This window comes from Metapseudomonas cellulosilytica, from assembly GCF_049334135.1.
Classification (GTDB): Bacteria; Pseudomonadota; Gammaproteobacteria; order Pseudomonadales; family Pseudomonadaceae; genus Metapseudomonas.
In genome coordinates, this window is the sequence record NZ_JBHZGN010000019.1 from 55,777 (window position 1) to 113,447 (window position 57,671).

The 57,671-nt window shown below is 58.1% G+C and carries 45 protein-coding genes and 3 pseudogenes (2 of these 48 only partly in view); 16 read left to right on the forward strand and 32 right to left on the reverse strand.

Annotation, left to right across the window (positions count from 1 at the left end):
• From fadB to ACFW0H_RS21730, 8 genes are all read right to left on the reverse strand, one after another.
• Nucleotides 1-1,250, reverse strand: the 5' portion of a protein-coding gene (gene fadB, locus ACFW0H_RS21695) for a fatty acid oxidation complex subunit alpha FadB (RefSeq protein ID WP_422915917.1). The gene continues 889 nt to the left of window position 1, outside the view; the window shows 1,250 of its 2,139 coding nt (coding positions 1-1,250); the start codon lies at nt 1,248-1,250; its stop codon lies off the left edge, out of view.
• A gap of 98 nt (nt 1,251-1,348) precedes the next feature.
• Nucleotides 1,349-2,533, reverse strand: a complete 1,185-nt coding sequence (gene bktB / locus ACFW0H_RS21700) for a beta-ketothiolase BktB (protein ID WP_422915918.1) — start codon at nt 2,531-2,533, stop codon at nt 1,349-1,351.
• A gap of 376 nt (nt 2,534-2,909) precedes the next feature.
• A complete protein-coding gene (locus ACFW0H_RS21705; RefSeq protein ID WP_422915919.1) occupies nt 2,910-4,031 on the reverse strand; it encodes an OmpP1/FadL family transporter in 1,122 nt (373 codons plus the stop codon).
• A 121-nt stretch (nt 4,032-4,152) separates the two neighbouring features.
• Entirely contained in the window at nt 4,153-5,820 is a 1,668-nt protein-coding gene (locus ACFW0H_RS21710; protein WP_422915920.1) for a long-chain-fatty-acid--CoA ligase, read from the reverse strand.
• A 195-nt stretch (nt 5,821-6,015) separates the two neighbouring features.
• Nucleotides 6,016-6,558: a cupin domain-containing protein gene (locus ACFW0H_RS21715; protein WP_422915921.1), complete on the reverse strand. Its 543-nt coding sequence runs from the start codon at nt 6,556-6,558 to the stop codon at nt 6,016-6,018.
• Nucleotides 6,559-6,579: 21 nt separating this feature from the next.
• Nucleotides 6,580-7,692, reverse strand: coding sequence for an alcohol dehydrogenase catalytic domain-containing protein (locus ACFW0H_RS21720; RefSeq protein ID WP_422915922.1), 1,113 nt, complete (start codon nt 7,690-7,692; stop codon nt 6,580-6,582).
• 150 nt (nt 7,693-7,842) lie between these two features.
• Nucleotides 7,843-8,724, reverse strand: a complete 882-nt coding sequence (locus ACFW0H_RS21725; protein ID WP_422915923.1) for an SDR family oxidoreductase — start codon at nt 8,722-8,724, stop codon at nt 7,843-7,845.
• A 75-nt stretch (nt 8,725-8,799) separates the two neighbouring features.
• Nucleotides 8,800-10,443, reverse strand: a complete 1,644-nt coding sequence (locus tag ACFW0H_RS21730) for an FAD-dependent monooxygenase (RefSeq protein ID WP_422915924.1) — start codon at nt 10,441-10,443, stop codon at nt 8,800-8,802.
• A gap of 481 nt (nt 10,444-10,924) precedes the next feature.
• Here ACFW0H_RS21730 and ACFW0H_RS21735 point away from each other — a divergent pair, with 481 nt between their 5' ends.
• The 7 genes from ACFW0H_RS21735 (at nt 10,925) to ACFW0H_RS21765 (ending at nt 17,650) form a co-directional block, all read left to right on the forward strand.
• Nucleotides 10,925-12,721: an acyl-CoA dehydrogenase gene (locus tag ACFW0H_RS21735; RefSeq protein ID WP_422915925.1), complete on the forward strand. Its 1,797-nt coding sequence runs from the start codon at nt 10,925-10,927 to the stop codon at nt 12,719-12,721.
• A gap of 325 nt (nt 12,722-13,046) precedes the next feature.
• Nucleotides 13,047-13,274, forward strand: a complete 228-nt coding sequence (locus ACFW0H_RS21740) for an NUDIX hydrolase (protein ID WP_422915926.1) — start codon at nt 13,047-13,049, stop codon at nt 13,272-13,274.
• 317 nt (nt 13,275-13,591) lie between these two features.
• Complete coding sequence (locus tag ACFW0H_RS21745; protein ID WP_422915927.1) at nt 13,592-13,843, forward strand: hypothetical protein; 252 nt, start codon at nt 13,592-13,594, stop codon at nt 13,841-13,843.
• Between the two features lie 117 nt (nt 13,844-13,960).
• Nucleotides 13,961-14,206: a hypothetical protein gene (locus ACFW0H_RS21750; protein WP_422915928.1), complete on the forward strand. Its 246-nt coding sequence runs from the start codon at nt 13,961-13,963 to the stop codon at nt 14,204-14,206.
• 44 nt (nt 14,207-14,250) lie between these two features.
• Nucleotides 14,251-15,102 carry a universal stress protein gene (locus ACFW0H_RS21755; RefSeq protein WP_422915929.1) on the forward strand — a complete coding sequence of 284 codons (852 nt, stop codon included), beginning with the start codon at nt 14,251-14,253 and terminating at the stop codon, nt 15,100-15,102.
• Nucleotides 15,103-16,086: 984 nt separating this feature from the next.
• The gene (locus ACFW0H_RS21760; protein ID WP_422915930.1) at nt 16,087-17,331 is read left to right on the forward strand and encodes a malic enzyme-like NAD(P)-binding protein; all 1,245 of its coding nucleotides are present in this window, start codon (nt 16,087-16,089) and stop codon (nt 17,329-17,331) included.
• A 130-nt stretch (nt 17,332-17,461) separates the two neighbouring features.
• On the forward strand, nt 17,462-17,650 hold the full coding sequence (locus tag ACFW0H_RS21765) for a ribbon-helix-helix protein, CopG family (RefSeq protein WP_422915931.1): 189 nt from the start codon (nt 17,462-17,464) through the stop codon (nt 17,648-17,650).
• Between the two features lie 37 nt (nt 17,651-17,687).
• Here the strand turns inward: ACFW0H_RS21765 and ACFW0H_RS21770 are convergent, their stop codons facing one another.
• Nucleotides 17,688-19,343: a SulP family inorganic anion transporter gene (locus ACFW0H_RS21770; protein ID WP_422915932.1), complete on the reverse strand. Its 1,656-nt coding sequence runs from the start codon at nt 19,341-19,343 to the stop codon at nt 17,688-17,690.
• Nucleotides 19,344-19,519: 176 nt separating this feature from the next.
• Between ACFW0H_RS21770 and ACFW0H_RS21775 the strand changes: the two genes are divergently transcribed.
• Both ACFW0H_RS21775 and ACFW0H_RS21780 read left to right on the forward strand, forming a co-directional pair.
• Entirely contained in the window at nt 19,520-19,750 is a 231-nt protein-coding gene (locus tag ACFW0H_RS21775; RefSeq protein WP_422912099.1) for a hypothetical protein, read from the forward strand.
• A 215-nt stretch (nt 19,751-19,965) separates the two neighbouring features.
• Nucleotides 19,966-20,094, forward strand: a pseudogene (locus ACFW0H_RS21780) (YkgJ family cysteine cluster protein); the annotation flags it as partial.
• 74 nt (nt 20,095-20,168) lie between these two features.
• Here ACFW0H_RS21780 and ACFW0H_RS21785 read toward each other — a convergent pair.
• Nucleotides 20,169-21,152, reverse strand: coding sequence for a diguanylate cyclase domain-containing protein (locus ACFW0H_RS21785; protein ID WP_422915933.1), 984 nt, complete (start codon nt 21,150-21,152; stop codon nt 20,169-20,171).
• Nucleotides 21,153-21,821: 669 nt separating this feature from the next.
• On the opposite strand from ACFW0H_RS21785, the gene ACFW0H_RS21790 reads away from it, so the two are divergent.
• The 3 genes from ACFW0H_RS21790 (at nt 21,822) to ACFW0H_RS21800 (ending at nt 25,067) form a co-directional block, all read left to right on the forward strand.
• Entirely contained in the window at nt 21,822-22,907 is a 1,086-nt protein-coding gene (locus ACFW0H_RS21790) for a Rieske 2Fe-2S domain-containing protein (RefSeq protein WP_422915934.1), read from the forward strand.
• Nucleotides 22,904-23,863, forward strand: a complete 960-nt coding sequence (locus ACFW0H_RS21795) for a PDR/VanB family oxidoreductase (RefSeq protein WP_422915935.1) — start codon at nt 22,904-22,906, stop codon at nt 23,861-23,863. The genes ACFW0H_RS21790 and ACFW0H_RS21795 overlap by 4 nt, the downstream gene beginning before the upstream one ends.
• 736 nt (nt 23,864-24,599) lie before the next feature.
• Nucleotides 24,600-25,067 carry a MarR family winged helix-turn-helix transcriptional regulator gene (locus tag ACFW0H_RS21800; RefSeq protein ID WP_422915936.1) on the forward strand — a complete coding sequence of 156 codons (468 nt, stop codon included), beginning with the start codon at nt 24,600-24,602 and terminating at the stop codon, nt 25,065-25,067.
• A 137-nt stretch (nt 25,068-25,204) separates the two neighbouring features.
• Here ACFW0H_RS21800 and ACFW0H_RS21805 read toward each other — a convergent pair.
• From ACFW0H_RS21805 to ACFW0H_RS21875, 15 genes and pseudogenes are all read right to left on the reverse strand, one after another.
• Nucleotides 25,205-25,447 (reverse strand): annotated as a pseudogene (locus ACFW0H_RS21805) (integrase core domain-containing protein); the annotation flags it as partial.
• A gap of 27 nt (nt 25,448-25,474) precedes the next feature.
• On the reverse strand, nt 25,475-25,873 hold the full coding sequence (locus tag ACFW0H_RS21810; RefSeq protein WP_422915937.1) for an IS3 family transposase: 399 nt from the start codon (nt 25,871-25,873) through the stop codon (nt 25,475-25,477).
• Nucleotides 25,758-26,225: pseudogene (locus tag ACFW0H_RS21815) on the reverse strand (IS3 family transposase); the annotation flags it as partial. The gene ACFW0H_RS21810 and the pseudogene ACFW0H_RS21815, both read right to left, overlap by 116 nt.
• A gap of 144 nt (nt 26,226-26,369) precedes the next feature.
• Entirely contained in the window at nt 26,370-27,716 is a 1,347-nt protein-coding gene (locus tag ACFW0H_RS21820; RefSeq protein ID WP_422915938.1) for an IS110 family RNA-guided transposase, read from the reverse strand.
• Nucleotides 27,717-27,882: 166 nt separating this feature from the next.
• On the reverse strand, nt 27,883-28,197 hold the full coding sequence (locus ACFW0H_RS21825) for a transposase (RefSeq protein WP_422915939.1): 315 nt from the start codon (nt 28,195-28,197) through the stop codon (nt 27,883-27,885).
• 129 nt (nt 28,198-28,326) lie between these two features.
• Nucleotides 28,327-28,710 carry a hypothetical protein gene (locus ACFW0H_RS21830; protein ID WP_422915940.1) on the reverse strand — a complete coding sequence of 128 codons (384 nt, stop codon included), beginning with the start codon at nt 28,708-28,710 and terminating at the stop codon, nt 28,327-28,329.
• 30 nt (nt 28,711-28,740) lie between these two features.
• Nucleotides 28,741-29,100 carry a hypothetical protein gene (locus ACFW0H_RS21835; protein WP_422915941.1) on the reverse strand — a complete coding sequence of 120 codons (360 nt, stop codon included), beginning with the start codon at nt 29,098-29,100 and terminating at the stop codon, nt 28,741-28,743.
• A gap of 113 nt (nt 29,101-29,213) precedes the next feature.
• The gene (locus ACFW0H_RS21840) at nt 29,214-30,035 is read right to left on the reverse strand and encodes an MBL fold metallo-hydrolase (protein WP_422915942.1); all 822 of its coding nucleotides are present in this window, start codon (nt 30,033-30,035) and stop codon (nt 29,214-29,216) included.
• Nucleotides 30,036-30,223: 188 nt separating this feature from the next.
• A complete protein-coding gene (locus tag ACFW0H_RS21845; RefSeq protein ID WP_422915943.1) occupies nt 30,224-31,096 on the reverse strand; it encodes an SDR family NAD(P)-dependent oxidoreductase in 873 nt (290 codons plus the stop codon).
• Nucleotides 31,096-32,127 carry an NADP-dependent oxidoreductase gene (locus tag ACFW0H_RS21850; protein WP_422915944.1) on the reverse strand — a complete coding sequence of 344 codons (1,032 nt, stop codon included), beginning with the start codon at nt 32,125-32,127 and terminating at the stop codon, nt 31,096-31,098. Before ACFW0H_RS21850 ends, ACFW0H_RS21845 begins: the two co-directional genes overlap by 1 nt.
• 18 nt (nt 32,128-32,145) lie before the next feature.
• Entirely contained in the window at nt 32,146-33,702 is a 1,557-nt protein-coding gene (locus tag ACFW0H_RS21855; RefSeq protein WP_422915945.1) for an AMP-binding protein, read from the reverse strand.
• Nucleotides 33,703-33,728: 26 nt separating this feature from the next.
• The gene (locus tag ACFW0H_RS21860; RefSeq protein ID WP_422915946.1) at nt 33,729-34,571 is read right to left on the reverse strand and encodes an enoyl-CoA hydratase/isomerase family protein; all 843 of its coding nucleotides are present in this window, start codon (nt 34,569-34,571) and stop codon (nt 33,729-33,731) included.
• A 41-nt stretch (nt 34,572-34,612) separates the two neighbouring features.
• A complete protein-coding gene (locus ACFW0H_RS21865; protein ID WP_422915947.1) occupies nt 34,613-35,728 on the reverse strand; it encodes a saccharopine dehydrogenase family protein in 1,116 nt (371 codons plus the stop codon).
• A gap of 44 nt (nt 35,729-35,772) precedes the next feature.
• Nucleotides 35,773-37,053 carry an acyl-CoA dehydrogenase family protein gene (locus ACFW0H_RS21870; RefSeq protein ID WP_422915948.1) on the reverse strand — a complete coding sequence of 427 codons (1,281 nt, stop codon included), beginning with the start codon at nt 37,051-37,053 and terminating at the stop codon, nt 35,773-35,775.
• A gap of 179 nt (nt 37,054-37,232) precedes the next feature.
• Entirely contained in the window at nt 37,233-39,017 is a 1,785-nt protein-coding gene (locus ACFW0H_RS21875; RefSeq protein ID WP_422915949.1) for an acyl-CoA dehydrogenase, read from the reverse strand.
• A 313-nt stretch (nt 39,018-39,330) separates the two neighbouring features.
• Between ACFW0H_RS21875 and ACFW0H_RS21880 the strand changes: the two genes are divergently transcribed.
• From ACFW0H_RS21880 to ACFW0H_RS21890, 3 genes are all read left to right on the forward strand, one after another.
• Nucleotides 39,331-41,454, forward strand: coding sequence for a 3-hydroxyacyl-CoA dehydrogenase NAD-binding domain-containing protein (locus ACFW0H_RS21880; RefSeq protein ID WP_422915950.1), 2,124 nt, complete (start codon nt 39,331-39,333; stop codon nt 41,452-41,454).
• Entirely contained in the window at nt 41,451-42,629 is a 1,179-nt protein-coding gene (locus ACFW0H_RS21885; RefSeq protein WP_422915951.1) for an acetyl-CoA C-acyltransferase, read from the forward strand. Before ACFW0H_RS21880 ends, ACFW0H_RS21885 begins: the two co-directional genes overlap by 4 nt.
• Before the next feature lie 269 nt (nt 42,630-42,898).
• Nucleotides 42,899-43,519, forward strand: a complete 621-nt coding sequence (locus ACFW0H_RS21890) for a TetR family transcriptional regulator (RefSeq protein ID WP_422915952.1) — start codon at nt 42,899-42,901, stop codon at nt 43,517-43,519.
• A 223-nt stretch (nt 43,520-43,742) separates the two neighbouring features.
• Here the strand turns inward: ACFW0H_RS21890 and ACFW0H_RS21895 are convergent, their stop codons facing one another.
• The 7 genes from ACFW0H_RS21895 to ACFW0H_RS21925 all read right to left on the reverse strand — a co-directional run bounded on the left by ACFW0H_RS21895 (nt 43,743) and on the right by ACFW0H_RS21925 (nt 55,084).
• Nucleotides 43,743-44,543, reverse strand: a complete 801-nt coding sequence (locus ACFW0H_RS21895) for an SDR family NAD(P)-dependent oxidoreductase (protein WP_422915953.1) — start codon at nt 44,541-44,543, stop codon at nt 43,743-43,745.
• A gap of 33 nt (nt 44,544-44,576) precedes the next feature.
• Entirely contained in the window at nt 44,577-46,232 is a 1,656-nt protein-coding gene (locus tag ACFW0H_RS21900) for a methyl-accepting chemotaxis protein (RefSeq protein ID WP_422915954.1), read from the reverse strand.
• Nucleotides 46,233-46,587: 355 nt separating this feature from the next.
• Entirely contained in the window at nt 46,588-49,038 is a 2,451-nt protein-coding gene (locus tag ACFW0H_RS21905) for an efflux RND transporter permease subunit (RefSeq protein ID WP_422915955.1), read from the reverse strand.
• Nucleotides 49,039-49,048: 10 nt separating this feature from the next.
• Complete coding sequence (locus tag ACFW0H_RS21910; protein WP_422915956.1) at nt 49,049-50,137, reverse strand: WD40/YVTN/BNR-like repeat-containing protein; 1,089 nt, start codon at nt 50,135-50,137, stop codon at nt 49,049-49,051.
• A gap of 10 nt (nt 50,138-50,147) precedes the next feature.
• Nucleotides 50,148-51,524, reverse strand: a complete 1,377-nt coding sequence (locus tag ACFW0H_RS21915) for a DUF1329 domain-containing protein (protein WP_422915957.1) — start codon at nt 51,522-51,524, stop codon at nt 50,148-50,150.
• A gap of 17 nt (nt 51,525-51,541) precedes the next feature.
• A complete protein-coding gene (locus ACFW0H_RS21920) occupies nt 51,542-53,212 on the reverse strand; it encodes a DUF1302 domain-containing protein (RefSeq protein WP_422915958.1) in 1,671 nt (556 codons plus the stop codon).
• Between the two features lie 630 nt (nt 53,213-53,842).
• Complete coding sequence (locus tag ACFW0H_RS21925; RefSeq protein ID WP_422915959.1) at nt 53,843-55,084, reverse strand: thiolase family protein; 1,242 nt, start codon at nt 55,082-55,084, stop codon at nt 53,843-53,845.
• Nucleotides 55,085-55,761: 677 nt separating this feature from the next.
• On the opposite strand from ACFW0H_RS21925, the gene ACFW0H_RS21930 reads away from it, so the two are divergent.
• A protein-coding gene (locus ACFW0H_RS21930; protein WP_422915971.1) for a LuxR C-terminal-related transcriptional regulator crosses the window boundary here: on the forward strand, nt 55,762-57,671 show its 5' portion. Its footprint extends 481 nt past the window's final position; the window shows 1,910 of its 2,391 coding nt (coding positions 1-1,910); it begins with the start codon at nt 55,762-55,764; its stop codon lies beyond the right edge, outside the window.

A 57,671-nucleotide genomic window follows, 5' to 3' on the forward strand; every position in this document is an offset into this window, starting at 1 on the left:
GCACTCTGCTCGACCTCGGCCAAGACTTTGGCCTTGATCTTGGGGTTCTCAACGACAGCCTCAACCACCAGGTCGATCTCCCCGAAGCCGTCGTAATCCAGCGTTGGTACGATGGCCTCCAGCACCGCCGCTCGCTGGCTAACAGAGAGACGACCACGCTCGACCTGTTGGGACAGCAACTTGTCGGCCACACGCATTCCCAAATCCAGCGCATCCTCGTTGATATCCTTCATTAGGATCGGCGTGCCCGTGCTGGCCGATTGGTAGGCAATTCCGCCGCCCATAATGCCGGCCCCCAACACCGCCGTCTGAGCCAGCGGACAAGCCTTGGCAGCAGCGATTTTGGCTTTGCGCTTAACCAACTGATCGTTGAGAAAGAGCCCAATCAGGCACTTGGCGACCGGCCCCTTGGCAATCCTCGGGAGCGCATCAACTTCGCATTCGAGTGCCTGAGTGAAGGGCAGCACCGCGTGCCCGCCGATTAGTTTCAGCACGGCGTGCGGCGCCGGATAGTTAGCCCCGTACTTACGGTCGATCTGCTTGCCAGCATCAAAAAGCTGCTTCTGCGCGTGATCGTCCAGTGTCAACGATTGCCACTTGCGCTGCCGCTCGGACCGGAAGTCCGTATCGGCAGCGATCTGCTGCTGAAGGAACGCCCGCGCCCTCGGAGCCAGCTCGCTAGGGGGAATCACTTGATGCACAATGCCGGCCTCCAATGCAGCACCTGCGCGCTGCGGGCGTCCCGACAAAATCCACTCAAGCGAGGTACCGACGCCGGCGAGGCGAGACAGGCGAACTGTGCCCCCCCAACCCGGATAGATACCCAGATTCACCTCGGGAAACCCGACGCGCGCATCCTCGGCCAACACCCGGTAGTCACAGGCTAGAGCCAGCTCCATGCCCCCGCCCAAGGCCAGGCCATTGACCACAGCCACCGTGGCGTACGGTAGGGTTTCAAGTTGGTTGAAAAGCGCATGTGTCTGACACAGGCTTGCTTTGAGGTCGGAATCATTGAGACCAAATAGAGCGGAAAACTCGGTGATATCGGCACCGACAATAAAGTCCCGCTTACCACTGGTAATCAGCAGTCCGCGCACACCTGGCTCCAACTGCAACTGCTCGAGTGCCTCGTGCAACTCATGAAGAGTGGCGTGGTCCAGTTTGTTTACTGGGCTATCGCGACGATCGAAACGCAATTCGGCGATACCGCCGTCGATCGTCAGTTGCAGACTGACTCCGTTAAAGACCATATTCAACTCCCGATAATCTGATGCAGCCCATCGGCCCGCTGCAGTTCACTACTGCGGGCCCGAATGCCAATCCTGGCTCTACCTTGAAGGGAAAAGGTTTATAGGCGCTCGAACAACGCGGCGATACCTTGACCGCCACCTATACAGAGGCTGACCACTGCGTGGCGCCCCTCAACGCGCGCCAGTTCATACAATGCCTTCACGGTAATCACTGCGCCCGTGGCGCCGACCGGGTGACCAAGTGAAATGCCGCTGCCGTTGGGGTTGAGCTTGTCGCGGGGAATATTCAATTCCTTGGCTACCGCCAACGCCTGAGCGGCAAACGCCTCATGGATCTCCCACAGGTCAATATCGCTCACCGTCAAATTGGTGTTTTCCAGCAACTGCCGGATAGCCGGTACCGAACCGATGCCGATGTACTTGGGGTCCATTCCCGCGAAGCTATAACCCACCAGTCGCGCCATGGGCTTGAGCCCTTGCGCCTCGGCCGCCGCCCGCTCCATCAACATCAACGCCGCAGCTGCATCGTTGGGACCGGAGACGTTACCGGCGTTAGCTACACCATCCCGTTTGACTACCGGGTTGAGCGCAGCCATGCCTTCAACTGTAAAGTTACGACGTACTTGTTCATCTGTATCGAACAGAATCACGCCCTTGCTTGACTTAAGTTCTACCGGGACGATCTGCTCTTTGAAAAACCCCTGTTCGATGGCGCGCTTGGCGCGATTGTGGCTCTCGATTGCAGCTTGATCCTGCTCTTCGGGGCTTATTTTCCACGTTTCGGGGATGTTTTCGGCCGTCATCCCCATATGCACTTTTTCGAACGGGCGGTGCAGCACCGACGACATAGCATCGACAAGTTGGCCATCTCCCATGCGGTAACCGAAATGAGCGTTGTGTACCCAGCAGGGCTCACGATTCATATTTTCGGCACCACCAGCCACCGCACTGTCGCAAACTCCGATCTCTATTTGCTGTGCAGCGTTGACCACCGCCTGCAGACCACTGCCGCACAGGCGATTCACCGTGACAGCGGGAGTCACCTTTGACAATCCACCCTTTAGCGCGGCTACTCGGGCCATATATGCATCAGATGGCTCGGCGTAGATAACATGGCCAAATACGCAGCGCCCCACTTTATCCGGTGCGACACCTGCGCGAGCGACCGCCTCGCGCACCACTAGACCTGCCAAATCGCTCGGTGCGTGCTCTTTGAGGCTGCCGCCAAGGGTACCGATAGCCGTGCGGACGCAGCTCAGTACCACCACTTCCCGCTTGTTCATTGAATGCTCTCCCGTGTGCACCAACGTCGGTCGGTCATAAATACTGTTGCCCCATCTATGGAGGGTCTGAATTATCCCGGTGCTTCCAAGCCGCCTCGCTGTGGGAGTTTTAAATAACGAGGCGATTAAAACAGCCGCTTAATCCATGTATGCCATCCATTGCAGGTACCTCGCGGAAGCCATTCTTCGCATCTCCTGCATTTACCGGGCAACATTCACAGACTCGACAAGGCGAAAAGCGCGACCAACTTTTCAGTGTTTTCCGACAGCTCTTGGAAGCACGACTTGGCGGATATAACTGCGCCTGCCGGAGCTGGCGAAAATCATCAGCTTAACTAGAAAGCTCAGCGGACTGGTTCTACCTTTCGCCCTATAACTAAAATCCATATCCGACTGATAGCAAAACCAAATCCGTATCGATTTCAGTACCCGCACTTGGTCCTGACCCCACTGCAGGCGATCCAAATGTATATTCCAGGCCGAAAGTAAGCTCATTACCACTGGAAAGTTTTTTGGTTGCACCAAACGTAACTGCTTTCGAATTGATCGCAACCAACAGCAGATTATTGGCCGTCTTATCAGAATCAAACGTGCGCGGCGCATAGCTTGCACCGGTACGGACTGTCCAGCTGTCGCTCAAGACATAGTTCAGACCGATCCGCCGGACATCCTGATCCTCCCATCCAAACAGGGGTGAGAATTGCGTATCTCCCCAGCGGATCCGAAGATAATCCGCCGCAAGCGTAAGCTTCGGGGTTAACTTAACCGCAACACCGACCCCGTACTGCTCCGGCACATCCAGCGCACCATCTGTTCCAGATAGGACTTCCTTATCGTAACCGTCAAAGGAACTCATTTTGATTTTTGACCCATACATTGCGCCGAACGACCAAATATCGTCGGCACGCCACAGAACACCGGTGCGCCAACCAAGCCCGGTTGCGTATTCATGACCCTTGTGCGTCACTCCTGGAAAATTTTTGAGCTCCAGGGCCGAGAACGCCGGGGCCAGTGAGAAGCCAATCGACAGATTCGGCCTTGGTTTGTAGGTTACTGTCGGCAAAATAACCTGAACAATCGCAGTGCCTTCTGTGCCGTCCGACCCTCCGGTGGCAAGGTTATTGTCATAACCGAAACCGGCACCGTTGGACATGTTGGAGATACCGATAGACCATTGATCGTCAATGGCATGGCTATAACCAAATTCAGGAGTGACACTGACCCCCGTACCGTGAAGATCTATAGGACCGTTCTTACTATCGGTATGTGTGAGCAACATCTGTGCTCCGATATCTATACGGTCCTCAACAAAGCCCAAGCCAGCTGGGTTATTGGTTGTAGCCATCGCATCCAGCGGAAGGGCGATAGATGCCCCCCCCATACCGTGCGCCTTGCTTCCGTAGGCCCCAAGCTGAAGTCCATTAATCGCGGCGGCGTCAGTAGCAAATATCGTTAGACAGGCAGCACAGCAGCCGCTCGCCAAATGATTGACGTTCATGCTTTTCACCTCTGATTGTTGTTTTAGTGGTGCTTTGGTTGGGATGCGATATTTCAACTAAGTCAGAATGATCCTATTCCGGTCAATTCCTGGCTTTGAAATTTATAAATGTACAAACCTCTTAATCGGCGACGCCAGGTTTGTTTCGACTCGAAATATCCTTATTAACTAATTCCGCCGCACGTTTGCGCAGGACGTTCTTTTGAACTTTTCCAGTGGGGGTTTTGGGCAGATCACCAAACTCGAAATGTTTCGGTGTTTTGAACCCAGCCAACCGTTCCTTACAAAAGATGGTTAAGGCTTCGGGATCTGGCCTTGTGGCGTTCGGCTTCAACGCGATAAACGCCATCGGCGTTTCGCCCCATTTCGAATCGGGGCGCGCTACTACCGCGGCCTCCATAACCTCGGGGTGGAGATAGAGCACCTCTTCGACCTCAAGGCTCGAGACGTTTTCACCGCCGGTGATGATGATGTCCTTGGACCGATCCTTGATCTCGATGTAGCCATCAGGATGAGTGACACCCAGGTCGCCAGTCCGAAACCAGCTCCCGGCAAAGGCCTTGGCCGTGGCCTCTGGATTCTTGAGGTAGCCTTTCATCGTCGTATTGCCGCGCACCATGATCTCGCCAACGGTCGTGCCATCCCAAGGCAAGGGTGTAATGTCGTCGGGATCACGCACCGAAACGTCCCCGACCAGAGGATGCGGCACGCCCTGCCGCGCCATGAGGCGTGCGCGGTCTGGTAGTGGCAAATCGGCCCACTCCTCCTGTGGCTCGCAAATCAGGCTCGGACCGTAGGTCTCGGTAAGGCCATAAAGATGGGTGACGGCGAAGCCAAGATCCTCCATCGCCTTGATAACTGTGCTTGGCGGAGCCGCGCCTCCGGTAGCAATCCGTACGATATGGTCGAACCTGCGGCGGTCGCTCTCTGGCGCATGAATTAGCATCGACAGGACCACTGGTGCAGCGGCCAGATGGGTCACTCGATGTCTTGCAACCAGGTCAAAGACCATTGCCGGTTCGGTCTTGCGCAGACAGACTTGCGTACCGCCGACAGTGACCATGGCCCAGCAATGCGTCCAGCCGTTGCAGTGAAACAGCGGCAGAGTCCAGAGGTAGGTGCTGGTCGGCCCCAGCCCCATCGACAAGGCATTACCCAAAGCATTCAGCGCCGCGCCCCGGTGGGAATAGACAACCCCCTTGGGGTTGCCAGTCGTCCCGGAGGTATAATTCAACGAAATCGGTGCATCTTCGTCCTCAATTTCGGGAAGATCACCGAAAGAGTTCCCACTCGCCAGGAACGCCTCATATCCCTCAGCGTGATCTCCCTCTGTTATGTCGATGACAATGACATTGAGGGAGGCGTCAGCGCGCACGGCATCGGCAACAGCGGTGAACTCCTCGTCCACGAAGAACACGCGCGCCTCTGCATGGCGCAGGATGGCAAGCACGGCGTTGGTATCGAGGCGCGTGTTGATCGTATTCAGAACCGCCCCGGACATAGGAACGGCAAAATGCGCCTCGACCATGGCGGGCACATTGGGTGCCATGATTGACACGACGTCGCCTGGGCCAATATTGGACTTTCGCAGTGCATCCGCCAGTTGACGGCAGCGCCTATTCATTTCGGCGTAAGAAATACGCCGACTACCGTCAATAATGGCCGTTTTAGTCGGGAACACACGGGCCGCACGCGCCAGCGTGCTAACCGGTGTCAACGCGACTCTATCCACGGGCCCAGGAAAGAGATCGTCAAAGGCGGATCGGAGGGTGTTCTCGGACTTGTCCATAACTTTCATTACTCAGAGCAATGCTCATAGCCGCTTTGTTACGTGTGTCCCGATCGGTGTTGAGGGCAACGTATTCCCGGCCGAGCCGATGTCGCGTCCGCAGCGTCTACGGGATAAATGGATCCGCGCTACGGCGCTCTACTGTCAGGTAACGGAATTTGGCGCATGGAAAGGGCCAAAACGCGCGTGCTCCGATTAGGGAGCACGTTTTGCCCCCACGAGAACGAAGAGCACCGGAACCGGCTTGTCCGTTGGGTTGCGCCAAGCATGGCGGGTGCCATTCTGGACGATGAAATCGTGTTTCCGGACTTTGGTGGTGCTCCCGTCATCCAGCTCCAAGATCAACTCGCCGTCGAGGACAATCCCGTAGTCGACAGCGTCGACCCTGTGAAAGCCAGGGGCATCCATTTCGAAGGTATCGCCGAAACCAGGCATTTTCTCCAGGAGCTCACCTCCCGCTGCCATAGGATCGAACCCTGGGTCCATCATCACCGAGTCGGGCGGGAATACGGCCAATACGACCCTCGTCCCTCCCGGGAGAGGCGCCCAGCACGTGGTCGCCGTAGTGGGGTCCGTGACGGGTTTCCCCACTGTGTTGCCAGGTTCTGTCTCCCACAGCATTGCGGTGAACATTTGGGGACAATGGTTGAATACGTTGGTATTTTGAGGCTCGCCATCCGAGACGAAAATTGCTTTGCCGGCCTCATCATGCCCGGTCACAACACGGCGAAGGTTCATCAGGTTGCTCCTCGCAGGGCGTTAATGCACAACAACGATGTTGGTGAAACCACCGTTCCGATCTTCGAGCGCGGCAAGGGCTTCATCGACTTTGTTGATCGGGAAACTTTGATGTTCGAAGACATCCAGGTTCAGAACACCCGCCCCGGCCATGTCGGCCATTGCCTGGCCTTCAGCGGTGGTGAACCAAAGCGAGCCAAGGATGGATTTCTGCCGGGTCATCAGGTCGACCAAGTCAACGGGAAGGGGCAAGACCATGCCACCGGTGTTTACGTGGATGCCGCCACGGCGCAGCGCCTTGATAGAGGCCGCTACGGAATCCACAGGTGCATTGGCGCCCAGGCACTGGATGATCACATCGACGCCGAAACCTTGAGTTTGCCGCAGGATCTCATCGACTACCCCGCCATCCATGACCAAGGTCTGAATACGGTCGGGCGCGATGGATTTGAGTTGGGCGAGGTGCTCCTTGTTGCGGCCGGTGGCGAAAATCTTGGCCGCCCCCATTGCGAGTGCGCAGATCGTTGCCCCAACACCCAGCGTGCCGGTGCCGCCGTCGATCATCACAGTCTGACCGGCTTGCAGGTTGGCTTTGCGCAGGCCGGAATAGGCCGTGCCAATATATCCAAACCGCGCAGCGGCCTCATAGCTGACGTTATCCGGCAATTTGACCAGATTGCGCGCCGGCGCGGTCAGGTACTCGCCGAAACCGCCATAGGGGTAATCCTTGAAAATTTCCACAGACCCCGGGCCGAAGCCGAAGTAGCCCATGAAGGTGTACGCCGTGCAATTCACATCGTCACCGGCGCGGCACGCCCTGCAGCTTCCACAGGACAGACCAGGGTTCACATAGACGCGATCGCCCGGCTTGATGTCCTGACGCACTCGGTCCCCGACAGCTACGACAATGCCGGTCGAGTCCAAGCCATAGACTGCAGGCAGGTCTGCCAGTGGCAGAAACGGGAACCACTCGGCGAAATGCTGAATGACATTTGGTAAATTCGGAATCACGCCCGCAGCTTTCACCTGAACAATCACGTCGGTGTCACGGATTTCAGGCATAGGCACTTCGTCGACCTGGAACAGGCCACCGCGCTCATGTAAACGAGCAGCACGCATTGTTATCTTAGACATTATTGTTTTTCCTCCGAGTGGATCTTCAGCAGCTTTGACTGCTTTTGTTTTGTCGGGCGCAGGTTCATCTCCTGCGAGTCCCGTTTATCATGCGTTCGCTACGGCTTCCTGAATATGTGCGCCCCGAAGGGGAAACCCACTATTGCCGGATCATATAGAGACCCCATATCTAGAGCCCGAAGGAAGCGGGTCCTGGGGATCGACAAAAATGTCAGGCAAAAGCGGGGTGTTTGGATCGTTGCGATAGCAATCAAAGTCGGTCACACCCTCTTCCGACAGGATGCTGTCATCCAGCACAAAGTTTCCGGTAAAGGTGCGGGCATCGCGACAAAGGATGGCATAGGCCGCATCTGCCATGATCTCGGGGGTGCGCGATTGTCGCAGCATGGCATCACCGCCAAGAGCAAACTCGACTGCCGCTGTCGCCACCGTTGTCCGCGGCCACAAAGCATTGCAGGCAATACCCTCTTCGCGCAGCTCTTCGGCCAACCCCAACATCACCATCGACATGCCGTATTTGGACATGGTGTAGGGCAGGTGCTGAGCGAACCAATCGGCGCGCATTGCCAGCGGCGGCGAGAGCGCCAGAATATGCGGATTGCTACTATTCCGCAGATAAGGAATGCAGGCGCGAGAGGTGATGAATGTCCCGCGCATATTGATCTGCTGGATTAGGTCAAAACGCTTCAGCTCGATGTCCGCGGTCTTGGACAGGTCGATGGCCGAGGCATTATTGATGCAGGCATCAATGCCACCGAAACGCTTGACGGTCTCGGCTACGGCTTTCTTCACCCGCTCTTCGTCCCGCACGTCTACGATGAGAGGTAGCGCTTTGCCGCCGGCCCTCTCGATTGCCTCCGCTGCCGAGTAGATCGTGCCAGGCAGCTTGGGGTGCGGTTCGGCGGTTTTGGCCGCAATTGCGACGTTTGCGCCATCGGCGGCAGCGCGCAACGCAATAGCCAGACCAATTCCGCGACTTGCGCCAGTGATGAACAATGTCTTGCCCGCAAGGGGCTTGGGCGTTTCACTCATATGATGTCCTCTGACAGGGCGGTGGCCGCACGGTCAACGCCGGGTCTGTTATTTTTTTCAGTCTGGTCTGACCCATTAGGCAGCAAAAGCGCTTGCCCGCCCGGTCAGGACATCAAGTACCTTATCGGCGTCAAACGGCTCGCCGTTGTCGCGCCAGGCCACGTGATGGTCGGGCCGCACGATGACCGCCCGCGTAGCAAACAGATCGCAGATCTGCGGCTCGTGGACGCGGTGGATAACAAGAGGGATACCCTTCTTCTCGGCAGCGGCCTGGAAGGTCTTCGAGATCGTATCGCCCTCAACCTCGATAAGCGTGTAGACCTTCTCGACCAGATCGAGCGTTGAGCGACCATCCACCAGCCAGGCATGGGGAAGCCGATGGCCCGGCCGCGCGGTTTGGATGTATTCAACGATGTCGTCAGCAGGCTCGGGCGTGCCGTCGTCCACGATCACGGGTGAACCGGAATAGCGGTAGCCAAGCGGAGCACCCAAGGAGTTGTATTCGCGTGTGAACACCTCGGTGATAAGACCACCTATCACTTTCCGCGACGCATCGCCTTCCACATCCTCTCTATGCAAGTTCGCCAGATGCAGATCGATGGTCGGCTTCACTCTGCCCCAATCACGATACAGTTCACCCGCCATCGCGGCCGTCCGCGCCGCTCCCATTTTGCGGTCGTATTCGTAGCTATCGAGCAGTGCGTCGTCGGCCCACCCTTCGAGCACCCCAGCCAACTTCCACCCAAGGTCAAAGCCGTCCAGGATGCCGGTGTTCATACCGAAACCACCTGCAGGCGGCATGGTGTGCGCGGCGTCTCCTGCGATGAAAACCCGGCGATCGCGAAACCGCTCTGCGGTACGTTCGCGGTTCACCCAAGGCAAGACACCCGTCAGATATTCATACGCAACCTTTTGGCCAACTACTTGTTCAACTGCCTCATCCATGCGCGCCTTGTCGACTTTCTCCGGCTCGGCGACCAGGACGATGCGGTATTGGTCAATACCGTCATAGGGCAGCAGGGTCACAGAAACACCGTTGTTCGTCACAGCGGTGTAACGGCCACCGATGCGAGGGCGTGCGAGATCAGCGATCTCCTTACTCTGGATAATGGCCTCAGCAGAGTACCCATAGACCCCGGAGCTCTCGTAATTAACACCAATCTTTTCGCGCACGCTGCTACGAGCACCATCACAACCCACCAGATATTTAGCGCGGATCGTGAAGGCATCGCCGCCGCTCACCGACTGCACCTGGATCGACACGCCGTCTGCATCCTGGGTCATGTCGAGAAACTTGTGCTCCCAAAGGAATTCAACCGAGTCGAAACTGCCCGCCAAACGATGAAGGATCGGATTGAACCAGCTTTGTGGGCAACGCTGCGCAAAGGTCGGGCTTTCTCGCGGAGGCTCCATTTCGGAGATCGCAGCCCAAGGGATACGGGCCAGTTCGTGCCCAACGAGGGAAGTAAGATATGACGCGTCCTGGGGGTGGTCCGCCGGCCATCCGCAGTTGCGCATGTCGTCGGTGATACCCCAAGTTCGAGCCAACTCCATGGTCCGAATGCTGATCGCATGCAGACGCGGGTCTCTGAAAGCCCCGTCTGTCATTTCGACGATGACGGTCTTTACGTTCCGCCGACCCAATTCCGCACCCAAGCCACATCCAACCGGCCCAGCGCCGACAACCACGACATCGACCTCTATAGTTGCTTTCTGCATGCAGCAACCTCCTCTCTTATTGTTGTTCGCTCTGTGATTGCTATAAATCCAAGCGACCCAAGCCTTGAAACGCGTGACTCTCTAACGCCTCTGAAGGCGCGTCCTGAGTCACCGCACAACCTTTAAGCCCACTGCGCCGCAGCGATCTCGCTGCGCCGTATCAGCTTGCTCGATTAGGCTAACGTTAGCACAACGCAGGCAGAGCATTGCAAGCTTTTTTTGACTAACAGAGCCTTTCTTCCCTGAACACGCAGAGGTTGCCTTGCCATAGACAAGCTTCCCCATGTCAGGATCCGAGCGCTTTTGATATAACGTTAGCAAAGATCTGCAAGAATCGTTTGCGCTGACCGCCGCTTAGGAGCTCAACCGGGCGCAACTCAACCTACCAAGGACAAGTACCAGCAGCGGCGGAAAACGGCGGCGCCTCCGACCGCCTCCCCACTCAAACCCACCAAATCACCGTTTCTACTGGGTGCAAAACATGACTGAATTCGTCCGCGATCGAGAGATCGAGTTCTTGCTCTACGAGTTTCTCAATACGGCAGCGCTTCAGGCGCGCCCGCGGTACGCCGAACAAGACCGAACGATATATGACGAGATTCTGCGTTCAGCCCGGGCCGTTTCCGAACGCTACCTACTGCCGTTCTATCAAAAAGGCGATGAGAATGAAGTGCAGATGGTAGACGGTGCGGTCCTGTCTACACCGGAAGTCGCCCCCGCGTGGCGCGCGATCTGCGAAGGGGGCTTCATGGATATGTCAGCCGATGCCGAGATGGGTGGACTGCAGGTGCCCGAGGTTGTCACGCGCGCGGCGCAGATCTATTTCCAAAGCGCCAACACCAGCTTCGCGGTCTATCCCTTCCTCACCCAAGGGGTCATTAACCTAATTCGCAGCTTCGGGACAGAGGCGCAGCAGGAGCTTTGGATTCCGCAGCTCACCAGCGGAACGTCTATCGGCACTATGGCGCTCACGGAGCCGGCGCAAGGCTCGGCGCTAGCCGACATCACCACACGAGCCGAGCCCCAAAACGACGGAACATGGCGCATCTTTGGACAGAAGATATTCATTTCCGCCGGGGATTCCGATGTGTCGGACAACGTGGTCCATATGGTTCTCGCCAAGACGGCGGGCGCAGGGGCCGGTGCCAATGGCATCTCGCTGTTCCTGACACCGAAATGGCTTCCCGACGGCAATGGAAAGCCAGCGACGCGTAACGATGTGCATCTTGCGGGTGTGTTGCACAAGATGGGGCAGCGCAGTTCGCCCACCACCGCCCTCAGCTTCGGCGAGAAAGAGGGGGCAGTCGGCTGGCTGGTCGGAGAAGAAGGCAAGGGGCTGGCTGCCATGTTTCAGATGATGAACGAAGCGCGGATTGGCGTTGGCATCATCAGCGCGGCGCTGGCCTATCGGGGCTTTCTCTATTCGCTCGCCTATGCGGGCGAACGCCCACAAGGCCGGTTGCCATCTAACAAGAATCCGAAATCGCGGCAGGTGATGCTGACCGAGCACGCAGACGTTCGCCGCCTGCTCCTGATGCAGAAATGCTATTCCGAAGGAGCGCTCGCACTGTGTCTTTTTGCGGCGTCCCTCTTTGAGGACCAGCATACGCATCCAGACCTTGAAGAGCGAAAGCGCGCAGGGCTGCTGCTTGATCTGCTGACGCCCATCGTTAAGTCATGGTCCGCAAAATACGGGTGTGCATCGAACGAGCAAGCGATCCAAATATTGGGGGGTGCGGGCTTTACGCGCGAGTACATTGTTGAACAACTCTACCGGGACCAGCGAATCAATCCAATCCACGAGGGCGCGGAAGCCATTCACGGGCTGGATATCCTGGGCCGGAAAGTGCGCGTTTCTGGCGGCGCGGCGTTGGATATCTTTGCCACACAAGTGACCTCAACGATAGAGTCGGCGGAACGTGCAGGGCATGACCTCCCAGGATTGGCGCGCTACGTGAAGGAAAGGCTGGAGCGTTTGATTAACGTCACACAGGACTTGCTTGACCACCAGGCCGTGGATATTGATGCGTCCCTGTCCAATGCAACCATTTACCTCGACGTGTTCGGTCGTGTCTGCATTGCCTGGCTCTGGCTCAAGCAAGCAGTGGTGGCACATGAAACGAAGGCTGCCACGCACGAGGATGCACTCTACTACGAGGGCAAGGTAGCGGCGGCGCGTTATTACATCGAGTGGGAGTTGCCGCAAGCAGATCACCAAATGGACATCTTGGAGACCCCGAACCTCATTCCGCTGAGGATGAACCCAGAGACATTTTGAGATTCTGCAAAGAAAAAGTTTGGCCGACACAGAAACATGGGAACTCGTGGCAAACAAGTTTCATGCGTCGGCCGAACCACAAGGCTAGTTAATTGTGCGACGCCTCATAGCGCAATGATCTTAAAGAATAAAGTCTGTCGCGCTGCCCCCGGGCCGTGCGGCCGACTCTCCCACGCACCCCACATATTTATCCACATCCCCCCCAACCGAGCTCTCTGAATCGCCCCTAGTTTCGTAGACACCGCCAAGCCTCATGACGCGGGACTCAGCGCTGCTGACTGGGTTGGGTAAGTCGTTAGCGACTTTCCAGTCTGCTCCGAAATAGGTGCTCGAAATCCGCTTCTGGCCGGTTTCTACCAGTCGTGACGGGCAGAAATTGGCCGATTCTGTTGAAAAAGTTGGTGCCGCCTCGACTCACTCATTCGGAACCAGCGAAGCTCCTCAACCGCTGAATGAAATTGCTGAGTGCCGTTGGTTCCGTCTGGACGTCCTGGACGACCGGAAGTGCCACAAGGCTGTAAGTCGTCTGTTCAAGGCTGTGCAGGTTTTTTGACGACTGGCGGGAGTACGAGCGACGGCCTAGCCTGGACATGAGATCGCGCTGCCCGCCTGCTCCATCGCCTGCACGCGAACCAGCTCACCCTGGGCGCCGGCGTCGAGGAGCTGGGCATCCGGATCAAGCAGCGCGGTTCCACCGAAACATCGACGCCGTACGCCGACACCTCGACATCCTTCAGGCCAACGCTGATTTCTTTGGCGAGGCCATCGCGGTCCCGATGACCGATACCTAAGCTACGCTGTAATTGCTAAGCGTGTCCCCCCTAGCTGCCACGGTGTTCCGTGTCGCCGTGGCAGCGCTTTTAGGAGGGTATGGAGCCTACTGATCACCAGTTCCTGCCTGCTCTCCAGGCTCTCATGGACGAATATCAATTCGGACCAGGCGAAACCCTGCACATCCTGACCAGCCGTCCGCTGCTGCGGCGGAAGACCGGCGCCAAGCGCCAAGCAAGAAAGATCTACCGAAACCCACACAATGGCCACTGCATTCACGTCCGAGCAGGCAAGAACCTGACCTACCGGGCCTCCCGTACCCCGCTGGCGAACAACGAGGGGGGCGAATGACAGCTGAACCCGGCACAAGGACGACCCTTGGTCGCCTGGGGCCCGGAAATGCGGACAAAGACTTGGCGTGGGGTGATAGTGGCTTTCTGACCGTAACGCTACCTGCGGGAGGTCGCCATGCCACAGCGAGATTTCCCTGGATACGTCGCCTGGAGCGAAGCTCGCCTGAATGGCGACCACGCCTTGGCATTCATTGCAGTTCAGCCGCAGGCAACGGATGCCGAGCCCCTGTTTCATCTGGTCTACGGTGGCGTGCAGTTCTCCCGCCTGTCCGACGCGATCCAGGCGGCAGAGGACGCGCTCAGCAGGCTGTTACACATCGACGAGTCTGGCAGGCCGGTGTTCAGCTCGCCCGACTGCTGACGAGCGGGACTTCTGGATACTGATCAGCCAGCAGGAGTACCGCGATGCCTGAAGTCATGGCGTGTATCGATGGTTCCGCGTCGACACCTGCGGTGTGTGACTATGCGGCATGGGCGAGCCAGCGACTGAAAGTGCCGCTGTCCTTCCTGCATGTGCTGGAGCCGCAGCGGTACCCAAGCGAAGTCGATCTCAGCGGCAATATTTGGCTTCGCCGCCGCGACAGCCTGCTTCAGGAATTGGCGTCCTTGGAACAGCAGCAGAGCCGGCAATCCCTTGAACAGGGCCGACTGATCTTGAACGCGGCGCGGGAGCGCGCCATGGAGGCGGGCATCCACGCGCCGGAAGTGCGTCAACCGGAAGGCGACCTGGTGGAATGCCTACACGAGCTGGAGAACGAGATTGAGCTGCTAGTGATTGGCGCGCGTGGCGAGCTTCACGCAGTCCAGACGTCGGCCGTGGGCAGTCAGTTGGAACGTGTAGTGCGCAGCATGCATCGCCCGATCCTCGTGACACCCAGCCAGTTCAAGGCGCCGCAAAGCGTGCTGTTCGCTTTTGACGGCAGCGCAATGATGCGTCAGGCGGTGACCACGCTAGCGGCCAGTGCGCTGTTCCAGGGGCTCCCCATTCATCTTGTCATGATCGGCAGTGCAAACGACGAGGCCTGGATTCAGTTGGAGGCCGCCTGCGCAGAGCTGGCCGTTGCAGGCTTTACGGTGCACACGGCGATGCGTACCGGAGAAGTCGAAGCGGCGTTGCACCTGTTTCAGGCCGAGCAACACATTGACCTGTTGGTGATGGGCGCCTATGGCCACTCGCGACTCCGTCAGTTCCTAGTGGGCAGTTCGACGGCTCGCATGTTGCGGACGACGCGGACGCCATTGCTAGTGATGCGCTGAGCCCATCATCTGCCGCCACCACGGCCGGCAACGGTGGGTCAGCGCAGAATCAGACGAAACCCTCTGCAGACGCACCGTCGCTGCGGCAATAGGCAGACGGTTGTGGGGTGACTGACCACCAGCTTCCTTTCTTTGATCGGGTAGGAGGCGGGGTCACTCCCGCCGTCCTCCCACACCACCGTACGTACGGTTCCGTATACGGCGGTTCCTGCCTACTGACAAACTGCATCAGCGAGCTTGGTTTCGTTCGATGTGTCGCCCGCGTAATCTAAGCACCCAGACAGGCCCTCGGGACTTCCGGCCCCTACCTCCTGATTGTCCAGGCCTCCGTATTAGGGAGCTTATGCCTGCGGCCCGCTCAGAGAGCACACCTGACTATCCACTCATGGCAGGTTCAGCCCTTCATTGCTCCGGTTCCGAGCAACTACTACGGCCTCTGCTGACTTCTGCTCGCCCATCCCGTCACCTTGCGATGCCGGTAGCACATGGCAGGCGAACAGATCTCCCAGGGTAATTCGCGTGACCTTCCTGCTTATGCCTGTCGGATCTACGTCGTAGCGTTCCGTGCAAGTATCGGGCTTTGGCAATTTTGGCTACCTCACCCCACTACGCCGCCTAATCAGCTTCCTGTTCGTCAGGCCAGCATTTTGCCTTCGGCTTCCTTCACATTCGCAGTCGCCCACGACACCCTTGCCTTCAGCTAACACTTCCCCTTGCCGGGTGTGTAGAGGACTTTCACCTCCAAGTCATCCAACTCACCACCACGGCGAGCCAGACAGCGCCAGTCACGGCGCTACGCGCCATGCCTGGCGCACCAAAAAAATGGCCGCACAGGGCGGCCTAAACGAGGGTGGCTAGCAAAAGGGAAAAACAATGCCCTGGTGAGCTTGCCCACCAGGGCCTCGGTCTGCTCCGTACTTTCAGTTGCCTGGCATTATAATGGTGTTAGCATCGTATGGTAATCACCGTCTAGCTGAGGATCATATGACTACCGACTTCAAGAAGGCTGCCCTGGATTACCACGAGTTTCCGACCCCCGGAAAAATCAGCGTGGAGCTAAGCAAACCGGCGGACACAGCGGCCCAGTTGGCCCTGGCGTACAGCCCCGGCGTCGCCGAGCCGGTGCGCGAGATCGCGAAGAATCCCGAGAACGCCTATCGCTTCACCGGGAAGGGCAATCTGGTCGCGGTTATCAGCAACGGCACCGCCATCCTTGGCCTGGGCGACCTGGGGCCGCTGGCCAGCAAGCCGGTGATGGAAGGCAAGGCGCTGCTGTTCAAGCGTTTCGCCGGCGTCGACTCGATCGACATCGAGGTCAAGGCGGAAAGCCCGCAAGCCTTCATCGATACCGTGGCGCGGATCGCCGACACCTTCGGCGGCATCAACCTGGAAGACATCAAGGCACCCGAGTGCTTCGAGATCGAGCAGGTGCTGATCGAGCAATGCGACATTCCGGTGTTCCATGACGACCAGCACGGCACGGCGATCGTGACCGCTGCCGGCCTGCTGAATGCGCTGGAGATCCAGGGCAAAACCCTGGAGAGCGCGAAGATCGTCTGCCTGGGTGCCGGCGCGGCGGCCAACGCCTGTATGCGCCTGCTGGTCAGCCTCGGCGCGCAGAAACGCAACCTGTATATGGTCGACCGAGTGGGGGTGATCCACAGCGGTCGGGACGGGCTCAATCAGTACAAGGTGGAGTTCGCCAACGACGGGGGCGCTCGCACCCTGCTGGACGCCATGCAGGGCGCCGATGTGTTTGTCGGGCTGTCCGGGGCCAACCTGCTGACGCCGGAGGCGTTGCTGGCCATGGCACCCAAGCCGATCGTATTCGCCTGCTCGAACCCCGATCCGGAGATCAAGCCTGAACTGGCAATGGCGACCCGTGACGACCTGATCCTGGCGACCGGCCGCTCCGATTACCCGAACCAGGTCAACAACGTCCTCGGCTTCCCGTTCATTTTTCGCGGCGCGCTCGATGTCCGTGCCTCGCGGATCAACGAATCGATGAAGATCGCCGCGGTGGAAGCGCTGCGTCAGTTGGCCAAGGAGCCGACCCCGGTGGAGGTGCTACGCGCGTTCGACATCGATCGCCTGGAGTTTGGGGCGGACTACATCCTGCCGAAGCCACTGGATGCGCGACTGCTCGGTGCGGTGGCAGGGGCGGTTGCCCAGGCGGCGGTGGACTCTGGAGTCGCTCGACTGCCTTACCCCGCCCATTACCCGCTGTGACCAAGCCCGGATCGGGCTCCCGGGCGAGCCCGATCCACCTTGTCCCTCCCCGTGGCGTCTGCGGTGACAGTCCTGGGCCCGTTAATTATAATTTGATTAACATCCGTCGACTCAAATCAGCAGAAACTCTATGGAAAGCAAGACCGCGCGCCTTACCGTTCTCATCGACCCGCACAAGAAGAAAGCGTTCGAAGAATTGTGCGCCGCGCAAGACCTGACGCCGTCGCAGGTGGTGCGACAACTGATCCGGGATTACCTGGACCAGCATGGCGTCACCTATGTGACCAAGAGCAAGTTGGCGGCCAACGCCAAGACCTGAGGCCATGTAAGCATTGGCCGCGACGGGTGCCTCTGTATTAGTGCGGGGGCGGTGTCGCTTCTTCATCCATCGCCAGCGCGGCCACGAACTCGTCGTGGTAATGCGCCGGTCCAAGGGTGCGCAGGATACCCGTCTTGTCGAGCTTGCTGAGCACCTTGCGGTTCGCTTCGCAGAGCTTCACCACGATCTGCCGCTTGTGCAGCTGCTGAATGACTTCCTCCAGTGTCTGCAAGCCGGTGATGTCCATGAACGGCACCCGTTTCAGGCGAATCACCAGCAGGCGCGGGTCAGTGTGAGTCTGGGCCAGGACGCGCTCGAAGGTTTCCGCCGCACCAAAGAACAACGGCCCTTCGATCGTATACACCAGCACCCCGGGCGGTAGCCGGACCTGGCCATTGGCGCGTAGTTCGCTGGCCAACTCCTCCTCGACGACCTGTTGCACCTCGACCGACGAGGCCATGCGCCGCATGAACTGCAGCATGGCGAGGATGACGCCGATGTTCACCGCGATCACCAGGTCGCTGAACACGGTCAGGCAAAAGGTGATGAGCAGGATCGCCACGTCGGCCTTCGGCGCGCGCTGCACCATGCGCTTGAAGTGTTTTAGCTCGCTCATGTTGTAGGCGACGACGAACAGAATCGCCGCCAGGGCGCAGAGCGGAATGTTCGAGGCCAGCGGCGCCAGGAACAGAATGATCAGCACCAGGGTCAGGGCATGGGTCACGCCGGCCAATGGCCCGGTGGCGCCATTGCGGATATTGGTGGCGGTTCGGGCGATGGCGCCGGTGGCGGCGAAGCCGCCGAACAGCGGGACGGCCAGATTGGCGATGCCCTGGCCGATCAGTTCCTGATTGGAGTCGTGCTTGGTCCCCGCCATGCCATCGGCCACCACGGCGGACAGCAACGACTCGATGGCACCGAGCATGGCGATCGCGAACGCCGGGCCAATCAGCTCGATGACGCGCGAAAGGGTGATGTCCGGCCAGGCGAACTCAGGCAGCCCCTGGGGAATGCCACCGAAGGCACTACCGATGGTGGCCACCCCATCGAAGTGGAACAGCGACTGGACCGCCGTGGCGAACACCATCGCCACCAGCGGCCCGGGTATGCGCGTCAGGCCGGGCAGCCTGGGCGCCGCGATGACCAGGGCGAGACTGGCTGTGGCGAGCAATGTGGTGGCGACATGCAGGTCCGGTAGTGCCTGCATCAGGTGCCGCACCTTTTCGTGGAAGTGTCCGCCGCCGACCTTCGGCAGGCCGAAAAAGTCCTGCCACTGCCCGACCCAGATGATCACCCCGATTCCGGCGGTGAAGCCGACGATCACCGGATCGGGAATGAACTTGATTATGGCGCCGAGGCGGGTGACGCCGAGGAGCAGCAGGATGGCGCCGGCCATCATGGTGGCGAGCTGCAGGCCGTCCACACCGTATTGGGCGGTGACCCCCGCGAGAATCACGATGAAGGCGCCGGTCGGCCCGGCGATTTGCAGACGGCTGCCGCCCAGCAGGGAAACCAGCAAGCCGCCGATGATCGCGGTGTAGATGCCTTGCTCCGGCTTGACCCCGGAGGCGATGGCAAAGGCCATGGCCAGGGGCAGCGCCACGACACCGACGATCACGCCGGACACCAGGTTGCGCACCCAATGTTCCCGTCCGAACAACCCGGCCTTCCACGCTTCCCGTACTGCAATCATCGCAGGCTCCTCAACTGGTTAATGTGCATAGTATTATCATGCGGTGATAATAATGAATGTCCCTTGCTGGCGGGTTCGACAGGAAGGCCAGCCTCTGCTGATTCAGTGCCAAGGCGCCGAATCAGCCGGGCCCTTGAGTAGAAACGTGCGAGCGCGGACGTAGTGTGGTGATTTGAATGAAGCGAACTGATGTGAAGGCCCGGCATGCCGAAGGCGTATTTTTTGACACCCATGTGATCGTGAACCCGACCAACACCAAAGAGTGGATCGTGTTCTTCAAGAAGAACGCTGGAAGAAGCTTTTTCCTGGTGGATGAGAACGAGGAAGTCGAGTCGTTTGCGCACCTGGACGACTTGATCCACGAACTGCGCGACCTCGGAATCAAGAGCGCAGAAATCCATTTTTGACCTGCAGGCAGATTTAGAGGCACCGTCATGTCAGTGAAAGTCGAGCATCTGACCAGTCAGAGTGAAGAGCTATGGACGGTCCGCTTCGGTGTCCGCCGGGTGCAGTTTCGCCACGAGCGTTGCGCCAGGGAGTTCGCGGCCAAGCTCAAGGAACGGATCGAGGCGCCACATAGCTATCCGCGAAGGGTGAGCAACCGCACGGGTTGGCCAAGCAAGTGAGCTATACGACCAGTCGAAAGATCGACCAGTTGCGCCGTCAGATCCCGGCTTTCGCCTGCGTGCCAGGCTGCCACGATTGCTGCGGCCCGGTGACCGCGTCATCCGAGGAAATGTCGCGACCACCCAGCCAGCGTGCGGGGGTTGTCGGGTGCAGAGCATTACGCTGCATGGGGAATGTCCTTTCCGATCGGCCCTGGAGTCACGGCCGGGTACTTACGATGGCTCGGTTGCGGCCTGCGGCTTTGGCCTGGTAGAGCGCCTGGTCGGCCAGGGCGATCAACTGCAGCGAGTTGCTCTCCACAGTCGACACCAGGGAAGCCACGCCGACGCTGATGGTGACCATGGCAGCGGTCGCGGAAGCTTGATGGGCGAGTTGCAGTTTCCATACGACCTCACAGAGCCGCTCGCCGAACCGTCCGGCGCCATGGGCATCGCTCTGCGGCAGGATGATGACGAACTCCTCGCCGCCGTAGCGCGCAACCAGCTCCCCGGGCCGACGAGCGACAGTGTCGATGGCGGTGGCGGTGGCGGTGGCGGTGGCGGTGGCGGTGGCGACACGCTGCAGGCAGACATCGCCCTGGGGGTGGCCATAGTGATCGTTGTAAGCCTTGAAATGATCAATGTCGATAAGTGCCAGCGCCAATGGCAAGTGCTGCCGACGGTGGTGCCGCTCGAACTCCTCCGTCAAGGCTTCATCGAAACAGCGACGGTTGTACAACCCGGTCAAGCCGTCCCGTTTGGCGAGCTGGCGCATCATGACCGTCTGTTGTTGAAGACGCAGGTGAGTCTGAACACGCGCCAGTACCACCGGCGGATTGAAGGGTTTGGTGATGAAGTCCACGGCGCCGGCCTCCAGCGCCCTGATTTCACTGTCCATACCGGTGTGCGCCGTAATGATGATGACGGCGCAATCCTTAGTAGCCGGGTCGCCCTTGAGTGCGGCGCAGACCTCGTAGCCGTTCATGCCGCTCATTTCCACATCCAGCAAAATCAGCAACGGCTGTTGTGATTGCGCCAGCCGAATGCCCATCTCACCGATCGTGGCGAACAGGATCTGACCTTGGTCCTTGAGCATGCCGCTCAGCAAACGAATGGTATCGGTGCTGTCGTCGATGACGAGGATCAGGTCGCGTGATTCCAAAGAAAACCGGTCGGGTCTAATCACCCTATCTTTGGCTAGCACGCCGCCGAAGCTCGCTAACTATTTGGTTTTTAGAATCAAGTTTGATCGTGCTCAAGCCGTTCGTGGAGTATTTCCTCGTTTAGCAGATCGGCCGGAGGAAGCGCTCGGCCTGCAAGCGCCTAAGCCCCAGGCACAAGCACTCGCGAACTAAAGAGCAGCAAACTAATAGCTGGGTTCGGCTGTAGACAGCCGCGCACGGTTTAGGTCTTGAGGATGGCAAGGGCTTACTGCACGCGGATTTGGCGCGATCGTGGTCTATTTTTTAGTTACCAATGACAACTAGATAGCATCAGACTTCCCAACCGCAATTGAGTTGACACATAGGTCAACTTTGGCATTCCCCCTCCGCCTCAGAAGCCCGCCATTCGATGACCGGGCTTGATTGTGGATAGGCAATTAAACGCTTATAACTCATGTACTTACAGACACAAATCCTCACCAATCACCCTATCCATACGGTTATCTTCCCCCTCCTTCTGTACTGATCGACATTGGTGCTAGAGATACCTTCTTGCCGGAAAAGTACGCCAGCGGCACAGCGAGTGCGATGCTAAACCCATTGACATAGTTAATCTGCATAACTAAATTCAAGGCGTCGGAGCAGCGGCTACGCTGCATCCACCACCCGGAACGGTTTAGCGCGATGAGACAAGATGAGGAGCAGTACCGATGAGCTATCTACGTAACACTTGGTACGTTGCCGCCTGGGACAATGAAATCGAAACTGGAACAGTGCTGGCTCGGAAGCTGCTTGATGTCCCAGTAGTCCTGTTCCGCAATGAAGACGGAGTGGTACATGCGCTGCTTGACCGCTGCCCGCACCGTTTTGTGCCTCTATCAAAAGGCCGCTTGTGTGGCAGTTCTATCCAGTGCGCCTATCATGGGCTTGAGTTCGACGGGACGGGGAATTGCACGAAAAATCCGCATGGCGATGGCCTGATCCCAAAAGCGGCAAAAGTAAAGTCATTTCAGGTAATGGAACAGCACAGCCTGATTTGGATTTGGATGGGCGAACCTGAGAAAGCTGATACCTCCATGATCCCGGACTTTAGTAAAAGCCTAGATCCAGAAAAGCGCTATGTCGGTAAAGACTATTTACTTGCCAAGGCCAACTACCAGCTTGAGATCGATAACATCCTTGATCTGAGTCATGTAGAGTTTCTACATGGCACCACCTTAGGTAGTGACGCAGTAAAGCACGCTGAGACCTGCGTGGTACAAGAAGGAAACACTGTCTACTCGAATCGTCTGATGCGCAATGAAATAGTAACTCACTCCCTGGCAAGCACCTACGGAATCCCCGCAGGAGTTCCGGTTGATCGCTGGATGGATGTCCGCTGGGAAGCTCCAGCCCAAATGGAACTGTGGTCCGGGTGGGCTCCCGCGGGTGCAGATAATCCACGCGAAGTAGGTAAGAAGATCCCCTTCGTACATATTTTCACACCGGAAACAGAAGCTACAACACACTACTGGTTCGGTACCAGTTACCCCATGAAAATGGGTGAAGAAGGGAAGCGTCGTGCAGAACGCGACGTAGCCTACTTGAGAGTCCCCTTCGAGAATGAAGACCTTCCCATGCTTGAGGTGCAACAACAGGCAATGAGAAATTCTAGCTTCTGGTCATTGAAGCCAGTACTACTTCCCAGTGACGGTCCGGCAGTCCGCGCCCGACGCGTGCTCGATGCAATGATTAAGGCCGAGCAGTCTCACAGCAATCAGCCGCCTGTTCCAACAGAACAAGGAGACCAAGCATGAGCGAACTCCGCGTAAAAATTGCAAGAAAGCAAGCCGAAGCACAAGGAATTTGTAGTTTTGAATTAGTAGCGGCAGATGGTGGATCACTTCCAAAGTTCACCGCCGGGGCGCATATTGACGTTGTAATAAAAGATGGCCTTGTTCGTCAATATTCATTATGCAATGCACCGTCAGAAAACGGACGATATGTGATTGGCGTGCTAAAGGCTGGCGCCTCGCGCGGCGGATCATTGTCGATGCACAATGAAATCCATGAAGGAGATGAAATATCTATAAGCCCCCCTAAGAATAACTTCTCTCTAGAAGCTAACGCAAAAAGCAGCTTGCTCCTCGCAGGCGGAATAGGCATCACTCCAATTATTTGCATGGCAGAACAATTATCGGCAGGAAACGCAAACTTCAAACTCCACTATTGTTCCCGCTCACCCGAGCGAGCCGCCTTTATCGAGCGCATACTAAATTCGGTCTTCCGAAACAACACTTGCTTTTATTTCGATGATGGAGAAGTAGATCAACAGTTAAATCTAGTCGAACTACTCAATGGGGCAACGAGTGAAACTCATATTTATGTCTGTGGCCCACAAGGCTTCATTGACGCAGTGCTAAAAACAGCACGCGAACAAGGCTACCCAGAAGCACGGCTACACTATGAGTTTTTTTCCGCAGAGAATGACACCGGCGAAAACGATACCGAGTTTGAAGTCGCACTCGCGTCATCAGGTAAAATAGTAAAAGTAGGGAGAGAGCAGACCGTCGTAGATGCCCTAGCCAACATCGGAGTAGAAATACCCACATCCTGTGAACAGGGAGTATGCGGCACATGTCTTACTCGTATTTTAGAGGGAGTCCCGGATCACAAGGATCTATTTCTGACACCCGACGAACATGCGGCGAACAACCAATTCCTCCCTTGTTGCTCGCGAGCTAAATCAAAGCGCCTTGTTCTCGATCTATAGGGAATTACAAGAAGGGCTGTGATTATAGTAGGTAAAACCAACTTTCACAGCCATCCCCCCAAAAAACTCAGAGATATGATTTTTTCTGCAAAGCCTCATTAAGCAAAGCAATTTCATTCGTTTCCACTACTGCTGATAAGCGTCCAGATAGATCCCCTCTTAAGGCGATCAGATTCCGCGCCCACAACACTCTTTGAGAACCATACTTGAAGCCCAGGACTCTCTGGCACACGTCAAAGCCAGAACCCTAACTTCAAGCTGGCGCTATATTTACGAATTGCGCCCAACAATTTTGACGACCGCACACTCAACGCCAGCCAAAAATTTTGTAAAATAAATTATTAACTGTATTTACCACACCAAAGAAACCCTATCTCTGGATAACTTGCGAACTCCTTAGCACCTACACAAGGATCACCAAACAGATTTATTTTTATTATTAATCCAGCTTAACAACGAAGGATCCTTCAAGCATGATGCCGAGGTATGATTGTAAAATCAGGGGCGGCATTTTGCGCAAAATTCGAGACGTAACAGGAAAGCTCCTAAGCAAACCTCATAACAAAAGTGCACTGGCCCAAAGCACCTGCCAGCAGAGTGCCTAAGCACATATGCTTCATTAGATCGCACCAGTTAGACCATCATAGACCTGGCGAAAGCGCCTAATGGTTTAGGAATGCTGCATTGTCCATTTAAAATGGTTAAAACACTTAAATTTAACACACGAGACAGTCCGATGCCCCAGCAACCTAAACAAGCGCCTACCGGAGAGCCCGTCGCCCCATTGGATCGTGCGCTTGACGGCCTCATTGGATACGTGTTGAGTCGCGTACAGATTAAAATGTATCAGAATCTCACCAATAATTTTTCGGAATTCGATATAAGGCCGACCCAGTTCTCTGCGTTGTTCATCATCCATCAGAATCCCGGTCTGATGCAGGCGGAACTGGCACGAACGCTGGCAATCGACCCCCCCCAAGCCGTCGTCATGATAAACAAACTGGAACAGCAAGGGCTGGCATTGAGGATCCGTTGTAAAGCGGACAAACGTTCTTACGGTTTGTTTATTAGCAAATCGGGGGAAGTACTACTGAAGAAACTAGAAGCTATAGCTGCCCAAAGTGACCTAGAGTCAACATCTGCTCTTTCAGCGGATGAGTGCTCACAGCTGTTAACCATTCTCGGAAAACTTTATCGAAACTAAAAATTTTCTGACGAAAAATTACAGTTCGAATATTCGGCATCTTCACCTGCGCACTTTGGACGTCGACGCAGACCAACCGCGCAAGTAGCATGTGCCAGGAAATCTATGATCTTCCCTTATCACAGCCCGCATGCTACCTATTGTGGACTTTCTCCTATCAAACCGTACACCGGCACGCCGTTATGTTGATGACTCAGTCCAGCCCTGAATTCCCGAGGTGAGAGGTATTTCAGTGCCTGTGAGGGTGCTCCTCGTTGTAATGCTCAAAGGCGATCGCCAGGTTGTGTCTGGCCGTCGCCCGATCGGGCTCGGGCATGTGGCAGATGTCATCTGCGCTTAATTATCTTCACAAAGCTCTCCGCCATACAGTTGCTCTGTGGTCTGTCCCGGAGCTGGTGGACAGGTAGTTAAGAGCTACTGCTCGCATTTCGCCGCTCAAACTCCATCGGACTGAGATAGCCCAACGTCGAGTGGCGACGGCGGTGATTGTAAAAGCGGATGTAGTCGAACAGGTCGGTTTTCGCCTCTTGGTAGTTGGCGTAACGCGTCAGGTACACCCGTTCGGCCTTCAGCGAACGGAAGAAACTCTCCATCGTCGTATCCCAACAGTTTCCCCGCCGCGAGTGGCTGGGCACGATGCGATGCCGCCGAAGCAACGCTTGGTAGTCGTAGGCGCAGTACTGGGCCGCGATCCGAGTGCAGCAGTACCTCCGCTTGTGGCTGTCGGTGTGCAACGGCCATCTCCAGCGCTGCGTGTACCAAGGCCTGCTGCATACGGTGGTACATCGCCCAACCGACGACGGCACGCGAATAGAGATCGAGCACGACGGCCAGATACAACCAGCCCTGCGCAGTTCGCACGTAGGTCATGTCCGAGACCCAGTGCCGATTGGCGCGATCCGAGGCGAACTGGCGATCCAGGTGATTCGGGGCAATGGGCAAATCGTGACGACTGCTGGAAACCAGCCGCCAACGCTTGAGCGAACGAACACGCAGGCCGGCGGCGCGCATCAGTCGAGCGACCCGGTGCCGACCACACGCCTGCGCCATGGCCGTCAACTCGGCCTTGATGCGGCGATGGCCATAGATCCCATTCTCCTCATGGTGGATGGGACGGATCTCCTTGCTCAGGTGCCGATTCGCCATCTCTCTCGCCGAGGGAGGCCGCTGCTACCAGGCATAGAAACCGCTGCGTGACACCCGCAGCAGCCGGCACATCGGTGCTACGGGATAGCGACCGGCCAACGCCTCGATAACGCGAAACCTCACTTCGTGGGCTGCGAGAAGATGGCGAGCGCCTTCCTAAGAAACACCTTCGAGAGCCTGTAGCGTGAAGCCGAGTTCAGCTGCTCGGCGGTGTAAGCCCTTCAGCACGCGCTCGCGGTACTTTTGCTCATAGTGATCGGCGCCGGGATCCTGATAGGCCAGGCCGAAACGCATAGCGTTGTAGAACAGGATGGCAATCTTGCGGGCAGTGGCGGTCACCGCCTTGGCCTTACCGATGCGCGCCGACAAGCGTCGGTAGAAGGCACCGAGGGCCGTAGTGGTCTTGCCAATGGTCACGGCGGCCAGGCGCAGGAGGGCCGTCACCCGATTCTTGGTCTTGCGCGTATGCGCCGACAGCACCTTGCCGCCGCTGATGCGGCAGCCGGGTGCCAGGGTCAGCCAGGAGGTGAAGTGCTGCGCCGTACGCCAGCGACTGAGGTCAGTGCCGCACTCGGCGACCAAACGCAGTGCCAGGTAAGGGCCGATACCGTGGATCTGGGTCAGATCCACACCGACCAGTTGATAGAGCAAGGTGCGGACGTCGAAGTTGAGGGCATTCGGCTGTCGCGTGCGGTGGCGTGGTTTGGGTATCGGCTCGCTGGGGAGAGGCCGCTGCTGCGAGAGCCCTTGCAGGCTCTGGGCAATCTGCTGATCGCACAGCTCGAGCTGTGCCTGATAGGCGTCGTACATGGCCAGCGCCTGCGCCAAAGCAAACACATGCTCGGGCTGGTAGTTGCCCACCAAGGCGCGTTGGATGGTGTCCGCGCTCGACTTGCAGCGGGTATCGCGCAAGGTTGCCAGCTTCGCCGCATTTCGCTCGCCTGCAACAATCGCCCGGATGATCCGCATGCCAGTGGCCCCGGTGATGTCGGTGACCACATGGTGCAATTGCAGATTCATGTGGGTGAGCGCCTTCTGCATGTGCTGGATATGAGCGGCGGCGTAATCGAGGTGACGCTCCCGCAAGCGCAGATAGCTGCGCAATGCGGCGATCTCGCGTGCTGGATGAAAGCTGGCGCGCAGCAAACCACAGGCATGCAGGCGCTGAATCCACTGTGCATCGTTGACGTCGGTCTTGCGCCCAGGAACCGCACGGGCATCGCGCGCATTGGCCAGCACGACGTGCAGGCCATGCGTCTCGAGAATCTCGTAGACCGGAATCCAATACACCCCGGTCGACTCCATCGCGACCGTGGTGATCCCGAGATCGACCAGCCAAGTAGCCATCTTGTCCAGGTCAGCCGTGAAGGCCTGGAAGGTTCGCACGGGTTCTTCCGTGAGGTCGACGGGCACGGCGACCACATGAAACCGCGAGCCGATATCGATACCGGCTGCACGATCATGAATGACCGGCAAGCCGCGCGCTGATTTGAGCTTGTTCATGAGCACCCTCCCACATAGGACAGGCCGGACGGGGACTCGGATCAGATCACCTTCCTAAACGGGGTCACGAAACGCGCCGCCACTCACGGGTCCGCAGCTTCCCCTGGGTCAGGTTTTTTGACGGGGACTCAGCCTCCAAAAAGCAGGCGACCACTGTCCGGCGGAGTCAGTGTAGTGGGCGTGTTTCTAATCCAATGGGCCGCGGCGCGCCGGGGAGGCAGTTTTTTAAAACATCGCGCTCCATGGTGACCTGAGCCAGTTGCTGGCGTAGTCGACGAAGCTCCGCGCTCTCACCGCGCTGCTTGCCATTGCCCGGAAAGGCATCGTCACCTTGCTGTTCGTGCTGGCGCTTCCATTTGCCCAGCAGGCTTTCAGCGATGCCGAGTGTCTCGGCTACATGACGAAGCGGCGTGCCGGCAAGCAGCTGGTCTACCGCCTCGCGTTTGAAGGACTCGGGAAAACGTCGTCTGGTCTGGGTCATGAACACTCCTTGCGGTGGGCATTATCCACCTTAAGTCAGTGTCCACTCAGCCCGGGACAGACCAGCCCCCCTCATGCCACCAGCAGGTGAGCATAGGAGGGAGGTAGCATGCTCTGGGCCAGTAGCGACTCAAGGAGCCGTATGCGCAGCAAGCTCATTCAGCCCATCACCAACCTGGCTGAGATAGAACGCCGCACCTCCAGGAACGGCTGGCAGGTCCTTGCGAAGCACGTTAGGCCGGACAAACTCATACTTGCGGCGTAATTTGGTCAGCTCATCCGTCAACTGGGGCTGTGTCCGAGCCAGCTCGGAGAAGCCATTCAGGATGCTTTGATCCAGTGTCAGTGGTGAGCCGTCCTTGAAATCGTCAAGGTAGATCGCCAGTGCGCCGAACGAACTGGTCTGGTAGTACAGCAGTATGCGTTGAACATCCAGACTCAAACGGTCGATCGTCGGACGTGGTTCTACGCTGTGAAGCACTTGGGTGTAGCGCACTTCAGCAAGGCGATCCAAGGCTGCCTGAGTTTCAAGGACCGGGTTGATCTATAGGGGATACAGCTGGGCGTCACCTGCCGGATGCCTCTCGAGTTCGGCAACTTGTGCAAACAACCTTTCGCCTATCACTTGTAGCGCTTGGTCACTCCCCGAGGCCAACCGCAATCTCAACTGCTCTAGATCATGGTGATATCGATCGGCATAGCGTAGATCGGCCCCACCCTGGTTGGTATTGAAGTGCAAGAGCACATGGCTTCCTGCACTGAAGGCAAGGTAACGAATGGCTTGGAGATTCTCAGCCGAATCGCCGGCATGAGCGAAGAAGGGCAGCAGTAGCAGAAGAACAAACGAGGTGAGGCGCTGGAGCATGAAGGGAAGTCCATTATTGTTATTGATCATGTGCAGCATCGGTACGTGTCCCGAAATAAACACGGTCTCGGGCGCTCGATTTGTAGAGCTCTACCGTCCCTGACGCGACTGAAATTGCCATCACCTCGAGTGGATACTTCGTACCTGAGCTTCTAAGCCTCCAGACGTAGCAGCGACAAATGCTCGTCATAGGGCTGGTAACGTGACTGGCGATCACGTGCGACCCGGATCATCGCCACTCTTGGGTCGCGGGACAGTACGAGGCGCCCTTTGCTTGCAACCAGATGGTCGAGTAGCTGCTCCTTCTCCTCTATCAAGCACTCTGGGTTGCGGTCGTACCCGCTTGTAACCTCAAGCTGAAGCCAGTGTGTGCCGGGAATGAGGTCTCCCGCAAAGATCAACGGCCCACCCGGTGTTTGAATTTCAGGAATCAGTTGGCCAGGTGTGCTGCCATCGCTAATGTGAAACTTCCAGTCGTCGCCCACCGGCGCGTACGTGCTCGTACTGAGCATATCCAGCCGCCCACTCGCTTCCAGGTGCGCCATAATTTGCGGTACGAACAGCGCTCTATCACGCGGGTGCGGCCGGAGTGCTCGAAACCAATGCCGCTCCCCTACCAGATAGCGTGCGCGACGAAACAACAACCTGGCCACACTCCCATCGCGCACAAAGTCCTGCATTTCTGGAGCTAGGATGGATTGGAGATGAGTCAGCACCACAGTATGAATGTCGTCCTCCCCAAGCCCGAGCCGAGCCAACCCCTCTAACAGAATATGGGAATGCCGCTGGCAGCTGCATTTGCGGGGCAACGGCGGCAGAAGCATTTCGCAGCCGGAAAGCACCAGAATATTTTGATCATTCTGCTGCACCAACAGCACACGAGAAGGCAGGTCCACGAGGTTCTTATGGTCCGGCCTGACCCACTCGGCCCAGATACGCTGCGGTACAGAACCGAAAACAATGCCGCCGTCCATGCGGCGGCTCTGACCGTCGACGATCGAAACTCTTCGAAACACGGCATCAACCTCTTATCGCGGGGCGCGATCACTATTCGGCTACCTGCAAGCCATCAAGGCTGAGCAAAATCTGATGTAGCTAATCTCACCTCTGCACGCCGCTTTCTGGACCGACACGAACCACCGGCACGGCGAGCAGTCATTGATCAAAGAAGCCGAAAACACATGAAACGTTCGATCCCCAGTGCCTTGAAGATCAACCGATCAAAGCCTCGATCAGGGAGGTACCGACCGATGTACCAGAGGCTGTCGAGGGGATAGCGGGTACGAGGCTTCTTGGCCCCAACCGCATGCAAGACTGCGCGTGACACGATCCCCGCGGGCTTCGCTTGGCTTTCCAGTTCGCGCAGCGACAGGTTGAATGCCCGCCAGGCAGCCGCGAACCTCGTGTCGGTGTATCGATCCAGCGGCTTGGTCGCTGCGGCCTTCTCAAACAAACGTGAACGGATGAAGCCAGGTTCAATAGCTGCCACGTGAACACCGAGCGGCATTAATTCGCGGCGCAATCCTTGGGTGAACGCTTCCACTGCATGTTTGGATCCGGCGTAGGTCGCCATGAAAGGTACAGTAATTGTTCCCGACACAGAACTGATGTTCACAATACGCCCCGCCGGTTGGCCAGCCTCCGCCTGAAGCATGGGGAGGAAAGTCCGTGTTACGGCTAGCAGGCCAAAAACGTTGACCTCGAATGTTTGCCGTATCTCATCCCACGGTTGATGAATTAACGGTCCTGCGAAGCTCACTCCGGCATTGTTCACCAGTGCTTTCAAAACCCGGCCCTGCAATGCCGAACTTAGTTGAATGACCGCCTCCTGGAGCGTCACATCGTTTGTGACATCGAACACCAGAGGAACAAAGCTCCTTCCCCATCGCCCAACCAGTTGCTCAGCATCTTCAATGAGACGCACGCTACCGAACACCTGATAGCCGTGCTTGAGGAGATCTTCTGCAATCGCCAGACCGATCCCGCTTGAAACGCCAGTAACGAGTACTGCAGGCTTCGCATTCTCAGAATTCATCACACGGGCTCCCCAACCTTGAGCAGGAGCTTTCCTGGTTTTTTGCCACTGAAAATAGTTGGCAACAGCTCGGGGGCCTTTTCGAAGCCCTCGAAGACATTTTCTTCAACACCCAGCCGCCCCTCAGCCAGCAGGCAAGCCAGGTGGGCAGCCCCCTCTTCCAGGCGGTCACGGTAGAAGAACAGGTGAATGCCTTTCACGGTAAGCATCTGGGTGCAGATCTGCATGTAGTTCCGCGGCCCTTGGATTTGTACATCGGTATAACCCGACGACATTGCACCACAGATGAGTACACGCCCTTGTGGAGCCATATGCAGCAACAGAGCATCTAAGGTGTCCCCGCCGACATTGTCGAAGTACGCACTGACACCATTCGGGCAAAGTTCTTTGAGGCGTTCCACCAAGCTTTCGTTCTTGTAATCGATTGCCGCATCAAAGCCCGCTTTTTCTACGATCCAGCGGCACTTTTCCGGCCCGGCGGCGATGCCGATTACTTTCTTCGCGCCTAGGGCCTTGGCAATGCCCCCTGCCAGAGAGCCAGTCGCACCGGTGGCCGCCGACACTACCACGGTGTCTTCTGGCGTGACGGACAGCACCTCAGTCACACCAAAATAGGCGGCCAAACCGGCGACTCCAAGAACGCTCAGGTTCCATGACAACGGATAGCTCGCTTTCGGCAGCTTCCGTAGCGGCATGGGGCCGTCCGAGCGGGCAATGACATACGCCTGCCAGCTCATGAACCCCTCAACCAAATCACCGACTTCGTACTCGGTATTTTGCGACTCCACCACCTGCCCAATGCCCATGGTTCGCATCGGCTCACCAAGCTGGATTGGAGGCATGTAACCGCCGTCTTCTGTAAGCCAGATTCGCTGACTGGCGTCGTAGCCGAAGTACAGCGTACGTACCAACACGTCCCCTTCACCAAGGGTGGGTAGCGGCACTTCGTTGTAAACGAAATCGGTGGGTTTCACCGCCCCTTCGGGGCGGCGCGCCAGTAACCATTGGCGATTGATCTGTCTCGAGGTCATCAGCTAGCAAGCCTCCGCTCAGATACGACGCGCCACGTCACGCCAATACGTTTCACGCAGCTCTTTCTTGAGCACCTTTCCAACAGGACTACGGGGCAACGAGGCGACGAAGTCGACACTCTTGGGAGCCTTGACTGGCCCCAGCCTCTCCTTGCACAAGGCGATCAGTTCTTCGGCACTGGCCTGAGCCTCCGCCTTGAGCTCGATTACTGCCTTGACCGCCTCCCCCCAGTTATCGTCTGGCACCCCAATTACCGCGCAATCCAACACGGCTGGGTGAGTCCAAAGCACCTGCTCCACTTCGCTGGGATAGACGTTGAAACCACCACTGATGATCATGTCGCGCTTGCGATCAGTGATATGCAGAAAGCCCTCTGCGTCGAGGTGGCCGACATCACCTGTGTGGAGCCAACCGTCGACGATGGTATCGGCCGTCTTGTCGGGCTGCTTGTAGTACCCCTTCATGACGATGTCACCGCGGACGCAAATCTCACCGCTATGCCCCTGCGGCAAAGCACGACCTTCATCGTCCATGATCGCCAGCGCGTTCAGAACCGACGGCCGGCCGCAGGCTGAGAGGCGCTCATCCGAGGCGACGTTTCCATCAACGAAATGATCGCCTGGACGCATCGCTGCAATCCCACCAGGCGCCTCGGATTGTCCATAGCCCTGGAGCATCACTGGACCGAACGCAGTCAGCGCCTGCTTGAGTTTCTCGATCGACATAGGCGCCGCGCCGTACATGAAGTACCGCAGAGAGGAAAAATCGCGCTGGCGGATGTTGGGCATTTCCAGCAAGCGGTAGATCACCGTCGGCGGCAGGAAGAATTCAGTCACTCGATGCTGCTCGATGGTATCGAGCAGTGCCGCAGGATCAGGCTTGGTCAGCACAACGACCGTGCCCCCCCTCGCGCTGGCCGGGAGCGAAAGGAAACCTGCAGAGTGGGTCATCGGCGCCGCCGCCAGGTTGACGATAGACGCCTGGGGATCGTAGTGGTTGTTGATGATGGCATTGGCCACTGAGACGCTCAGGTTGCGATGCGTCAGCATCACGCCCTTGGGCAGCCCAGTAGTACCACCGGTTGGCATAATTGCTGCCAGATCATCCGGATCGCATGCAACCATCGGCGGAGTCTTGGGCTGGGCAGCGATCCAGGCAGGCAACGATTCGCGACCCGGCTCACTGCCGTCAATGCACACAAGACGCCGCAGCGTCGGGCAGTGTTCGCGCAGTTGCGCGACTACTGGGGCAAAGTCCTGCTGGAAGAACAGAACCTCGACGTCAAAGCCATCCAACAGCTGCTGTTGCTCCTGCACGCTACTGCGCGGGTTGACTGGCACCCAGGCAAACCCCGCACGCCACAGGCCGAGGACGCACATCCAGGACACCGGATGGTTGGCCGAGAGCACGGCAGCCTTCGTTTCTTTCGGAAGGCCCAGACTGGCCAGGGCATTGGCTACCCGATAGGTAATACCTTGAGCCTCATCGAAGCTCCAACGCTGGCCGTCCATCACAAATGCAGTCGCCTGGCCATTTAGGCTGCAACCGCGGTCGAAGAAGTCAAAAATAGCCATAGGGAAGAGGTGGGTTCACGGTTGGGTTATTGTTGGGAACGCGGGAAGCGCGCGATCGTGGCGGGCAAATCCAGCTCGTAATCACGCTCCTGCTTGAGAGCCAGAATGGCCTCGATACCCTCGGCAAACTCCTTGCCAGCCATAGCCTTGCGCAGGCCTTCGTTCTCGGCTGCAAAGGCCGCGAACAGGGGCTCCACCATCGGCGAGTACGCTTGTTTGAACACATCACGATGCATGGCCACTACCTCGACGGAGCGATTGGCAATGCGTTGTGCAAGGTCATCCACGTAGGCATCCAGTTCGCTGGCCGGCAGGGAACGATTGATCAGCCCGTAGCGCTCAGCTTCCACACCGCTGAAATCGCGCGCACTGAGCAGGAACTCGAGCGCACGCGCAGGCCCTGCGGCCAGCGCAACGCGAGTGGTGCCGCCACCACATGCCAGGAAGCCCCCACTCGCTTCAGGCGCGCAGAACTTGGTGTCCTCACGGGCGAATCGCATGGACAGCCCCAGGATGAACTCCAGACCAGCGCCCCGGCACCGGCCAGCAACCTTCGCGATCGTCACTTGGGGCAGCGCTTGCCAGGAAAGGGCCAGCGACTGCAGTGCATTGATATCCGGGTACTTGCTTGCCTTGGACGGGTCGGAGGCCGACTTGACCAGATCTTCCACATCGAAGTGGGCAATGAAGAAGTCGGGATCCGCACTGTCGATAATGACGACCTTGATCTCCTGATCAACGAACAGGCGGCCACTCAGCTGGAATAGCTCTTCGGTCATCTGAAGATTCATCAGGTTGACCGGCGGATTGGACAGGGTTACGCGAAGGACAGCGCCATCCTGTTTCAACGAGAAAGTGGAGAAGCTCACGAACACATCCTCAAAGATGTTGTTGGAAGAGCGGAGCAGGTTTAAGCAACCTGCTCGACCTTGATCGAGACATAGCCGAAGCTTTGCAGCGCACCCATCAGCTCGCGGTGGCCGAACACTTCGCTCGGAGAGCGCAAGCCAGTCACGCGCGGCGTTTCTACTGCCAGACGGGTGGCGGCGTACGCTTGGAGCAGGCCAGTCGTGAGGTAACCGCCGGTGCTGAAGATGGTGCTCTTGACGGCCACGTTGTTGCCGGTCGCGAAGCATATGTCGATAGAGCGATGGACCTGGCGCGCCTCACGTGGCGGTGTGGCCGGGGTGATACCGGTGGCCATGCGGTCGAGCACCCCGCGTAGTTGGCCCTCCGGAAGCCACTGCAGCTGAACCTTATAGGCGCGCTCCAGCTCGAGCTCCTTCTTGTAGAGCTCCTGGTTCCAGATCGCCACGTCCATTTTGCAGTTGCGAACACGACCGTCGTTGCGGAACCAGATCGGGTTTGAAGAGCCTCCCCAGTTGGAGGTAACCAGCACCTCACCCGAAGGAGTACTGATCTTGCCGTTCTCGATACCCGGGTACCGAACCAGCTCACGATCCTTCAGGTAGTAGCAGGGATGGCGAACAGCATCGAGGATGGTCTGCGCCGACGCGACGGTGGGTACAGCGTTACCGATGCCGTGCATCCGCAGCGAGTCGACACCGGGATTCTCCAGGCAGTAGCGAGCGCCGATCTCACTCAGCCCATACATGTAGGCCGTCGAAGGCACCATCACCAGACCGGCCTTGGCGAACTCGCGTCCAAAATGCTCGTCGAGCTGCAGAATGGCAGATTGCTCACCGGTAGTGTCGAGGTAGTGGACACCGGTGCGCAGGCAAGCCTCTGCGACCTCCAGGTTGTAGCGCATGAATGGGCCTACGGTGTTGCAAACCACCTTGCGGCCAGTGAAGAGTTTGACGAGATCTTCAACGGTGTGCTCGACCTCAACGATCTCATAACGCGCGCTCTCGATACCAGGTACCAGTCGCAGCGACTCCTCGATGCGCTCACGGTTTCGGCCTGCGGCCACGAACGGCATGCCCAATTCACGCAAATGTTCGGCTACCAGGCGACCGGTGTAGCCACTCGCGCCATAAATGACGACGGGAAAGTCGGTTCTCAAGAAAGTGTCCTCATCCAAGCAAGGGAATTAAGGGCAGTCGCGACTCAGCCGCGACCCCAGCCCTCCTGCAGGTGCAAGCGGCTCAGCAAGTGGCCGTAGTGCATCTGCAGAATGTTGTTTTCACCGTCCTCGATCTGCATCGCACGGGCGTCGCGCATCAGCTTCTCGATGGGGAACTCGTGGGTCAGGCCGGCTCCACCAAAGAGCTGCAAAGACTCATTCACCACGTCCATCAATTCGTTGCAGCAGAATGCTTTGCCCGATGCAGTGAAGTAGGGGTGTGGCCGAGGCGAGCACTTGGTGTAGTGCGCGACATGACGCGCCATGGCACGGATGGCTTCCACCTTCATGCCGAGGCCGCCGAGCCGGTACTGGGTGAGCTGGTGGGTGGCGAGCAGGGCCCCGCCTTGCTTGCGTTCATGCACGTAGACCAGAGCCAGCTCGAAGGCAGCACGCGCCAGGCCCGCCGCGATATGGCTCATGGCCGTACCAGCCTGAGCCCAGGCGTAAGCATGCTTCAGCTCATAGTCATCGCGAGTGGCGACAGCGAAACGCCGAGGGACACGAACGTTGTCAAAGTAAATCTCACCTTGCGGCAACGAGCGCTTCCCGAGCTTCTCCAGGGGCTTCCCTCGAGACACACCTTTCAGATCCAGCGGAACGATGACATTGCAGCCGAAGGTGTTGCCTTGCTCGTCAAAGAAACCATCACCGTAGTCGGCCACGATGTCCATCAAGGCAACCTCGGCAACGGCACCATTCGAGACCCAGGCAGAGGTCTGGCCGTTGAAGATGATCTCGTCACCTTTGAAGACGGCCTGGAGATTACCTTTGTTGCCTCGCGATCCAGGATGGCGCTCTTCAGGGTAGAGAATCAGCCCATCCGAGCCACGATCAGGCTGAGTAGCGCACCAGCAGCCGAGCTTACCTTCGCACAGGTCGATCAGCTCCTGCTGGCCGCTTGCGCGAGCCATGGTCATAGGCATGGCACCGGCGCCGCTGGAGACGGTGAGGCCGGCATCCCCCCATGCCATCTCCTCGACAACGATGCCCTCCAACCGAGCGGCCTGCGAGGGCTCAAGGCCACTCATTGCCTCGGGAGAGAATCCGAGTTTCTGAAATTCAGCATGGTATTGCCAGAAGGGCGAGCCAGGTTGATAAGCCTGCTCAGCGGGTAGACGGTCGATTTCTCGACCCAGGGGGCGCATCACATCGCGGGCGAACCGGTGCATCGCGTCCTGGACGCTCTGTTCCTCTTCGCTCAGGCCAGTGTCGAATCCCGACAAACCAACTTCGGGCAACGGAACTGAGTGGCACGAGTTCATACGTGTCTCCTTTTTATTATTAGTGGTGCGAGTGCCGAGCGGTGGAGATCCTCCACTCGGCTAACGGTACGCTGCACACGCCCGTAGTCGATTCGCGTGTAACGACAATACGAGCTTGGCTATCTGCGCACCCCCCCAGCTAAGAGTTGGAAAAAGGGGGGGTATTGGAGGGGGGAGGGTCAGAATGCCGCTTCATCCAATGCCATCACCGACTCGCCACCATGCATCGCAATGACGGCAAGCCCCTCCGCTTGAGGCAGAACGTGAGTAGCGTAAAAGCGTGCACTGAGCAGCTTCCGACGAAGGAATGCCGGGTCTCCATGGAGGCGCTTGGCAGCAAGCGCGGCTCGCGCCATCTGCCATCCGCCGGCAACGATGCCACACAGACGCAGCAACGGCACCGAACCGGCCAGGACTTCTAGCGGCCGTTCGCGATAGTTCGCCAATGCCCACTCAGCAGCAGCCTGAAGAGACTCCACGGCGCTACTTAGGTTGAACTCGATGGAGGCGAGATCCTCCCCTCCGGCTTGGCCGAGAATGTTCAGGGTAAGATGAACTTGCGACAGCCACGCCCGCAGCGCCGCGCCGCCATCGCGGACCAACTTGCGCTCCACGAGGTCATGAGCCTGGATCGAGGTGGTGCCTTCATAGATTGCAGACACACGGACATCCCGGAGCGGTTGCGAAACACCGCTTTCCTCGATGTACCCCAAACCGCCATGAACTTGGATGGAAGTGGAAGTCACATCAATCCCTGTCTCCGATGCCCAGCCCTTGAAGATAGGAATCATCAGATCCACAAACGCCTGTCGCTCACGGCGAATTACAGGATCATCGTGACGTGCAGCAAGATCCCGCTCAGCCGCGAGCACATAGGCGACAGCGCGCATTGCCTCCGCCTGGCTACGCATGACCAAAAGCATGCGGCGCACGTCCGGATGCTGAATGATGGGTACCGAGACCGCCCCGCCACCAACCGCCCTCCCCTGAACCCGCTCACGGGCATACGCAAGAGCCTGTTGGTAGGCACGCTCGCTGAGGGCAACCCCCTCCAACCCCACATTGAAGCGGGCAGAATTCACCATGACGAACATGGCCTGGAGCCCCTTGTTCTCCTCACCCACCAGCCAACCGACCGCACCTTCACCGCTGCCGCCATACACCAACGTGCAAGTCGGGCTGGCGTGATTTCCAAGCTTGTGCTCAACGCCGGTGCACTGGACGTCGTTGCGCTGGCCGGGGCGTCCCTCCTCCGGAAGAAACTTCGGAACCAAGAACAGTGAAACGCCTTTGGAGCCTTCAGGCGCGCCGGGGATCCTGGCTAACACGAGATGGACGATGTTGTCAGTGAGGTCGTGTTCACCGTAGCTGATAAAGATCTTCTGACCGAACAAACGATAGCTACCGTCGGCTTGCAGTACGGCCCGGGTTCGCAGCGCCCCAACGTCCGAGCCGGCTTGAGGCTCAGTAAGATTCATGGTCGCAGTCCATTCCCCGCTTACCAGCTTTGGAATGTAGAAGGACTTCAGCGGCTCGCTGGCCGCGTTAGCCAGAGCCTTGACCGCAAAGGACGTCAGCTCCGGGCAGAAACAGAACGCCTTGTTCGCGGAGACGAACATCTCTTGCAAGGCTGTGCAGAGAAGGTTCGGGAGCCCTTGGCCACCATACTCGGCCGGAATGGAAACATTGTTCCAGCCAGACTCGATGAACTTTGCGTAGGCCGCAGAAAAGCCTGGCGCAGTGGTGACACCCTCTTCACTCCAGCGCGCACCTTCCCGATCCCCCACCGAATCGAGGGGCGCCAAGACTTCCTTAGCGAAACGCGCCCCCTCTTCCAGGATCGCATCCACAAGCTCGGGGTCTGCCAGCGCCTCAGCATCAGTCAGTCGGGAAACGCTTTCGATATCTGCGAGCTCGCGCAATACGAAGCGCATTTCCTCCAAAGGCGCGATGTAAGGATTCATGTGTACTTCCTCAGATGTAGTAGTGGTCGATCAAGTCTATGAGTCGACACCACCCTGGAGGACCCGCACATAGGGGGGTAAAGACCACCCACGAAGAGGGGGCTGCCATCACCGTCGTAGCGTTCCACAAACACCATTTCTACACTGCGCCCGATGTTCAACCAGCCCATTCGCCGCAGATGCGGGTGGAGGAGAAGGTGCAGGCCCAACTTATGAAGGCATTGGAATCTGTTAGGCGTGTCATTGATTGCAACGTCAACATTCGGAGCTCCGCGGCTTCCGAATTAGTTAGCGCTCTTTAAGCGAGGCAGCCGTGTCCCACTATCAACTGAAAGACGGCGTGGCGGTGATTGTTCTGGATAACCCCCCCGTAAACGCCTTGGCACTAGCATTGCGTCTCCGACTCGCAGATGCGGTGCACTCAGCATTGAATGATCCTGAAGCAAACGCCGTTGTGCTCACCGGCGCTGGTCGTGGTTTCTGCGGCGGCGGCGACATCACCGAGTTCGATCTCCCTGCCCTCTCGCAGGCCCCCACTCTGATGGCCCTGTTCTCGCTTATCGAGCGAAGCCCCAAGCCGGTGGTTGCAGCACTGCATGGCAACGCGCTCGGCGGGGGACTCGAGCTGGCCCTGGCATGCCACGCCCGGGTGGCCCAATCCAAAACCCAAGTTGGTCTTCCAGAAGTGCACTTGGGCTTGGTACCCGGAGCCGGAGGTACCCAGCGTCTTCCGAGGCTGGTAGGTCCAGAGCTCGCCTTGAATCTCGTTCTTCAGGGCCGGACCTGTTCAGCCCAGTCGTTGAGTGAGAGCGGCTTGTTCGATCGTCTGACCGATGCGGCACCTCTGGATTCCGCTGTTCAACTGGCTCGCGAACTCGCCGCAGAGGTAGCCCGGGGTAGGAGTCTCAAACGAGCGGGCGAACTGACGCCCAAACTGCCCAATGCGCAGGCCTTCTTCGCATACGCGCGAGCAACGGCGAAAGCACAGTCCCGTGGCCTTCCTGCACCCGTGGCTTGCGTAGACTGCGTCGAATACTCGGTTACCTTGCCGTTTCAGGAAGGGCTAGATCGAGAGTTCGATACCTTTTGGAGGCTTCGTGGCACCCCAGAGTTCGCGGGTCTACGCCATGCATTCCTGGCCGAAAGGAAAGCATCAGAAGTTGCCGGACTCCCAACTGAAGCTAAGCCGCGCCCGGTTGAACGCACTGTGGTAATTGGCGGCGGAACCATGGGGTCTGGAATCGCGATGAGCCTGGCCAACGCGGGCCTACCGGTCACGATGATCGAGCGCGAACAACCGGCACTTGACCGTGGCCTGGCCAGCGTGCGGGATACCTATTTGGGAGCCCTAAAGAAGGGGCGACTATCGGAGCAGCAGTTCGAGCAACGCGTTGCCTTGATCAATGGGGCGCTTGACTACGAGGCAGTCAAAGAAGCCGACCTTGTAATCGAGGCCGTGTTCGAAGACCTGGACATCAAGCGTCAGGTTTTCGAGCAACTCGACGCAGCGGCTCGCCCGGGTGCGCTCCTCGCGACCAATACTTCCATGCTCGATGTCAACCGTATCGCAGCTTTCACCAACCGCCCCGAAGACGTGATCGGGCTGCACTTCTTCAGTCCGGCCCACGTGATGAAGTTGCTGGAGGTCGTACGTGGTGAACGTACTTCGCCGGCGGTTCTGGCAACCGCAATGAATCTCGCGCGACGCATTGGAAAGACTGCTGTGGTGTCGGGAGTATGTGAAGGCTTTATCGGAAATCGCATGCTGCAGCCCTACCTGATGCAGGCAGGTCTGCTGCTCGACGAGGGTGCTCTCCCCCACCAGATCGATCGAGCCATCGAAAAATGGGGCATGGCAATGGGGCCCTTCCGTGTCAGCGATATGGCGGGCAACGATCTCGGCGCAAAAATTCGGGAACAGCGACTGGCTGAGCAACCTGACCTTGTCTACTCGCGAAGCTTCGACACCATCGTGGCAATCGGGCGCTCCGGGCAGAAGGTTGGTCGTGGCTGGTATGACTACGTGCCGGGACAGCGGGCACCTGTTCCGAGTGAAGAAGTCATTGCAGCTGTCGTGGCCGAATCGGAGAGACTCGGTTTGAAGCGTCGCGCAATCAGTGATGAGGAAATCGTAGATCGCCTTCTGCTGGCCCTAGTGAATGAGGGCGCCAAGATCCTGGAAGAAGGCATCGCTCAGCGCGCCTCCGATGTCGATGTCGTCTATACGGCGGGATATGGATTCCCTCGTTGGCGCGGTGGTCCGATGTTCGAAGCGGACCAACGAGGTCTCGGCGATGTATTGGCCACGATGCAGCGCTTCTCGGACGGTCCAGCCTACCAACGCTGTGCAGATTTCTGGCGCCCCGCCGGATTGCTTTGCCGCCTGGCTGGACAAGGCCAGTCCTTCGCCACCTTCAACCATTCGGAGCTTTCATGACTGACGCCGTCATCGTCTCCACCGCTCGTACTGGCCTGGCCAAGTCATTCAAAGGCGGATTCAACCTGACCCATCCGGTGACCCTCGGCGGCCACGTTGTTGCACATGCCATCAACCGGGCGGGGATCCAAGCTGCCGAGGTGGAAGATGTAATTCTCGGTAGCGCATTCTTGGAAGGTGCTGCCGGGGTGAACATGGCCAGGGTCGTAGCCCTGCGAGCCGGCTGCCCGGTCACTACCAGCGGCCTAACCGTCAACCGCTTCTGCTCAACCGGCCTGCAGTCCATTGCGCTGGCAGCTCAGCGTGTGATCGCTGGAGAAGGCGACATCTATGTGGCCGGTGGGATCGAGTCGATCACCCTTGTGCAGTCGCAGGCCAATAACTTCAACGTCAAGGAACCATGGATCGAGGAGCATCGCCCGGAGATCTACTGGGGAATGCTGGAAACCGCAGAGGTGGTCGCCAAGCGCTACGGAATCTCACGCGAATGTCAGGACGAGTACGGCCTACGTAGCCAACTGCTGGCCGCGGCGGCACAAGCCGAAGGACGTTTCGCTGCAGAGATCGTGCCGATGGATACCACCATGGCGGTGGTGCAGCACGACGGAAGCATCTCCACGCAGGCCGTTACCGTGGCAACCGACGAAGGTATTCGCGGCGACTCCACTCTGTCCGGCCTGGCCAAAATTCGCCCCGCCCTGCCGGGAGGCGTGGTGTCGGCTGGCAACGCCAGCCAGCTCTCCGACGGCGCATCAGCTTGTGTGGTGATGAACGCACAGCAGGCAGAACGTCGCGGCCTGGCGCCCTTGGGCATTTTCAGGGGGTTCCAAGTAGCCGGATGCAAACCAGATGAAATGGGCATTGGGCCGGTTTTCGCTGTACCTAAACTGCTGGCCAAAGCAGGCCTCAAAGTGGAGGACATTGGACTTTGGGAACTCAATGAAGCCTTCGCCGTGCAGGTTCTTTACTGCCGTGATCGTCTAGGCATCCCGGATGATCGCCTGAACGTGAATGGAGGCGCCATTGCCGTCGGCCATCCGTACGGTGTCACCGGCTCCCGCCAGGTAGGCCATGCTCTCATAGAGGGTCGCCGTCGCGGGGTACGTTATGTCGTTGTAACGATGTGCATCGGTGGCGGGATGGGCGCAGCAGGACTGTTCGAGGTCATTTCGTAGAGCCGCTGAGGCCTCGTCACAACCGTGACTGTGCGTCGCGAGGGCTAGGTTGCTATCCCTTGGTGACCTACAGCTGTGCCTAAGAAGACAGCCACTTGAGTTGTGCTACTTGCGGTCACCATGGACGGTGACCGCAGTTACTACCAAGAGCAGATGTGTGTCGCCTTGTCGCAACCAGTGCGGTGAACTACCTGCCTTTCGCCAATAGAAGCCCCAATTATCCCTCGCGGAGAAGAGGGGGACCAGAGCAGGCCCATGCCTTACCCAATATGCGACGAACCAAAGAGAACGCAGAGAGAACCCGGTGCAGCATACTCACCGCCGCCGAACAGCAGTTCTTCGCCCAAGGCGTCGCGCACACCACCCTGGAACAGATAGCCCGCCAAGCCGGCGTGACTCGTGGAGCCATCTACTGGCATTTCCACAACAAGGCGCACTTGTTCAATGAAATGCTCAATCAGGTAAGGCTACCGCTAGAGCCACTTGCGGGACAGTTAGACGCTGCTGCGGGAGTCGGTCCTCTGAAACTACTTCGCGATCTGTGCGTCGAGGCCATGGTTCAACTGGCCGAGGACGCGCAGCGCCGCCGGATATTCACCATTCTTCTTCGGCGCTGCGAATTCACAGACGAAATGCGAGAAGTCGAAGTGCGCCACGAGGCCTTCATCAATCAGTTTATTGCCCTCTGTGAGCGACAGTTCCTCCAGCCAGCAGCCCTTGCCCGACTGCGACCTGGCATCACCCCCAGGCTGGCTGCCCGCGCCTTACACGTACTGATCATTGGCCTTTTCAGTGATTGGCTTCGCGACCCGGACCTACTGGACCCACACCGCGATACATCCTTGATGGTCGACAGCTGCCTGCGCGGGCTGTTGCATCATTGGCCCTAGATGCTGCGGACGCGCCGGATCGTAGCGATGACTCAATGAATCGAATGGCCGGTCTGCAGAAAATCTGCAGAGGATGAGGCTGACATCAGGCGCGGACCCGTCCATTCAGCCTGATCTGAATGTCATTCCTGAACACGTATTCGTGACTGCCGGAGCCAATGCCGGCAGTCCGCCCTACCGCTCGATAATTGGGCATGACGGACTTAGGGATGCAGCAGCTAGATCAAATACCCAGTTTGCGTCGAACCAGCGTCCCGTATCCGTCTGGGAACAAGCGGGAAATCCGATGCAGAGCACGAGCGCCATTACCAACGAGCAGGCGCTTCTCGCCACTCAGGAGCCCCTTGAGTATTTCCTTGGCACAGGCTTCCGGAGTGGTGACCATCTGTCCCAGCATCGCAGCACCAACTTTTCGATCGTGATCGTTCTCCAAACCGGCCAGCGGCGAGTTCTTGCTGATGTTGGTATTGATGCCACCCGGATGTACCAGCACCGCACGAACACCGGTTCCGTCCAGTTCCTGCCATAAGGTTTCGGTCAGGCCGCGCACGGCAAACTTCGACATCGTATAGGCAGCCTGGCATGGAGTCGCGACGAGGCCAAACACGCTGGAGATGTTCACGATGCAGCCCGTCTTCTGCGCAAGCATGATAGGCAGGAAGGCCTTCGTGCCATGAATCACGCCCCAGAGATTGATGTTGAGTACCTTCTCGATCTCGTCGAATGTCAGGTGCTCGACGGAAGCGATCACCGAAGTGCCAGCATTGTTGATGATCACATGCACAGTGCCAAAGTCTCGTTGGACGTCATTGGCAAACTGACATACCGCTTCACGAGAAGAAACATCGACCTTGTAGGCTCGAGCTTCGGTACTGGCCGGCAGCATTGCCATTGTCTCGTCCAGAGCAGCGGCATTGATGTCGGACAACGCCAGCAGCGCACCGTGGTCGGCAAACTCCAGGGCCAATGCTCGACCGATACCGGAACCCGCCCCTGTAATGGCGACGATATTGTTTTTGAACATGCATTTCTCCTGTCTGATGTAACTCATGCACCCTTAAACGCGAAAGCGTGACACGGACGCTTCCAGGTTCCCGGCCAACTGCTCCAGACGTGCTGCCGCGCCCGCAGCCTGCACCACGACGTGCGCGTTCTGTTCGCACATCCGGGCGATCTCCTCTACGTTGGTTGCGATATCGGTGCTTCCACGGCTTTGCTCTTTCGCAGCGTCAGCAATGCCATCAATCTCCCGGTTGGTTGTCGCAACGGCCTCGCTCGCAGTGCTCACGACCAATTGCAAGGTGCCGAAGTAATCGAGCGTCGAGACGAGCGATTGATGGCCAGATTCCAGGGACAGTCCAACGGTTTCCGACCGTGCACCGAGTACGCCTGCAACTTCCTCGATGTTCACAGCGGCGTTGGCCGAGTGCTCAGCGAGTCTTCGCACCTCGTCCGCAACCACGGCAAAACCTCGCCCTAGTTCACCCGCCCGTGCAGCCTCTATTGCTGCGTTAAGAGCCAGTAGGTTGGTTTGCGCAGCTATATCCTTGACCTGGTGGGTGAGGTCAGCGATTGCGGCGGTGCGTTGAAGAAAGTCCTCCACCGAAGCACGGATCTCGGTGAAGGCAATCTGCACACGGTCGGCTTCGCCACGCATTCGCTGAATAGCGAGCCCCCCTTCCTGAGCACCTTGGAGGGTCTGCAGCGAGGTCTTGCGCAACTGGTCCGCGCTATCAGCTACAGCGGAGGTGCTGACGCTCATTTGCTCCATGGTCGACGCCACCGCCTCAGTAACTTCGGATTGGCGGGCAGCACTACGCTCTGCTTGCTGCACATCTACAGCGAGTCCATGGGCGGAGGCCGCGACCTGGCGCGCACCACCGAGCACCTGTCCGACAAGCTCCTGAAAACTATCCGCCAGCTGGTTGAAGGCATTGGCGGTCTGGGCAATTTCGTCACGCCCAACCACTTCGACCCTGTGTGTAAGATCGCCCGCCTGCAGGGAGAGTGCGACATCGCGAATTCGGTGAATCGATCCCACAACCTGTGAACGAATAGCCAGTGCGCTGATCAAGGACAGCAGAATTGCGGCAGCGACGGCGGCACCCAGCAGCCTGGTTGCCAGGTTCGCGGCTCTATAGGCCGCCTCGTAGTCTTCGCCGCTTAGCCGATCCTGAATACTGTTCAGCCGCGTCGCGGAGTTGAGGAAGTTGCCGAACCACGACCAGACGATGGAGAAATAGTCGTCCCCCCTGTCCGCGCCCTGCCCTACCAGCATGGCCAGAACAGGTGCCAATGCGTCGCTATAGCCTGCCAGTGACGTGAGGACATCCTGATACGCAGCCTCTTCTTCTTCGGTGAGGCCCGCTTGCTTTGAAGCAGTTTCGAATTCTTTGGCCACCTCGGCCAGTCCAGTGCGAATTGACGCGATGCGCTCTTTCAGATCGTCGTCAATGTTGTCGTCTATCTCTTGAGCCTTCCGGTAATCGGCAAGGACCAGATAGAGTTCTTCATTCAAAGAGCGCAAATCGTTGATTCCCTCGGAAGTAGCACGCAGCCGCTGAATCCGGGTTTCGTAAATGCGCTCCAACGCTTCGTGCTGGGCTTGGAAACCGTGGAAAGCAGTGCCTGCGACCAGCAGCAGCAGGCAGCTGACCAATGCTGGTGTTACAAGCAGCTTCGCGCCGATCGAGTAACGTGCAAGGAATTGCATCGGGTTGCTCCCTATTGTTGTTCTAGTGATGCTTCAGCCAATGTCACAGATTGGCAGGCGTAGGCTGGACGCTACGTCGGCAAAGCCCAGCAATACTTGGGGGGCCAACTCGAAGGACCAGGGCAGGAGACGGAAGCAGGGAAAGGTAAGCGGGTCCCCGGATGCCTGGCGCGAAACGCGCACGGGGTGATCATGGCGGTCATACCGGTGTTCCAGATCGCTAGAGACTTGGCGCACGTTCGCGAACTCACTACGTGCGCCACTTCCCCGGTGCTGGACCGACTTGCAGCCCTTCCACCTATGCCCCGCTCACCAGGTCCGCTCGCCCAGGGTCTGGTCCATCTACTTCATGAGGTCAGCTAGTCGCCTCCGAAAGCGAAGACATTTCGACGGTGGGTCCCTTTGGAGCACTCGCCACAAATGATGTAGAGGCGCCGCGCAGTGGTGCACTCACCTTGGGCTTGAGTAGGAAGTGAGCCAGAGCGGGCATCAGTACCAGCGCTCCCACCATGTTGCCGATGAACATGAATGCCAGAAGCACGCCCATATCGGCCTGGAACTTAATGGGTGCCCAAACCCACACCGCAACCCCAACAGCCAGCGTGAACGCGGTGAGCATGACCATCCGCCCGGTGAGCAGTAGGGAGACTTCATACGCTTTGGGTAGCGGGTCGCCGTTGCGTAAACGCTGGAGCATGATGCTCATAACGTAGAGCGCGTAATCAACGCCGATCCCTACGCCGAGTGCTATCACAGGCAACGTGGCCACCTTGACTCCTATGCCGAGGACAACCATCAGGGCCTCGCAGAGTACCGAGGTCAGGACCAGTGGCACCATTGCACAAAGAACTGCTCGCCAAGACCTGAAGGTCACGAAACACAAGGCCATAACCGCGCCATAGACCCAGAACAGCATCTCTCGGTTGGCCTGCCGCACAACGATGTTGGTGGCTGCTTCGATGCCCGCATTCCCACCGGCAAGAAGGAACTCACTGGTGTCACTGCTGTTGGCCTTTGCGAAAGCCTCGCTTGTCTGGACCAGCGAGGTCAGCGTGTCCGCCCGATGGTCGCGCAGGAATGCTGTTACCGGGAGTACCGAGCAGGCGTCGTTATAGAGCCCGCGCGGGGAGTTGGACGTGATGGTATTGAGCATGTCGCGTCCGCGCGGCAAGTCGTACCACTTTGGATTTCCCTCGTTGTAGCCACTGAACAGGAGCCGCTGCTGACTTGCCAACGATCGAGTGCTCTCGACCGATGACAGCGTCCTCAATTGCCACTCCAAAGCATCCACCCGCATCAACGCGTCATAGGAAGCGCACTCACCTTCCGGCGTGCGAACCATGACGATGAAGGAGTCGGCGCTGGCACCGTAATTGGTGTCGATGAAACTATTGTCGCGGTTGTATCGGGAGTCGGGGCGCAGCTCAGGCGCACCTGGATCCAGATCACCAATTTTCAGGTTCAGGCTGACCGCAAATGCTGCGACGCCAACGACCAGATGCAATGCGATTGTGACCGCTGCGCGACGCCGCTCGGTGAGGCGACTCAGCCAATGCCACACGGCATGGCTGTCACCTCGCTCTGCCCGCAGGCTGCGCTCGGCAGAGGATTGGCTCACTCCCACAAAGCTCAGCAGGATGGGCAGCAAGATCAGGTTGGTGAAGATCAGGATCGCCACACCCAAGCTGGCAATCACTGCCAACTCCTGGATCACCTCGATCTGAATGATAAATAGGACGCCGAAGCCAACCGCGTCGCAAAGAAGGGCCGTGAGCCCGGCGAGGAACAGCCGACGGAAGGTGAAGCGCGCAGCGACGAGCTTGGGCATGCCTCTGCCGACGTCCTGCATGATGCCATTCATCTTCTGCGCGCCGTGGCTCATCCCGATTGCGAAGATCAGGAACGGCACCAGTACCGAGTACGGATTAAGCTCAAATCCGAGCAGCGGCAATGCCCCCAGTTGCCACACCACTGCAACCAGTGAACATACGACCACCAGCAGTGTGCTACGCACGCAGCGGGTGTGGAGGTAAAGAATGGCAGTGGCCAAGGCAATGGACAGCAGGAAGAACGCGGCGATCTTGTACAGGCCGTCGATTAGGTCACCCACAACCTTAGCGAAGCCTGTTATGTGAACCTTGAGTCCCTTCGCTTCATAGCGAGCACGGAGCTGCTCAAGCGACTTGTTCAGGGCGCCGTAGTCCAGCTTGCGCTGCTGCGCCGGATTGTCCGCCAGCAAGGGAACGGATATGAGTGCCGACTTTTCGTCGAGTCCGACTATCTGACCGATCTCGCCAGAGCGTTGCACGTTGATCCGCAGCTGCTGGAGATCCTGCGGCCGGCCTTGGTACTCATCCGGAATCAAGGGTCCGCCATCGAACCCTTCTTCAGTGATCCCCTGCCAACGAGCGTTGGGGGTCCACAGACTTTTCAGGCCTGCGCGATCAACCCCCGGGAAAGCGACCAACTCGTTGGTCATCTCCCGGATCAGGTCCAGGAAGTCAGCGTTGTAGATGTCACCGTCAGCCGGCGCCACGGCAATACGCAGTACGTTTGGCGTAGGAAGGTCACTCTTCATCTCCAGGTAATTGGCAATGAATGGGTGTCCGCTAGGGATCATCTTCTCGAAGCTGGCGTTGCTATGGAGGCGAGGTAGCTGCAATGCAGCGAGCACCGTCACTACCAAGCAAAGCGTCAGTACGACCAGCCGGTTATTGAACAGCAGGCGCTCGATACGAGAGCCCGAGCGGGTGTCAAAAAGCGCGGAAGGATCCGCGACATCGAAGTTGTCGTACGATGCGGTCATCTGATGTTACTCACGGACGCGTAGGCAGACTGATAACTTGAGGGCCAAGACGGCCAACGCTGACGAGGGCCCCACCCTCGTCCTCAACCAGGGCTGATGGGCCGGGACCCGCCGAAGCTGCAAGCACCACGAGCTCCTGTTGCGCCATCTGATAGAGGTTACCCGCCTGGTCAGCCAGAACGGTCACTCCGTCGCTGCGCTGCACACTGGCAGTGACACTGATGGGTGCCGGAAGGGCGACAGGCTTAAAGTGCTCGCCATGGTCCGTTGACAAGAATGCGTTTCCCCGTAGACCGGCCACAAGAATCTGCCCCTCATGGAGTTCCAGCACGAAGTAACTGCCCTTGTACGGAGACTGCAGGCGCTTGAATGACTCGCCACCGTCCTCCGAGCGCAACAGCAACCCTTGCTCCCCTGCAATGACAATCTCCTCTCCCTGTGACCTCATTGCGTAAAGATGCAGTTCTCCGGGGTTGTCCAGATGCGTGGACCAAGCCTCCCAGTCCAGCCCATCGCGACTACGCAATACCAGCCCATAAGCCCCCACCAGCCAAAGCCTGCCGGCAGCATCGATGTTCAGGTCGAGCCAAGGCTTATCTGGACCATCTGAAGCCAGCAAATTTGCTTGACGACGAGCACGTTTCACGCGCTCGACCTCTTCGCCGGACGCTGCGGCCAACTGATCAGCTTGATGCTGGTAGAGGCGTACGACATCTCCACCGTCCAGTATCCGTTCCCAGCTTTCACCACCGTCGGTCGTCCGAAGAAGCACGCCGTTATGACCAGCTGCCCAACCCCGGGCCTCATCAGCGAAACGAACAACAGTAAGCGTCACGCTGACGGGTACAGGGGCTTGGTGCCAGTTGGCACCGTTGTCGTCGGAGAGGAGCACGATACCGCGCTCCCCTACAGCGACAAGTCGTTTACCTGCCAGAGCTACGTCCAGAAGGGTTGCACGCGCTGCCCGCGGCGAGATCAATGCCGGCCGCATCATTGGGTCGGTCACACGCAGCGACGGCTCCTCTGCCGGAGCTGCGAGGAGACCACCGGAAAACACGGCCAGCGCGACTACAGAAACACGCCGCAGAGTCAGATACATCCTGGATTCCTCAGCGCAGTTGGTCGCCGATCATGGCGTCAGGGGTGAAAGTCTCGCTCTTCATTTCTGCGACCGGCTGCAGCCCGATTGCAGGCGCCGACTTGTTCACATAGGGGCCGGCGTACCAGGCGCCCGTAACCAGGTCATAGAAGCCGTAGGTGACGTGCTCAGTGAGCTCCATCTCGGGATAGGTGACCGAGAGGCCAAAAAGTGTCTTCCACAGCTGACCATTGGTGTCCCAGCGATCAGCCAGCACGGCGAGCCACGAATCTTCATCAATGTAGTAACGACTCTTCGGAGAGGTGTGCCGCTTGCCAGACTTCAGCTGGGCATCAACCACCCAAACCCGGTGCAGCTCCCAACGCACAGCGTCCGGATTCAAGTGGGAACCAGCCATCAGCGCTTCAGCGGTGTCGGGTTGGAGCATCTTGTAGGAGTTGTACGGGATCAGGATCTCCTTCTTGCCGACCAGCTTCCAATCGAACAGGCCCGGTCCACCACCAAACACGCTCACTTCATCGAAGCTCATCAGGCCGGCGGATTGCGGAGTCGGGGTATCACCGTTGGGGTTGGGAAGCTTGCGGACGCGACGCTGGCCAGTGAGGTACACCCAGGTTCTAGTCTTCGTATCATCCACATGCACCTGGCCCACAATGGCTTCGCCAGCGCGGATCGGCGGACCGTCGCTGACCACACGGGTCAGCCAGTAGGTGCCGTCGAAGTTTTCCGCCGATCCCTTAGGATCGTAATACGGCATCTTGATGTCCTGGCGCCCCTGGACCGCCATAACTTTCTTGCCGTCGGCGGTCACCATCCAAGTTTGGCCATTGATCGTGCGAGTGGCGGTCCCTTGGTAGCGCAGTAGATGGTTCCACATCACTTCGAGGCCCGACTTTGGAATCGGGAACGGGGTACCCCCGAAAGCACCGGACGGGATCTGGTAGTCAGTGCCGTCTACGAGCTTCGCGTTAGTGGCATTCTTGAAGGTGTTGTCGTAGACGAATTGCGGCGCAACCGCAGTGCGATGGGTCGGATAAACATCCATGCGGTAGGAGGGATAGCGCTTGAGCATCGCCTTTTGGCCGTCGGTGAGTTTGTCCGCGTACTGCTCTATGTTCTGAGCAGTGATGGAGTACAGCGGCTTCTCACTGGCGAAAGGGTCGGGACGGCGCTGATCAGGTTTGTAGCCGGCGGGAGCTTTCAGCTCTCCGCCGCTCCAGGGCGGAATGGTGCCGTCTTTGTTCCCGGCACGCTCACCACCGAGAGGGGTCAGAGTGGACTTGAGCTGCTGAGCTTCTTCGGCGCTCACGGCAGCGAATACGTGAATCGGGTTTACGAGCGCGCAGGCGGCCAGCGCTGCGCACGATATGATCGTGTTCAGTTTCATCACGGACTCCAGGGAGCTTAGAAAGTGCGACTCAGGAACATCGTTACGTAGTCGCGATCGCGGAAGTACTGGTCGTAATTCCATGCTTGGGTGCCGCCAGGCCCGACTGGGCTGAACAACACGCCAGAGCTGCCGAAGAAGTGAGTTGCACTCACCCCCAGACGCCAGGTTTCGAGATAACTTGCCGTAAGGCCGACGTTGATGGAGCCGGCATCCTCGGGCAGCGGAGCTGCACCCACCATGTTGCGCGAACCGTCCGGCTGGTACGACCCCCCCATGGGGACCCGGAGATCGACACCCGGGAAAATTTGGTAGTAGACAGGCTCAAACAGGGCCTGGAACTTCCAGCTATCGCGAGTACCGTTGGGGCTGCAAACCGCGCCGGGAAATGCGGAAGGCTGGCAGCCGCTCAAGGTATCGGCGTTCTCCTTCACGCTGAGAACCCGGGTGAATGCGACTTCGCCGAGCAGAGTTGCATCGTCCCAGAGTGCCGTTCTCCCAAGGTTGGAGCCGAACGCCGACACGTTGACATGGAACGTCCGACCCACCGCGTATTGGGGTCCAGCACCAATGTCGTATGCGTTCGGCGACAGCAGATCCTGGTTGTTCCTTACGGAGGCCTCGATCGCAAAATTGAACAAGCCGACGTTGTGGTTGGCACTGGCGCCAAACACGTTAATACCGCTGTGGTAGTTCTCGTAGAAGGTACGATTGATCGGGTCGGTGACGATGGTGCTGGACTTGCTGTGGAAGCGTAAAAGGTAAATACCGTAATCGGTCTCGTCAGTACGGATCCGCAGCGCCACACCACCCTGTCCAGAATCCTGGGCCTCACGCGTAGAGGTGCGCAGGAAGGGGCCAGTTGGGGTGAAGATCAGATCGCCACCGCGCTGAAAGTCGATTGGTGAGAAGTAGCTACCCGAGCCCTGGGATTGGTTCTGCCGCCAGAACGGCTGGTAGAAGGCATAGGCGGTCACCGCATCGCTGAGCTGGAGCTGGCCAGACACTTGCGGCACAGGTCGCAGAATTTCCTGGAAGCGCAGGTTCGGTACCGAGAGAGCCTTGGCAGTGTCGATAGGGGACATCGCACCAGCAATAGCATTGTCACCAAAGAACAAGCTTTCGCCCCAGACAACGCTATGTTGACCAACCCTCAGAGTCGCAGCATGGTCCCCAAGATCGAAACGCCCAGATACGAAGGCATCAAGCAATTCCGCATCACGGCCATGCACCTCGCGCGTGTATGGGGTGAACTCATCCGGCGTCGATATCTGCGTGGAGTTAACGGCACTGGTGCCAGGACCGAAAGCCCCAGCCGTGTTGTTGTCATTGCTGTTGCGATAGACCGAGTCATACCAGCCTGCACCGCTGACCCGGAAGCCAAACTGCTGGTAGCTACCCTCGAGCTCACTCAGGATGTCTAAGCGGTTGGAGATAAGGCCACTCTTGCGGAAGTTGGTGTCTCCATCGCCGAGGTTCACATCGCTCGCCAGAGACGAATCGGCATCATGCAGACGGTATCCCGCGCTGTACTTCAGAGTGTTGTCCCAGCGCAGCCTGAGATCGGGATTACCGGTATCGATTTCCAGCGCGTTGGCGGAACCGGCAGCCAAAGCGACGGCAAGCGCAACGCTGGAACCCTGGAACCAATACGACTCAAGCAATGAGGCAGTTGTTCTGCACTTCACAGGTTGTCTCCTTTTGCCGGTCGAGGCCGACGTTCTTGTTTTTATTTGCAGTACACGACGTCCAAGGCGTCGTGTTGTTCGTAAAGTAAGGGCTTGGACCCGCGTACACCCCCCCATCTAAGAGTGGCCCCCCCCTCCTCCATCCCCCCTCACCCCCCCAGCTAGACCATCTGCGATTGATATCCACAGCTTTGGACACCCCGCCCACTTGCTCCTACCACCCGCAACAGGAGCCGTCCCAGGCCTCGCGAAATGAAGTACTTCCGATGTGGGGCAACCGATACGCGCAGAAGAGGCCAGCCGCTCGGTGCTTGCGAACCGTGCGAATGCTGGACGTCATGAATGGTGGGACAGAAAGGAAAGATGAAATACAGGGCCACACAGCAACGCCGCCTAACCTGCCCTTCGGCGAGGATCTGGATTTCTACGTAGGAAAGTTCAGAAAAAACCCTGGGGCAGCTACCCGACAAATCAACCTCAGCCCAGCAAGGTGATGCGTTTGACGCGGTGCCAGCAGCGCCCAGGGAGGGCAAGGTGCCCTAGAGTGGGTCCAACGCCGATAAAGAAATACCTGAATGACTCATAGCCGAGCTGGGCGCACGATAATGATGCGCCCAGCGTGCGGCAGCTTTATCGCGTGAAAAGGTTGACCGTGACCACAGCCTCTTCGCAACCGATAGAGCCACCACCATTTTCCTGCAACGCTACCTTGGCGCCCTCCACTTGCCGCGGCCCGGCCTCACCACGCAGCTGCGTAACCAACTCATGAATCTGGCCCAAGCCAGTCGCACCTATCGGGTGCCCTTTGCACTCAAGACCACCAGACGGGTTCACAGGGACCCTGCCACCAATGGATAGATCACCCGCCTCAGCCGCAGGACCACCCCCCCCCATGGGCACCAGTTGGAGGTACTCGACCGCAATGATTTCACCCATAGCGCTGGCGTCGTGCACCTCGACTACCGACACTTCATCCGGGCCAATACCGGCCTGCTCGTAGGCGGCGCGAGCCGCGCGACGGCACACAGCCTGGTCGAAGGCATCCGGTTCCCGCGGGGTGGCGGTAGCAATAGATGTTGCGGCGACCCGAATCACTCGACGACGGTCAACACCCAATTTTTTCAGGCCAGCCTCCGTGCATACGATTACCGCAGCTGCACCGTCAGAAAGCGGGGAGCACATGGGCAGAGTGAGGGGATAGGTAATTGGAGGTGCAGCCAGCACTTCTTCGATAGTGAATGGCTGACGGTACTGCGACAGCGGGTTGTGAACGGAGTGATTATGATTCTTCGACGACACCGCCGCGATTTGCCGCTGAGTCGTGCCAAAGGTCTTCATCCAGTAGCGACAGGTCGCTGCGTAAATAGCCATGAAACGGCTATAGGGTCGATCCGACTCACTTCCCGGCGGGATTTCTACGCCGGCCCCCAGTTTCAGCAGCCGCGAGGCATTTTCCTCGGCTTCAAGAACATCCCAACCGCCCTCGAACAAAGCTAGCGAGCGGCGCTTGTCTTCGATGTTCATTTTCTCCGCACCAATCGCAAGTGCGACCTCACATGTTCCGGCGCGCAATGCCTGTACTGCAAGCTGGAAAGCGCTTGTACCAGAGGCACAAGCGTTCTCGACGTTCCAAACAGGCAGGCCGACCAAACCGATTTTGCTGAGAACGACTTGTCCCGGCACAGCAGTCTGCCCCTGGAGGGCACCTTGCGTCACACCAGAATAGAAAACCTGATCAATGTCTGCACGGCTTGCACCGGCGTCGTTCAATGCAGCACTGAGGGCTTCTTCAGCCAGAGATTGCAAGGAACGTTCGACGTGGCGACCAAACTGGGTCATGCCAACGCCGACAACGTAAATGGTGGGGTTCATCGGAATGGAGCACTCCATGAGGAGGAATCATTAAGACATCGACTAGGGCACTAACCAGCCAGTGGCTGCCATGAGCAGTGACGTCCATTGCGGGGGTCCTGAGACATTACGAGCTTGTTCTTCCTCAATCCCCCCCATGAAAGAGTGGGCCGATACTTTTACCCCCCCCACATCCTTGGTGATCCGTTCCATCGTCTTCTCGGAACTCCGACCCCGTGATACCGTAATTTCAAACAAAAGCCCGTACTCATCTAGGTACTGCGCCTTGATTGCAGGTGGAACGTGTGATGCAAGCCCAAGGAGCTCGTAGAGAAATCTCAGCTAGCCTGACTGCAATCGTCACATGAAGCCCACCGCTACCTAAGCCTAAGCCACCACGCTGCAGGCCAGGAAAAGGTTGAGCCAGGATCAGGGAGATAAGAACAATTCGTACTCAAAGCTCAGATCCCACTTTACTGCTCAAGTCCACGCCGCCACGCGCCGCTCGAGGTTTTCTTGAGCGAGAACGTCTGCAGTTAAATCGACTTGAAGTTGGCGGTGCCCAGGTAATCGCTTTCCTTGCTCCCACCGGCTTCGGCAAGACAGCTCAACTCAATCAGTGGCGCCGAGAAATACTTACACGAGGTGGTTTTGCCTTCTGGTACTCGCTCGATAACCGCGATGACCCATTGCGTTTGGTGAAGGGGCTTACCTACACTGCCCAGGCGTCTTGCGGAAAACGTGGATTTGCCGAGCCTATCGTCCAATGGATTGAAGACTGTTCCGACCCGCGCGAAGCATTGACCGGCTGGCTTGCTGAGGTTGCAGCACTTTCCGTTGATGTGCTGCTGGTACTGGACGACGCTGACTTACTGCCTACCTCAAGCCGTACGGAAGTGCTGTCTTATCTGTTGGGAAATGCGCCAGCCAACCTCCATGTCGCGCTGGCCGCCCGACCAACCGGCGCCCTAATGGCTTGTGGCGCTTTGAGCACTGCAAAAGTTGCCCGCGTCACAGCCTCAGATCTGAGATTCCATCTCGACGAAACGCTTGCCGTGTTGTCTGCCAATCTGGGCGCCCAGTGCAATCCCGAAGCTGGTATCGCGTTACACGAGCTGACCGAGGGGTGGCCGTTCGGCGTCCAGCTCGCGGTTGCCGCCCTGCATCGGAGCGGTGATCTGGAAGGGCTCCTTCGTGTAGCGACTGCAGATATTCGGCGTTACTTCATTGATTCGGTCATCGATACCCAATCTGCCGACACAGTCCATCTATTGGTGCGACTAGGCCTCTTTGACGTCATCCATCCAGAGCTTTGCTCTGCGGCACTAGGTCGCGAAGCGCTAGCCCAGGAACTGCTTCGGCTCCAGGATGAAACACCACTGCTCCTACGGGCAGAGGGCAGCGACTGGATGCGCCTGCATCCCTTGGCGCGAGAGGTGCTGCATGAACGATTGATGCAACTACCACGCGAGGAACGCCGTTCGCTGTCCCGGAAGGCATCCTCGTGGTACGCCACCCAGGGTCTTTACGAAGAAGCAGCACAGCAAGCGTTTCTCGCCGACGATATCGAGTCGGCCATTGCACTTGTCGAACACAACACCTATCAGATGACTACCCAAGGCAAGAGTGCGGCCGTACTTGCCTGGTATCAGCGTCTTTCCCCTCGTGATCTCGAGCAACACCCAGGCTTCTGGGCCCCTGCAGCCTGGGCCTTATCCATGAGCGATCGACACGCCGAAGCCCAGGCCTTGATCGATCGGATTCTCGACACTCCGAATCTTCCACCAGAAGGCCGGTTCGAAGCCGCACTCATCGAGATAACTGCTGCCGCATTTTCAGACCGACTGGATCGCGCCTCCGAGAGGTTGGCCGAATGGCCAGATCCGCCTGCGGAAGCTCGCCCCGCGGACGTCCCGATTTTCTACATCGGTAGGGCCTTCCTCGCGCTGTACAGCGGACAAACGGACCAGGCTCGCCTGGAGCTAACCAATATCACCAATCTGGACGAGACCGTGGCCTACTCGCCCGTCTCATATGGCCTCGCTGACTACGCTATTGGACTTAGCTATTTGTGGGAGGGGCGCTACGCACTGGCCGAACAAGTGTTACGTCCGGCACTCGCTCGGACCGAGCAGCAACTAGATCGCAGAAACCCCATTGCATGCATGCTTGCCGCGGCGCTTGCTAGTGCCTGCTGGGGAAGTGGACGCAATGAAGATCTACGCGCACTACTGGCCGGTCGGTTGACAGCGCTTGAACGCCATGGACTACCAGATGCGTTGATGTTGGCCTATAGCACGCAAGCAAGTATTGCCGATCATGAAGGTAGGCAAGACCAAGCGTTGCACCTGCTGGAATCACTGAATGCTATCGGTCAGCGGCGCGGGGTGCCACGCTTGCAGATAAAGGCACTATTCGAACTTGTGCGACTACATGCCAGGCATCGGCGTTCCGAGACATCGCGTAACCTGAGTACAAAGCTGAACTCTCTCCTCCGTGACTGCCGGACTCATCTACCCCCAGCCTATGTAGCATGGGCAGAAATGCACGCCGAACTCGCAAATGTGCACGCTTTCCTAGCCCAGGAGGGTCCACCCCTCTCTCCCGA

Coding starts and splice junctions, on each gene's coding strand:
- bktB (WP_422915918.1), bottom strand. CDS start 2,533: ATGAACAAGCGGGAAGTGGTGGTACTGAGCTGCGTCCGCACGGCTATC.
- ACFW0H_RS21705 (WP_422915919.1), bottom strand. CDS start 4,031: ATGAACGTCAATCATTTGGCGAGCGGCTGCTGTGCTGCCTGTCTAACG.
- ACFW0H_RS21710 (WP_422915920.1), bottom strand. CDS start 5,820: ATGGACAAGTCCGAGAACACCCTCCGATCCGCCTTTGACGATCTCTTT.
- ACFW0H_RS21715 (WP_422915921.1), bottom strand. CDS start 6,558: ATGAACCTTCGCCGTGTTGTGACCGGGCATGATGAGGCCGGCAAAGCA.
- ACFW0H_RS21720 (WP_422915922.1), bottom strand. CDS start 7,692: ATGTCTAAGATAACAATGCGTGCTGCTCGTTTACATGAGCGCGGTGGC.
- ACFW0H_RS21725 (WP_422915923.1), bottom strand. CDS start 8,724: ATGAGTGAAACGCCCAAGCCCCTTGCGGGCAAGACATTGTTCATCACT.
- ACFW0H_RS21730 (WP_422915924.1), bottom strand. CDS start 10,443: ATGCAGAAAGCAACTATAGAGGTCGATGTCGTGGTTGTCGGCGCTGGG.
- ACFW0H_RS21735 (WP_422915925.1), top strand. CDS start 10,925: ATGACTGAATTCGTCCGCGATCGAGAGATCGAGTTCTTGCTCTACGAG.
- ACFW0H_RS21745 (WP_422915927.1), top strand. CDS start 13,592: ATGGAGCCTACTGATCACCAGTTCCTGCCTGCTCTCCAGGCTCTCATG.
- ACFW0H_RS21750 (WP_422915928.1), top strand. CDS start 13,961: ATGCCACAGCGAGATTTCCCTGGATACGTCGCCTGGAGCGAAGCTCGC.
- ACFW0H_RS21755 (WP_422915929.1), top strand. CDS start 14,251: ATGCCTGAAGTCATGGCGTGTATCGATGGTTCCGCGTCGACACCTGCG.
- ACFW0H_RS21760 (WP_422915930.1), top strand. CDS start 16,087: ATGACTACCGACTTCAAGAAGGCTGCCCTGGATTACCACGAGTTTCCG.
- ACFW0H_RS21765 (WP_422915931.1), top strand. CDS start 17,462: ATGGAAAGCAAGACCGCGCGCCTTACCGTTCTCATCGACCCGCACAAG.
- ACFW0H_RS21770 (WP_422915932.1), bottom strand. CDS start 19,343: ATGATTGCAGTACGGGAAGCGTGGAAGGCCGGGTTGTTCGGACGGGAA.
- ACFW0H_RS21775 (WP_422912099.1), top strand. CDS start 19,520: ATGAAGCGAACTGATGTGAAGGCCCGGCATGCCGAAGGCGTATTTTTT.
- ACFW0H_RS21790 (WP_422915934.1), top strand. CDS start 21,822: ATGAGCTATCTACGTAACACTTGGTACGTTGCCGCCTGGGACAATGAA.
- ACFW0H_RS21795 (WP_422915935.1), top strand. CDS start 22,904: ATGAGCGAACTCCGCGTAAAAATTGCAAGAAAGCAAGCCGAAGCACAA.
- ACFW0H_RS21800 (WP_422915936.1), top strand. CDS start 24,600: ATGCCCCAGCAACCTAAACAAGCGCCTACCGGAGAGCCCGTCGCCCCA.
- ACFW0H_RS21820 (WP_422915938.1), bottom strand. CDS start 27,716: ATGAACAAGCTCAAATCAGCGCGCGGCTTGCCGGTCATTCATGATCGT.
- ACFW0H_RS21825 (WP_422915939.1), bottom strand. CDS start 28,197: ATGACCCAGACCAGACGACGTTTTCCCGAGTCCTTCAAACGCGAGGCG.
- ACFW0H_RS21835 (WP_422915941.1), bottom strand. CDS start 29,100: ATGCTGCACATGATCAATAACAATAATGGACTTCCCTTCATGCTCCAG.
- ACFW0H_RS21840 (WP_422915942.1), bottom strand. CDS start 30,035: ATGGACGGCGGCATTGTTTTCGGTTCTGTACCGCAGCGTATCTGGGCC.
- ACFW0H_RS21845 (WP_422915943.1), bottom strand. CDS start 31,096: ATGAATTCTGAGAATGCGAAGCCTGCAGTACTCGTTACTGGCGTTTCA.
- ACFW0H_RS21850 (WP_422915944.1), bottom strand. CDS start 32,127: ATGACCTCGAGACAGATCAATCGCCAATGGTTACTGGCGCGCCGCCCC.
- ACFW0H_RS21855 (WP_422915945.1), bottom strand. CDS start 33,702: ATGGCTATTTTTGACTTCTTCGACCGCGGTTGCAGCCTAAATGGCCAG.
- ACFW0H_RS21870 (WP_422915948.1), bottom strand. CDS start 37,053: ATGAACTCGTGCCACTCAGTTCCGTTGCCCGAAGTTGGTTTGTCGGGA.
- ACFW0H_RS21875 (WP_422915949.1), bottom strand. CDS start 39,017: ATGAATCCTTACATCGCGCCTTTGGAGGAAATGCGCTTCGTATTGCGC.
- ACFW0H_RS21885 (WP_422915951.1), top strand. CDS start 41,451: ATGACTGACGCCGTCATCGTCTCCACCGCTCGTACTGGCCTGGCCAAG.
- ACFW0H_RS21890 (WP_422915952.1), top strand. CDS start 42,899: ATGCGACGAACCAAAGAGAACGCAGAGAGAACCCGGTGCAGCATACTC.
- ACFW0H_RS21895 (WP_422915953.1), bottom strand. CDS start 44,543: ATGTTCAAAAACAATATCGTCGCCATTACAGGGGCGGGTTCCGGTATC.
- ACFW0H_RS21900 (WP_422915954.1), bottom strand. CDS start 46,232: ATGCAATTCCTTGCACGTTACTCGATCGGCGCGAAGCTGCTTGTAACA.
- ACFW0H_RS21905 (WP_422915955.1), bottom strand. CDS start 49,038: ATGACCGCATCGTACGACAACTTCGATGTCGCGGATCCTTCCGCGCTT.
- ACFW0H_RS21910 (WP_422915956.1), bottom strand. CDS start 50,137: ATGTATCTGACTCTGCGGCGTGTTTCTGTAGTCGCGCTGGCCGTGTTT.
- ACFW0H_RS21915 (WP_422915957.1), bottom strand. CDS start 51,524: ATGAAACTGAACACGATCATATCGTGCGCAGCGCTGGCCGCCTGCGCG.
- ACFW0H_RS21925 (WP_422915959.1), bottom strand. CDS start 55,084: ATGAACCCCACCATTTACGTTGTCGGCGTTGGCATGACCCAGTTTGGT.